General features: G+C 73.4%; 51 protein-coding genes, 1 tRNA gene and 1 pseudogene (1 of these 53 running past the window's edge). 26 read left to right on the forward strand and 27 right to left on the reverse strand.

Annotated features, from left to right (window positions below):
• The 4 genes from DMH08_RS10245 to DMH08_RS10260 all read right to left on the reverse strand — a co-directional run.
• Positions 1 to 929, reverse strand: a 929-nt coding sequence (locus tag DMH08_RS10245; protein ID WP_148108586.1) for an NYN domain-containing protein, incomplete at its 3' end; no start/stop codon positions are given.
• A gap of 371 nt (positions 930 to 1,300) precedes the next feature.
• Positions 1,301 to 2,431, reverse strand: coding sequence for a sigma-70 family RNA polymerase sigma factor (locus DMH08_RS10250; protein ID WP_233617513.1), 1,131 nt, complete (start codon positions 2,429 to 2,431; stop codon positions 1,301 to 1,303).
• A 270-nt stretch (positions 2,432 to 2,701) separates the two neighbouring features.
• Complete coding sequence (locus tag DMH08_RS10255; protein ID WP_125613273.1) at positions 2,702 to 4,318, reverse strand: alkaline phosphatase D family protein; 1,617 nt, start codon at positions 4,316 to 4,318, stop codon at positions 2,702 to 2,704.
• Between the two features lie 129 nt (positions 4,319 to 4,447).
• On the reverse strand, positions 4,448 to 5,446 hold the full coding sequence (locus tag DMH08_RS10260; protein WP_125613275.1) for an NAD-dependent epimerase/dehydratase family protein: 999 nt from the start codon (positions 5,444 to 5,446) through the stop codon (positions 4,448 to 4,450).
• Between the two features lie 98 nt (positions 5,447 to 5,544).
• Here DMH08_RS10260 and DMH08_RS10265 point away from each other — a divergent pair, with 98 nt between their 5' ends.
• A complete protein-coding gene (locus DMH08_RS10265) occupies positions 5,545 to 6,219 on the forward strand; it encodes an SMI1/KNR4 family protein (RefSeq protein WP_125613277.1) in 675 nt (224 codons plus the stop codon).
• A 27-nt stretch (positions 6,220 to 6,246) separates the two neighbouring features.
• On the opposite strand, the gene DMH08_RS10270 is transcribed toward DMH08_RS10265, so the two are convergent.
• The 5 genes from DMH08_RS10270 to DMH08_RS10290 all read right to left on the reverse strand — a co-directional run bounded on the left by DMH08_RS10270 (position 6,247) and on the right by DMH08_RS10290 (position 11,545).
• Complete coding sequence (locus DMH08_RS10270; RefSeq protein ID WP_158642285.1) at positions 6,247 to 7,710, reverse strand: DUF4303 domain-containing protein; 1,464 nt, start codon at positions 7,708 to 7,710, stop codon at positions 6,247 to 6,249.
• A gap of 233 nt (positions 7,711 to 7,943) precedes the next feature.
• Entirely contained in the window at positions 7,944 to 8,555 is a 612-nt protein-coding gene (locus DMH08_RS10275; RefSeq protein WP_051300747.1) for a Dps family protein, read from the reverse strand.
• Between the two features lie 156 nt (positions 8,556 to 8,711).
• On the reverse strand, positions 8,712 to 9,296 hold the full coding sequence (locus DMH08_RS10280; protein WP_125613281.1) for a TMEM165/GDT1 family protein: 585 nt from the start codon (positions 9,294 to 9,296) through the stop codon (positions 8,712 to 8,714).
• Between the two features lie 327 nt (positions 9,297 to 9,623).
• Positions 9,624 to 10,283 (reverse strand): response regulator, encoded by a 660-nt coding sequence (locus tag DMH08_RS10285; RefSeq protein WP_026402819.1) that lies wholly within the window; start codon positions 10,281 to 10,283, stop codon positions 9,624 to 9,626.
• Positions 10,271 to 11,545 (reverse strand): sensor histidine kinase, encoded by a 1,275-nt coding sequence (locus DMH08_RS10290; protein WP_125613283.1) that lies wholly within the window; start codon positions 11,543 to 11,545, stop codon positions 10,271 to 10,273. The genes DMH08_RS10285 and DMH08_RS10290 overlap by 13 nt, the downstream gene beginning before the upstream one ends.
• Before the next feature lie 166 nt (positions 11,546 to 11,711).
• On the opposite strand from DMH08_RS10290, the gene DMH08_RS10295 reads away from it, so the two are divergent.
• The gene (locus DMH08_RS10295; protein ID WP_026402821.1) at positions 11,712 to 11,915 is read left to right on the forward strand and encodes a hypothetical protein; all 204 of its coding nucleotides are present in this window, start codon (positions 11,712 to 11,714) and stop codon (positions 11,913 to 11,915) included.
• Between the two features lie 76 nt (positions 11,916 to 11,991).
• On the opposite strand, the gene DMH08_RS10300 is transcribed toward DMH08_RS10295, so the two are convergent.
• Positions 11,992 to 16,596, reverse strand: a complete 4,605-nt coding sequence (locus DMH08_RS10300; RefSeq protein WP_125613284.1) for a cation-translocating P-type ATPase — start codon at positions 16,594 to 16,596, stop codon at positions 11,992 to 11,994.
• A 184-nt stretch (positions 16,597 to 16,780) separates the two neighbouring features.
• Here DMH08_RS10300 and DMH08_RS10305 point away from each other — a divergent pair, with 184 nt between their 5' ends.
• From DMH08_RS10305 to DMH08_RS10315, 3 genes are read left to right on the forward strand one after another with little or no spacing between them, the layout of a single operon-like run.
• Positions 16,781 to 18,748: an ABC transporter ATP-binding protein gene (locus DMH08_RS10305; protein ID WP_125613287.1), complete on the forward strand. Its 1,968-nt coding sequence runs from the start codon at positions 16,781 to 16,783 to the stop codon at positions 18,746 to 18,748.
• 46 nt (positions 18,749 to 18,794) lie between these two features.
• A complete protein-coding gene (locus DMH08_RS10310; protein WP_125613289.1) occupies positions 18,795 to 19,757 on the forward strand; it encodes a YbgA family protein in 963 nt (320 codons plus the stop codon).
• Between the two features lie 16 nt (positions 19,758 to 19,773).
• Entirely contained in the window at positions 19,774 to 20,112 is a 339-nt protein-coding gene (locus DMH08_RS10315) for a hypothetical protein (protein WP_026402824.1), read from the forward strand.
• Between the two features lie 7 nt (positions 20,113 to 20,119).
• Here DMH08_RS10315 and DMH08_RS10320 read toward each other — a convergent pair whose 3' ends face one another.
• The 3 genes from DMH08_RS10320 to DMH08_RS10330 all read right to left on the reverse strand — a co-directional run bounded on the left by DMH08_RS10320 (position 20,120) and on the right by DMH08_RS10330 (position 22,195).
• The gene (locus DMH08_RS10320; protein ID WP_026402825.1) at positions 20,120 to 20,620 is read right to left on the reverse strand and encodes a protein-tyrosine phosphatase family protein; all 501 of its coding nucleotides are present in this window, start codon (positions 20,618 to 20,620) and stop codon (positions 20,120 to 20,122) included.
• Between the two features lie 112 nt (positions 20,621 to 20,732).
• On the reverse strand, positions 20,733 to 21,746 hold the full coding sequence (locus tag DMH08_RS10325; protein ID WP_026402826.1) for a hypothetical protein: 1,014 nt from the start codon (positions 21,744 to 21,746) through the stop codon (positions 20,733 to 20,735).
• Between the two features lie 44 nt (positions 21,747 to 21,790).
• Entirely contained in the window at positions 21,791 to 22,195 is a 405-nt protein-coding gene (locus DMH08_RS10330; protein WP_158642286.1) for a gamma-glutamylcyclotransferase family protein, read from the reverse strand.
• Between the two features lie 65 nt (positions 22,196 to 22,260).
• Between DMH08_RS10330 and DMH08_RS10335 the strand changes: the two genes are divergently transcribed.
• Positions 22,261 to 22,767, forward strand: coding sequence for a hypothetical protein (locus tag DMH08_RS10335; RefSeq protein ID WP_125613293.1), 507 nt, complete (start codon positions 22,261 to 22,263; stop codon positions 22,765 to 22,767).
• A gap of 145 nt (positions 22,768 to 22,912) precedes the next feature.
• Here the strand turns inward: DMH08_RS10335 and DMH08_RS10340 are convergent, their stop codons facing one another.
• A complete protein-coding gene (locus tag DMH08_RS10340) occupies positions 22,913 to 23,479 on the reverse strand; it encodes a hypothetical protein (protein WP_125613295.1) in 567 nt (188 codons plus the stop codon).
• Positions 23,480 to 23,601: 122 nt separating this feature from the next.
• Between DMH08_RS10340 and DMH08_RS42335 the strand changes: the two genes are divergently transcribed.
• The gene (locus DMH08_RS42335; RefSeq protein WP_267898532.1) at positions 23,602 to 23,727 is read left to right on the forward strand and encodes a hypothetical protein; all 126 of its coding nucleotides are present in this window, start codon (positions 23,602 to 23,604) and stop codon (positions 23,725 to 23,727) included.
• A 1,000-nt stretch (positions 23,728 to 24,727) separates the two neighbouring features.
• Here DMH08_RS42335 and DMH08_RS10345 read toward each other — a convergent pair.
• Together DMH08_RS10345 and DMH08_RS10350 are read right to left on the reverse strand one after the other, a co-directional pair.
• A complete protein-coding gene (locus tag DMH08_RS10345; protein WP_125613328.1) occupies positions 24,728 to 25,087 on the reverse strand; it encodes a VOC family protein in 360 nt (119 codons plus the stop codon).
• A 238-nt stretch (positions 25,088 to 25,325) separates the two neighbouring features.
• Positions 25,326 to 25,769: a hypothetical protein gene (locus DMH08_RS10350; protein ID WP_125613297.1), complete on the reverse strand. Its 444-nt coding sequence runs from the start codon at positions 25,767 to 25,769 to the stop codon at positions 25,326 to 25,328.
• A 508-nt stretch (positions 25,770 to 26,277) separates the two neighbouring features.
• On the opposite strand from DMH08_RS10350, the gene DMH08_RS10355 reads away from it, so the two are divergent.
• Positions 26,278 to 26,853: a hypothetical protein gene (locus tag DMH08_RS10355; RefSeq protein WP_125613299.1), complete on the forward strand. Its 576-nt coding sequence runs from the start codon at positions 26,278 to 26,280 to the stop codon at positions 26,851 to 26,853.
• A 116-nt stretch (positions 26,854 to 26,969) separates the two neighbouring features.
• Positions 26,970 to 27,215: a hypothetical protein gene (locus DMH08_RS10360; protein ID WP_199747721.1), complete on the forward strand. Its 246-nt coding sequence runs from the start codon at positions 26,970 to 26,972 to the stop codon at positions 27,213 to 27,215.
• Positions 27,216 to 27,304: 89 nt separating this feature from the next.
• On the opposite strand, the gene DMH08_RS10365 is transcribed toward DMH08_RS10360, so the two are convergent.
• Positions 27,305 to 27,378 (reverse strand) — tRNA-Gly (locus DMH08_RS10365).
• Positions 27,379 to 27,456: 78 nt separating this feature from the next.
• Here DMH08_RS10365 and dcd point away from each other — a divergent pair.
• From dcd to DMH08_RS10385, 4 genes and pseudogenes are all read left to right on the forward strand, one after another.
• Complete coding sequence (gene dcd / locus DMH08_RS10370) at positions 27,457 to 28,032, forward strand: dCTP deaminase (RefSeq protein ID WP_026402829.1); 576 nt, start codon at positions 27,457 to 27,459, stop codon at positions 28,030 to 28,032.
• A 232-nt stretch (positions 28,033 to 28,264) separates the two neighbouring features.
• A complete protein-coding gene (locus DMH08_RS10375) occupies positions 28,265 to 29,482 on the forward strand; it encodes a quaternary amine ABC transporter ATP-binding protein (protein ID WP_267898533.1) in 1,218 nt (405 codons plus the stop codon).
• Between the two features lie 143 nt (positions 29,483 to 29,625).
• Positions 29,626 to 30,354, forward strand: a pseudogene (locus DMH08_RS10380) (ABC transporter permease); the annotation flags it as partial.
• A gap of 71 nt (positions 30,355 to 30,425) precedes the next feature.
• Positions 30,426 to 31,274 carry a glycine betaine ABC transporter substrate-binding protein gene (locus tag DMH08_RS10385; protein ID WP_233617514.1) on the forward strand — a complete coding sequence of 283 codons (849 nt, stop codon included), beginning with the start codon at positions 30,426 to 30,428 and terminating at the stop codon, positions 31,272 to 31,274.
• 99 nt (positions 31,275 to 31,373) lie between these two features.
• Here DMH08_RS10385 and DMH08_RS10390 read toward each other — a convergent pair whose 3' ends face one another.
• Positions 31,374 to 32,132 (reverse strand): ZIP family metal transporter, encoded by a 759-nt coding sequence (locus DMH08_RS10390; RefSeq protein WP_125613301.1) that lies wholly within the window; start codon positions 32,130 to 32,132, stop codon positions 31,374 to 31,376.
• A 129-nt stretch (positions 32,133 to 32,261) separates the two neighbouring features.
• Positions 32,262 to 34,409, reverse strand: a complete 2,148-nt coding sequence (locus tag DMH08_RS10395; protein ID WP_026402833.1) for a (Fe-S)-binding protein — start codon at positions 34,407 to 34,409, stop codon at positions 32,262 to 32,264.
• Positions 34,410 to 34,795: 386 nt separating this feature from the next.
• On the opposite strand from DMH08_RS10395, the gene DMH08_RS10400 reads away from it, so the two are divergent.
• On the forward strand, positions 34,796 to 35,422 hold the full coding sequence (locus DMH08_RS10400) for a TIGR03086 family metal-binding protein (protein ID WP_125613303.1): 627 nt from the start codon (positions 34,796 to 34,798) through the stop codon (positions 35,420 to 35,422).
• Between the two features lie 46 nt (positions 35,423 to 35,468).
• Here DMH08_RS10400 and DMH08_RS10405 read toward each other — a convergent pair whose 3' ends face one another.
• Positions 35,469 to 36,677 (reverse strand): acetyl-CoA C-acetyltransferase, encoded by a 1,209-nt coding sequence (locus tag DMH08_RS10405; protein WP_026402835.1) that lies wholly within the window; start codon positions 36,675 to 36,677, stop codon positions 35,469 to 35,471.
• 179 nt (positions 36,678 to 36,856) lie between these two features.
• Between DMH08_RS10405 and DMH08_RS10410 the strand changes: the two genes are divergently transcribed.
• The 4 genes from DMH08_RS10410 to DMH08_RS10425 all read left to right on the forward strand — a co-directional run bounded on the left by DMH08_RS10410 (position 36,857) and on the right by DMH08_RS10425 (position 41,168).
• Positions 36,857 to 37,078, forward strand: a complete 222-nt coding sequence (locus tag DMH08_RS10410; protein ID WP_125613305.1) for a hypothetical protein — start codon at positions 36,857 to 36,859, stop codon at positions 37,076 to 37,078.
• Positions 37,079 to 37,160: 82 nt separating this feature from the next.
• The gene (locus tag DMH08_RS10415; RefSeq protein WP_125613307.1) at positions 37,161 to 38,777 is read left to right on the forward strand and encodes a 3-hydroxyacyl-CoA dehydrogenase; all 1,617 of its coding nucleotides are present in this window, start codon (positions 37,161 to 37,163) and stop codon (positions 38,775 to 38,777) included.
• 168 nt (positions 38,778 to 38,945) lie between these two features.
• On the forward strand, positions 38,946 to 39,974 hold the full coding sequence (locus DMH08_RS10420; RefSeq protein WP_125613309.1) for an AraC family transcriptional regulator: 1,029 nt from the start codon (positions 38,946 to 38,948) through the stop codon (positions 39,972 to 39,974).
• 132 nt (positions 39,975 to 40,106) lie between these two features.
• Complete coding sequence (locus tag DMH08_RS10425) at positions 40,107 to 41,168, forward strand: trypsin-like serine peptidase (RefSeq protein ID WP_125613311.1); 1,062 nt, start codon at positions 40,107 to 40,109, stop codon at positions 41,166 to 41,168.
• Between the two features lie 123 nt (positions 41,169 to 41,291).
• Here the strand turns inward: DMH08_RS10425 and DMH08_RS10430 are convergent, their stop codons facing one another.
• The 3 genes from DMH08_RS10430 to DMH08_RS42340 all read right to left on the reverse strand — a co-directional run bounded on the left by DMH08_RS10430 (position 41,292) and on the right by DMH08_RS42340 (position 43,236).
• The gene (locus tag DMH08_RS10430; protein ID WP_125613313.1) at positions 41,292 to 42,479 is read right to left on the reverse strand and encodes a CU044_5270 family protein; all 1,188 of its coding nucleotides are present in this window, start codon (positions 42,477 to 42,479) and stop codon (positions 41,292 to 41,294) included.
• Between the two features lie 2 nt (positions 42,480 to 42,481).
• Complete coding sequence (locus DMH08_RS10435) at positions 42,482 to 43,045, reverse strand: RNA polymerase sigma factor (RefSeq protein WP_026402840.1); 564 nt, start codon at positions 43,043 to 43,045, stop codon at positions 42,482 to 42,484.
• A 65-nt stretch (positions 43,046 to 43,110) separates the two neighbouring features.
• A complete protein-coding gene (locus DMH08_RS42340) occupies positions 43,111 to 43,236 on the reverse strand; it encodes a hypothetical protein (protein WP_267898534.1) in 126 nt (41 codons plus the stop codon).
• 240 nt (positions 43,237 to 43,476) lie between these two features.
• Between DMH08_RS42340 and DMH08_RS10440 the strand changes: the two genes are divergently transcribed.
• Positions 43,477 to 44,172: a GNAT family N-acetyltransferase gene (locus tag DMH08_RS10440; RefSeq protein WP_125613315.1), complete on the forward strand. Its 696-nt coding sequence runs from the start codon at positions 43,477 to 43,479 to the stop codon at positions 44,170 to 44,172.
• Between the two features lie 20 nt (positions 44,173 to 44,192).
• Here the strand turns inward: DMH08_RS10440 and DMH08_RS10445 are convergent, their stop codons facing one another.
• Complete coding sequence (locus DMH08_RS10445) at positions 44,193 to 44,606, reverse strand: VOC family protein (protein WP_026402847.1); 414 nt, start codon at positions 44,604 to 44,606, stop codon at positions 44,193 to 44,195.
• A gap of 232 nt (positions 44,607 to 44,838) precedes the next feature.
• Between DMH08_RS10445 and DMH08_RS10450 the strand changes: the two genes are divergently transcribed.
• From DMH08_RS10450 to DMH08_RS10460, 3 genes are read left to right on the forward strand one after another with little or no spacing between them, the layout of a single operon-like run.
• Complete coding sequence (locus tag DMH08_RS10450; RefSeq protein WP_125613316.1) at positions 44,839 to 46,521, forward strand: AMP-binding protein; 1,683 nt, start codon at positions 44,839 to 44,841, stop codon at positions 46,519 to 46,521.
• Entirely contained in the window at positions 46,518 to 48,161 is a 1,644-nt protein-coding gene (locus tag DMH08_RS10455) for an AMP-binding protein (protein WP_125613317.1), read from the forward strand. Before DMH08_RS10450 ends, DMH08_RS10455 begins: the two co-directional genes overlap by 4 nt.
• 54 nt (positions 48,162 to 48,215) lie before the next feature.
• On the forward strand, positions 48,216 to 49,121 hold the full coding sequence (locus DMH08_RS10460) for a helix-turn-helix transcriptional regulator (RefSeq protein WP_125613318.1): 906 nt from the start codon (positions 48,216 to 48,218) through the stop codon (positions 49,119 to 49,121).
• Between the two features lie 288 nt (positions 49,122 to 49,409).
• Here DMH08_RS10460 and DMH08_RS10465 read toward each other — a convergent pair whose 3' ends face one another.
• Genes DMH08_RS10465 through DMH08_RS10475 form a run of 3 tightly spaced genes read right to left on the reverse strand, consistent with a single transcriptional unit; the run spans position 49,410 to position 53,707 of the window.
• On the reverse strand, positions 49,410 to 50,825 hold the full coding sequence (locus DMH08_RS10465) for a GntP family permease (protein ID WP_125613319.1): 1,416 nt from the start codon (positions 50,823 to 50,825) through the stop codon (positions 49,410 to 49,412).
• 39 nt (positions 50,826 to 50,864) lie between these two features.
• On the reverse strand, positions 50,865 to 52,451 hold the full coding sequence (locus DMH08_RS10470) for an N-acyl-D-amino-acid deacylase family protein (protein WP_125613320.1): 1,587 nt from the start codon (positions 52,449 to 52,451) through the stop codon (positions 50,865 to 50,867).
• Positions 52,451 to 53,707: an amino acid deaminase gene (locus DMH08_RS10475; RefSeq protein WP_125613321.1), complete on the reverse strand. Its 1,257-nt coding sequence runs from the start codon at positions 53,705 to 53,707 to the stop codon at positions 52,451 to 52,453. The genes DMH08_RS10470 and DMH08_RS10475 overlap by 1 nt, the downstream gene beginning before the upstream one ends.
• 98 nt (positions 53,708 to 53,805) lie before the next feature.
• Between DMH08_RS10475 and DMH08_RS10480 the strand changes: the two genes are divergently transcribed.
• The 4 genes in view from DMH08_RS10480 to DMH08_RS10495 are tightly spaced (at most 57 nt apart) and all read left to right on the forward strand, a layout consistent with a single transcriptional unit that may run on beyond the window.
• On the forward strand, positions 53,806 to 54,804 hold the full coding sequence (locus DMH08_RS10480; RefSeq protein WP_199747722.1) for a sugar kinase: 999 nt from the start codon (positions 53,806 to 53,808) through the stop codon (positions 54,802 to 54,804).
• Positions 54,801 to 55,556: an IclR family transcriptional regulator gene (locus DMH08_RS10485; RefSeq protein ID WP_026402854.1), complete on the forward strand. Its 756-nt coding sequence runs from the start codon at positions 54,801 to 54,803 to the stop codon at positions 55,554 to 55,556. The genes DMH08_RS10480 and DMH08_RS10485 overlap by 4 nt, the downstream gene beginning before the upstream one ends.
• Complete coding sequence (locus DMH08_RS10490) at positions 55,553 to 55,957, forward strand: RidA family protein (RefSeq protein ID WP_026402855.1); 405 nt, start codon at positions 55,553 to 55,555, stop codon at positions 55,955 to 55,957. The genes DMH08_RS10485 and DMH08_RS10490 overlap by 4 nt, the downstream gene beginning before the upstream one ends.
• A 57-nt stretch (positions 55,958 to 56,014) precedes the next feature.
• On the forward strand, positions 56,015 to 56,369 hold the 5' portion of the coding sequence (locus tag DMH08_RS10495) for an SDR family oxidoreductase (RefSeq protein ID WP_125613322.1). Its footprint extends 56 nt past the window's final position; only the first 355 of its 411 coding nucleotides appear in the window; its start codon is at positions 56,015 to 56,017; the stop codon falls past the right edge of the window.

A 56,369-nucleotide genomic window follows, 5' to 3' on the forward strand; every position in this document is an offset into this window, starting at 1 on the left:
GCCTCGGCCGCGCCGTCGATCAGCTCGCCGCCGTCCGGTTCCGTCCTGCCCGGCGTGCCGGTGATCGGCGACGACGGCGGCGGGCCATGGTGCGGGGCGGGCTGCAGGGACCCGAGGGACGCTCCGTTGCCGTGCCCGTTCGACAGCGGGCTCGCCCCGGACGACGCGGACGCCCCCGACGACGCGGACCGCGCGGACGGCACGGGGGACGCCCCGGACGACACGGACGACGCGGCGGACGAGCCGATCGGCACGCCGGGCAGGACGGAACCGGACGGCGGCGAGCTGATCGACGGCGCGGCCGAGGCGCCGGACGTACCGCTGCCGGACGTACTCGCGCCGGACGACCCCCCACCGGACGAGTGCGCGCCGGACGAGTGCGCGGAATCCATGCCCGTCAGGAGGTTCACGTAGGGGCGCAGGTCGCCGGCGCCGATCTCGATGAGGTCGTCGCACTCCTGCCGCAGCACCCGCGAGATCGTCCAGTTGCCGTCGACGGCGACGTGCACGACGGTGACGCGGACGCCGAGGTCCTGCGCGTCGGCGACGACCTGGGCGAGGTCCTCGTCGCCGCTGACCAGGACGGCCTCGGCGAGGGCGGCGTTGCGGGCGAGGGTCATGAGGTCGCGGTGGATCTCGGTGTCGACGCCCTCGCGGCGGCCGGGGCGGATGCGGCCGAGCCGGAGTTTGAGGCCGGGCAGGTCGGCGAGCGCGTCGTGCTCGGGGGCGCGGCGGCCCTCGACGGTGGCCTCGTACCAGTAGCAGCGCAGCAGCGGCAGGCCGGTGCGCTCCCGTGAGAGGTTGTTCAGCAGTTGCAGGAGGCCGCTGAAGTCCCAGGCCACGGCGTCGCGATGGCGGGTGCCGTGCACCGCCATGGCACCGTCGCCCAGCAGGTAGCCGGCGTCTACGAACAGCGCGCAGCGATCCATGCGACACCGCCCTTCCTCTGGCACGGGAGCTCACGGGGTGCCCAGCCCGCGGTCAGGCCGGCGAGCGTGACCATCTTCGGCGCCTGCCCTTCCTGCTGTAGGGGACGTGGGCGGCGTAATGACCTAGGGCCTTCCATAGCGTAGTGAAGCCCGTCAGCCTCGTAGGCCAATACGGCGATTCGCCACTCTTTCACGGGGTCCGGCCGGTCCGCGACTCTCCGGTAACAACGAATTGGAGACTTCGGCGGACGCTACCAGCCGTTCCGGTCCGCCCCCCGGCTTCCGGCCGATCTTTACGGGAACGGGCAGGTGAACGGTTCGGGCGGGGCACTGCGCGACCTCGTCTTCACGCTCGCATGGCGACGGCGCCCTCACGCTCGCACGGCGGCCCCCGCGCACCCGGGGTCAGGCAGGTGTGGCCTACAGGTCAGTTTGGACGTCGATCTCCGCGCGGATCCGCGTCTCCTCGCCGACCCGGACGCCCACCCGGACGCCGCCCGCCGCGGCCGCGCGCACCGGGACGTCCACCTCGACCGCCGCGCCGACGTGCACCCGCGTCCGGACGACCGCGCCGCCCTCGACATCGACGTCGACATCGACGTCGACCTCGCCATCCACGTCGGCCTCGACGACCGGCGGCGCGGGCTCCGGCTCCGGCTCGGGCTCCGGCTCGGCGGGGGCAGGGGCCCCAGCCAGCCGAACAGCCAGCCGAACAGGCCGCCGCCCGCCGCCAGGTAGGCGGTCGCCGCCCCGCCCAGCACCAGCGGGCCGAGGACCTCGCGGAGCGCGCCGTTCAGCTCGGCGAGTTCGGCGTGGACGGCCGTGCAGCCGGCGCAGCCGTCGAGGTGGCCGCGGACGCGGCGGGTGTCGCGGCGGGCGAGGCCGTCCCGCACGTAGGCGCCGAGCTTGCCGACCGCCTCGCGGCAGGCGCCGCGCTCGGCGGGCAGCGCCGCCAGGTGCATCTGCAGGTACGCCTGCCGCAGCCCCTCGCGGGCCCGGTAGGCGAGCGCGGCGGCGCCGTTGGCGGTGAGGCCGAGCAGCGGGGCGACCTCGGCGGGCCGGGCGCCCTCGATCTCGGTGTGCCACAGGACGGTCTGCCAGCGCTCGGGCAGCGACTGGAACGCGCCGAGGACCATCGAGCGCTCCAGGTCGCGCAGCGCGGGGTCCTCGAAGGGGGTGCCGCGGTCGAGGTCGTCGATCCGGTCGGTGGGGTCGACCCGGCGGTCGGCGCGGTACCGGTCGTACACGGCGCGCCGCACGGCGGTGAGGAGGTAGGGGCGGAACCCGGAGTCGGGGCCGCCGCCGCGCCGCATCAGGTCGAGGATCCTGGCGAGCGCCTCCTGGACGGCGTCCTCGGCGGTGTCGCCGTCGGCGAGGTGCCGGGCCAGGCCGCGCGCGGCCGGGACGTGCCGTTCGCAGAGCGTGCCGTAGGCGTCGGTGTCGCCGGCGCGGACCCGGGAGATGAGCGCCGCGTCGCCGGCCTCGGGCTTCTCCTGGTGCACACCGGCCCCCTCGCGCCGTACGCCTCCCGCCGCGCCGCGGTGGCGCCAGCGCGCCCCACGTCGGCCTTGCTCGCTCATTGTGACGGCTTGGCGACCGTTTGTCGTTCGATTCGGGGAGACCGGATTTTTTCGCGGAGTCGCGTCATGGACGCGCCGCGATGCCGTTGGATGAGGCGCGGGCGATGTCGGAGGGGGCTTCGGCCGCTACCGGGGGGTGTGCTCGCTCCGGCGAGGGGGCGGAGCGAGCACACCGTTCCCGGTTCCGCCGGGTCAGCCGGTGATGTCGGCGCTGCCCAGTTCGACGAGCGCGCCCGAGGTGCGGGGCGACTCCCAGGTGACGTCGCAGTCGCGGCCCGCCAGCGTCACGGTCGCGATGGCGTTGTCGAACCAGGGCCCCTCGGTGACGCGCCACTTCATCGGCGGCGGGGGGACCTTCGCGAGCTTCCCGAGCCAGCGGAACGGCGTCGCGGTCTCCCACATGCAGGCGAGCCGCTGCGCGACGCGGATCTTGCCGTCCAGCGGGTTGCGGAACGGCGAGCAGACGATCTGCGCGATCTTCGTCTCGATGTCGGGCTCGTCGACCCGCGCCAGGTAGGAGAAGTGCACGTCGCCGGACAGGAACGTGATGCTCCCCGGGACGGATCCGCGCTCGCCCCGCCCGATCGCGAGGACGTGCGAGGCGACCTCGCGGAACGACCGGTCGAACGCCGCCCAGTGCTCCAGGTCGACGGCCTGCCGCATCTTCTCGCCGAGGGCCGCGCCGGGCCGCCCCCACGCCCCTTCGGAGATGGCCTCGTTCCAGTTCTCGGCGTCGTGGATGGCGCGGGGCAGCAGGAACGGCAGGGAGCTGGCGATGACGAGGTGCTCGACGTCGCCCTGGCACTGCTCGCCCAGCCACGCGAACTCGCGGTCGTCCAGCATGCCGCGCCGCTCGGGGGTGAGCAGGCGGGAGCAGCGGCTGTCGACGACGATGAAGCGGACGCCGCCGAAGTCGTGCGCGTAGCTCCACCGCATGCTCTCGGGCTCGCGGTCGGCGCGCTCGGTGAACGCGTCCAGGACGTCCGCGGCGTCGCCGGTCGCGTCGGACGCGGCCCGCACCTGCGCGAAGATCGGGTCGTCGGCGCGTTCCTCCGGCGACAGGTTGCCGAGGTGCTGGTACACCCAGTACGACCCGATGCCGCCGGTGATGCGCGCCCGCCACCAGGGCTGCGCCCACATCTCCTCGCGCCACGCGTAGGAGGTGTTCCAGTCGTCGCGGATGTCGTGGTCGTCGAAGACCGTGAAGGTGGGCACGGTCGACAGCAGCCACCGCACCTCCGCGTCGTCGCGCCAGGCCAGCTCGTAGAGCCGGACGTACTCCTCGTAGTCGGCGACCTCGCCGACCGGCGGTTCGTCGCCGCGCCGCTCCCGGATGTACTCGAGCATCTCCTCGCCCAGCTCGTCCGCGTACACCTGGTCGCCGACCATGAGCAGGACGTCCGGCCAGTCGACGCCGTCGCCGAACGCGCGCAGGCGGCGGGCGAACGCGGTGAGGGCGTCGTGCCCGAACTGCTCGACGGTGCCGGGGGAGCGGCGGCAGGAGCCGAACGCGATGCGCAGCGGGCCGACGTCCGGGAGCGTCCGGATGAGGCTCGGGGGGAACTCGGTGCCGAGCGGCCAGACGGTCTCGCCGTCCGCGACGACCTCGTAGGGGACGCGGGCGCCCGCGGGGAGGCCGGCGACGTCGACGACGGCGTAGTGGTGGCCGTGCACGGTGAACGTGCGCGCCGCCGCGTCCACCCCGTCGCCCACGACGCGGACCTCGCAGGGACGGTCGGTCTCCACGAAGATCGTCGCCGTGTGGGAGCTCACGTGCCGGAGGTGGGGGCCGAGTACCAAAGCGGTCATATGTGCTCTCTACCGGGCCGGGGGCCGCCGCGTCCACTGGAACGGCGGCCCCCGGTGCAAGATCACGGGAGGTCCGGGCCCCGGCGGCGCGGGCTCCGGGGGCCGCGGAGCGGTGCCGGGCGCGGGTCCTCAGCCGTCCAGGACCAGCGCCTCCTTCTCCCGCGGCAGCCCCGGGGACGGACGGTCGGGGCGCTGCGGCGCGCGTCCCCCGATCGTCCGCAGCCACGCCCAGGTGTCGGCGGCGGTGTCGTCCACGGGACGGCAGTGCAGCCCGGTGGACAGGGCGCGGTCGACGTTCGCGAGGTGCAGGGTCCGGTAGAGGTCGCCGCCGGGCGGCAGCCAGACGGGGAGTTCGTTCCACGGCTCGATGCCCGCCGCGAGGACGCGCTCCGGGTCCGTCCAGACGAGCCGCGCGTCGGAGCCCGTCGCGCGGACGCAGGCGTCGAGCAGCCCGCCCATCGTCGTGTGCCCGGGGGCGCTCACCACGTTGAACGGGCCGGACAGCCGCTTCTCGATCGCGTCGAGGGTCCAGGCGGCGAGGTCGCGGACGTCGATGTACTGCAGGGCGAGGTCGCGGGGGCCGGGCGCGAGGACGCGGCCGCCCTCGGCGATCCGGGTGAGCCACCACGGCAGCCGTCCGATGTTCTCGTACGGTCCAAGGATCAGGCCCGCGCGCACCAGGACGGTCCGGTCCGCGCCGAACGCGCCGAGCGCCGCGAGTTCCCCGCCGCGCTTCGCCCGCGCGTAGTCGTCGGACGCCTCGTCGTCCGGGGAGCCCTCCACGGCGGGCGCGTCCTCGCCGAGTTCCGGCGAGGTGGGGAACGGGTACACGGACCGGCTCGACACGTAGACGAACCGTCCGGCGCGTCCGGCGAGGAGGCGCGCGGCGTCGCGCACGGCGGACGGCGCCCACGACCAGGCGTCGACGACCGCGTCCCACTCGCCGCGGGCGGCGGCGAGCGCGGCGAGGCCGCCGGGCGCCGTCCGGTCGCCGCGCAGGACCGCCGCGCCCGGCGGCGGCGCGTTCCGGCCCCGGTTGAAGACGGTCACGTCCCAGCCGCGCGCGAGGGCGTCCTCGACGACGGCCCGGCCCACGAACTCGGTCCCTCCGAGCATCAGCAATCGCATGCGTCAACTGTACGCTCTGTACGTTCGGTACAGAACGCTCGCCCCCCGCTGAGCGGACGGACGGTCAGGAGGGTCCCGGTACCGGTAGGTTCGCGCCCGTGACCGGTTTCGACATCGTCCGCGACCTCCCCGCCGCCCTCCACGACCGGGAGGCCGCGTGGACGTACGTCCGGGGCTTCGCCGCGCACTGGGGCGTCCCGCTCGGCCCCGGCGACGGCACGTCCGCCACCGACCTGGACGCCGCCGAGACGGCCCTCGGCGTCACGCTCCCCACCGCGCTGCGGGAGGCGTACGCGCTCTTCGGCCGCCGCCCCGACCTGCACACCAACCTGCACGGCCTGCTGGCGCCCGAGGACTTCTACCTGCACGCGGGCGGCGTCGTGTTCCGCGAGGAGAACCAGGGCGTCGCGACCTGGGGCGTCCTCGTCACCGACATGGACGCCGCCGACCCGCCCGTCCGGATGAGCGTCGACGACGGCCCCTGGGAGCCCTGGTACGACACGTTCTCCGTCGCCTGCCTGGAGATCCTGCTGACGGAGTCCACGCAGGCCGAGGAGGTCTGCGACCACCGCGACCTCGACGACGGCGACGACGATCTCGGCCGGAGCTTCACCCGCGTGCCGCTGCCCGTCCCCGACGATGGAGTGTCCTTCTACGCGGGCCCCGGCGTGCTCCTGTGCGACGACGGCGCCATGCTCTCCGTCCGCGCCCGCGACCCCGAGGCCCTCGACCGCTTCCGCGACGCCCACCCGGGCGACTGGCTGAACGGCTGACCGGCCCGGCCCCCGATCGCCCGGCGGTCACACCGTCCAGACGCGGACCGGCGGGCCCGCGTCGACGTCGCGCCCGGCCGCCGCCAGCCGCGCGCTGTCCAGCCAGACCACCGCGGTCATCGCCTCCTGCGTCCCGCGCAGCCACCGCACGTGCCGGCCGGTGCCGGCGTCCCACACGTGGACGCCGCCGTCCTCGTGCGCCGTCGCCAGGACCGTTCCATCCGGCGAGAAGGCCAGGTCGGCGGGCTGCCCGGCGTGCGGCGCGAACGCGATGGCGCGGCCCGCGCCGAACGACCGCCCGTCCCGGTGCCACAGCCGCGCCGCCGCCGCGTCGGCGACCGCGAGCAGCCCGCCGTCCGGCGACCACGCCGCGCGGTGCCGCACCGGCGGCCCCGTCCGGACCAGCTCCCGCACCACCGCGCCGTCCGCCGCGTCCAGCACCGCGACGCCCCTCTCCGGGCCGTCGGCGACCACCGCCAGCAGCGCCCCGTCCGGGGAGAACCGCACCGCCGACGCCGGGCGCTCCGCCCGCCACAGCTCCCGCCCGCCCGCGAACGCCCGGACGGTCATGCCCGCGGCGGCCGCGACCGACCCGTCCGGCGACACCGCGACGTCCCACGCGTCGCCGAAGCCCGCCTCCCGGCGCTCCCCGCCCGGCAGCCCGGCCCGCACCGCCTCCTGCCCGTCCCGCAGCACCAGCACCCGGCCGTCCGCCGACACCGCGGCCCGCCAGTACGCCGCGCGGTGCCGCACCGCGAGGACCTCCCGGCCGCCGTCCGCCTCCCACGCGAACAGCTCGCCGCCCGACCCGCACGCCACGAGCAGCCGCGCCTCCGCCGCGAACGCGAGCGCCGTCACCTGGTACGTCCCCGGGGAGCCGAGCGCCGCGGACGCGCCCTCCGGCTCCGGAACGTCCAGGTCCGCCGCCAGCCGCGCCGCGGCCGCCGCCGGGTTCAGCCGCCGCACGCCCTCCAGCAGGCTCCGGTCGCTCTGGTCGCCTCGCAGCACCGCGACCACCACCCGGTCGCGCTCGTCCCCGCGCCCGAAGAACCCCTCGTCGTCCAGCCCGGCCAGCGCCCGGAAGCACGCCTCCCGGCGCAGCTCCGCTTCGGCGCCGTCGACCTCCCCGCCGGCGGCCCGGCCGTCCAGCCACTCCTGGACGGCGGCGAAATGGTGCTCGCCGAGCATGTGGTGCGGCGAATCGGCCGGGCTCCACCGCAGCTCCGCGGCGTGCTCCTCCGCCGTCCGCCCGAACTCGCCCGCGTACACGCGCGCCACCGCCCGCAGCCCCTCCTCCGAACCGCACGTCGGCAGGACGTACTCGCAGAGCGGGCCGGTGAAGAGCCCGAAGCAGTAGAACGCCTCCCCGGGATGCGCCTCCCGCGCCTGCGCGAACGCCGCACGCGCCGCGGCGGCCAGCCGTCCCGCCAGCTCCTCGACCGCCGCCCGGCGGGCCCGGTCCGCGCCCATCGGGACGCCCCCGAACCTCACCCCGCGTCCCGCGCCGGGCCGTGCACGTCCGTCCGCGTCCTCATCCGAACCCCCTCGCCGCCGCCCGCCGACATCTGACTTACCACCGTCCGCGGACGGTTCGGGAGCGCCCCGGCGCATCCGCCCGCCCTCCGTCCGCATCCGGCCGCGCCGGGCCGTCCGCGGACGCGGCGCGGCCCGCACGCGCGGGCGTGCGGGCCGGTGGAGAGGGTCGGGAGGCGGCGGCGCCGGAGTCAGTTGTGCGTGTGGGACGGGCGCTGCGGGCGCTCGACGAGCGGGGTGTCGACGAGGTGCTCGATCAGGAACCACGCCTGGAGCTCGTTCGGGCCGATCACCTCGGAGACGATCAGGTCGTTCGTCCCGTCGTCGCCCATCTCCTGGGTGCGGGCCGCCGCGTCGTGGCAGGCGACGAGGATCGTCTCGTGCGCCTCGATCAGGCGGGACAGCATCGCGGGGACCTCCTCGACGCCGTTCGGCGGCCGCGGGATCACGGTGATCTCCGCGACGTGCCGCGGGTCGCCGACCGCGACGCCGCCGAGGGTCTGGACGCGCTCCGCGATCGTGTCGATGATCTCGAGCTGCTCGCCGGCGTGCTTGTCCAGCAGCAGGTGCAGTTGGTAGAAGGTCGGGCCGCGCATCAGCCAGTGGTGCTTCTTGTAGAGGGCGTAGAGGATCTGGGAGTCCGCCAGGATCTGGTTGAGCCGCTGGCAGGAGTACTCCCGCGCGTCCCGGGAGAGGCCCAGCGGGAACATCCGCATGGTCCCGAACTCCTGGATCTCCGTCCCGTCCACGTGCAGCCACGGCTGGCTGGACCGGGTGGTGTTCGTCGAGCGATCGGCCGCCATGCACAACTCCTCGGTAAGTAGGCGTTCGAGTACAACCGCCCGTAACCTCCCCCGAGCCGCACCAAGAGCACCGCAGAGCGTTCAAAGTGGACACAAAGCCTCACGGCCCGCGCGTCAGCCGGTGCACGCTGCGCGTCAGCCGGCGAACGCTTCGCGTCAGCCGGTGAACGCTTCGACGAGCGTCCAGATCGCCAGGCCCGCCATGCACAGGGCGCCGACGCGCTGGACGGTCCGCAGCGGGACCCGCTTCGCGATGAACCGGCCCGCGAGCAGCGCCAGCGCCGACACCGACATCAGCGCCGCGGCCGACCCGACCGCCGTCGGCAGCCAGCCGTTCGTCGCGGCCAGGTTCGCGGTGGTGATCTGCGTCAGGTCGCCCCACTCGCTGACGAACACGGCCGTGAACGCGGTCGTGTAGACGGGCCAGAAGGACGTGACGGTCTTCCCGGCCGCGTCCTCCTCGTCCTCGTCGCCGCCGCCCCGCCACAGCATGACGGCGCCGAAGGCGAACAGCGCGGCCGACACCAGCTTCACGGCCGTCCCCGGCAGCAGGCTCAGCAGGCTTCCGGCGCCCACCGCCAGCGCCACGTGCACCGCGAACGCGGTCGACGTGCCGAACCAGACGTACAGGGGCCGCATCCGCGTGCCCATGGCCAGGGACGCGAACATCGTCTTGTCGGGAAGCTCGGCGAGGAAGATCAGACCGAAGGCGGTGAGGACCGCCAGCAGGTCGAAGTGCATTGCGGGCGCTTTCTGCTGGGGCCGGGCAGAGCGCTCCGCACCCCGGGAGGAGGACCACTCGGCCCGGCACGACGGAACGCCCCGCACGGTGCCGTGCGGGCCGCTTCATGCCAAGCCGAAGGTCTCGTCCGCCCGCGCCGCCGCGGGCCCGATGGCCGGGACGTCCGAAGACGTCCAGTATGTCGACCAGCGGTGTTGCAGGACTACTCCCCTTCGCTGCATCCCATTCATACCCGCTCGTCCCCCTCCGCTTCAAGGGCCGGGCGCCACGGGGCCCTGGCGCGGGCCCTGGCGCGGGCCCTGGCGCGGACGCGCGGGAGATCCGCGTCAGACGCGCTGCCCCGTCTCGTCCAGGTAGCGCAGGACGGCCGCGACCCGGCGGTCCGCGCGGTCGGTCGGCGCCAGGTCGAGCTTCGCGAAGATGTTGCGGATGTGCTTGTGCACGGCGCCCTCGGTGACGACCAGCCGCTCGGCGATCGCGGCGTTGCCGAGCCCCTCCGCCATCAGCGCGAGCACGTCCCGCTCCCGCGCCGTCAGCCGCTCCAGCCCGCTGCCCGGACGGCTCCGCCGGAGCAGCTGCGTGACGACGTCCGGGTCGATCGCCGTGCCGCCCCCGGCCACCCGGTACAGCGCGTCCAGGAACTGCTCGACCCGGCCCACCCGCTCCTTCAGCAGGTACCCGAGCCGTTCCGCGCCGCCCGCCAGCAGCTCGTTCGCGAACGACTGCTCGACGTACGCGGACAGCACCAGCACCGCCAGGCCCGGGTGCCGCCGCCGCGCCTCGACCGCGGCCTTGATGCCCTCGTCGGTGTGGGTCGGCGGCATCCGGACGTCGACGATCGCGACGTCCGGCTCGTGCTCGTCCACGGCCGCGAGGAACGCGTCGGCGTCCTCGGTGGTGGCGACCACGTCCAGGGACTCGGCGCGCAGCAGCAGGGCGACGCCCTCGCGCAGCAGGACGTCGTCCTCGGCGGTCACAATCCGCACGGCAGCTCCACTTCGATGATCGTCGGCCCGCCGGGCGGGCTGGTCACGGCGAGGCGTCCGTCGAGCGCCGCGACCCGGCTGCGGATCCCGGTCAGCCCGCTGCCGCCGCGGCCGTCCGCGCCGCCGACGCCGTCGTCCTCGATCCGCAGGGCCAGGACGTCCGCGTCGCGGCGCGCGGTCACGCTCGCGCGCCGCGCCCGGCTGTGCTTGGCGATGTTGGTGAGCGCCTCCGCCGTCACGAAGTACGCGGTGGCCTCGACGGACACGGGGCAGCGGCCCGGGACGTCGATGTCCGCGTCGCACGGGACGGCGCAGTCCGCGGCGAGCCCGGCCAGCGCGCCCGCGAGCCCCCGGCCCTCCAGCACCGGCGGCAGGATGCTGCGGACGACCGTGCGCAGTTCGCCGAGCGCCCGCTCGGCGGCGTCCTGCGCCTGGTCGAGCAGCTCCTCCGCCTTCGCCGGGTCGCGGGCCAGCGCCCGCCGGGTCGCGCCGAGCAGCACGGTCACGGCGACGAGCCGGTTCTGCGCGCCGTCGTGCAGGGAGCGCTCGATCCGCCGCAGCTCCGTCGCGTGCGCGTCCAGCGCCGCCGCGCGGGTCGACGACAGGTGCGCGATCCGCAGCGACAGGTCCATGTCGGCGGGCGGCGCCAGCAGCCGCCGCCCCGGCCGCGCCTGCAACCGCGCCAGCGCCGGGCCGACCGCCACGAACAGGACGGCGAGGCCGACGCCGAAGAACCCGACGCCGACGGCGTCCCCCTCGCTCTGCACCGTCCAGGGCACGAGCGTCGGCGTGGCGTCGTCCGCCGGCAGGATCCGCCACCACACCGGGTACGTGATGTCCTGCACGGCGTGCAGCGCGAACGTCAGCCCGAGGAGCCCGACGACCCAGCCGAACGTGGCGTGGACGGCGAGCCAGCGCAGCTCCCGCCGGACGACCGGGTCGGCGAGCGCGGCGCGCAGCCCGTCCGCCGGGCGGCCCGCGCCGAACAGCTCGTCCGGGCCCCACCGCGACAGCCGTCCGCGCTCGCGTTCCGCGACGATCCGGACGACCCGGGGGACGGTGCGCGTCAGCAGCAGGCCCGCGCCGACGAGGCACAGGAGCCCGACGAGGACCAGCCACGCCAGCGCGGCCAGCGCCAGCACCGCCGTGCCGACCCCGCCGGCGAGGTGCTCGACCGCGTCGAACACCGCGCGGGCACGCCGGACCAGCGGTCCGCGCCGCCCGCGGCCGGACACGGCCGCGCCGCGCTCGCTCACCGTCATCGATACCTCACGGTATGAAGATCGTAGGGTGCGAGCGGAGAGTTGTCAGATGTTTCGGAGTACAGCCTGCTGTACCCGAATGCGACGCGATGGCTGGATCGTCCCCGGGCGGCGGCGTCCCTAGCGTGGCAAGCACCGCGAACGACGACCTTCCGAGGAGCCCGCGATGACGAATTCCGGCGACGCCCGCGACGGATACCTGCGCCCGGCACTGTGGATGGCGCTCGCCATCGGCCTGGTCGGCAACGTCCTGTTCTCGACCACCGGCATGTCCCTCATCGGCAACGCCGTGTTCAGCCTGATCAGCTTCGCCGCCGTCGTCGGGCTGATCGTCCACCACTACCGGAACCGCCGCCCCGCCCGCCCCTGACCGCCGCACGGCCGGCCGCGCCGATCGGGCCCGCCGATCGGGCCCGCCGATCGGGCCCGCCGATCGGGCCCGCCGGTCAGGCCGCCGGGGACGGCTCCTCGCCGGCGGGCGGCAGCAGCCGCGGCGCCGCGGCGGCGCCCAGGGTCGCGCCCGCCGCCGCCAGCAGGACGACCGTCCACGCCCCGGCGCCCAGCGGGGTGCAGCCGAAGAACCCGCTGATCCCGGGCGTCTCGACGATCGCGAACAGCGCGGCGGCCGACGCCGCGCAGGTCGCGAGGACGAGCGGGCTGTGCCAGCGCGCGATGAGCGTCTGGCCGAGCTGCGCGCCGACGAGCGCGGCCAGCCCCATCGTGGACGCGCGCCGCGCCCCGCGCGGCAGGAACCCGGCGAGCCGTCCGGCCTGCCAGGACACCAGGGCGGCCGCGGCGGTCGCGGTGCCGCGCACGGCGAGCACCTGCCGCATCTCCCGGCCGGTGAACCCGCGCACGGGCCCGCCGAGCGGCTCCGCCGGGTCGGCGCCGGGCCCGGCGGGGGTGAGGGCGACGGCGAGCGACGGCAGCATGTCGGTGAGCATGTTGACGACGAGCACCTGCCGGGGGCTCAGCGGGGCGTTCCCCTGGAGGGCCGTCCCGAGGACGGTGAACGCCACCTCGCCCGCGTTGCCGCCGACGAGGATCGCCGCGGCGTCGCGGACGCTGCGCCACAGCGCGCGCCCCTCCCGCAGGGCGTCCAGGATCAGCGCGGTGTCGGGCGCGGTGAGCACCAGGTCCGCCGCGCTGCGCGCCGCGCCGGACCCGCGGCCCGCGACGGCGATGCCGACGTCCGCGCGGTGGATGGCGGCGGCGTCGTTCGCGCCGTCGCCGGTCATCGCCACCACCCGCCCGGCCCGGTGCAGGTCCTTGACGATGCGGACCTTCTGCGCGGGCGAAACGCGCGCGAAGACCGACGCGGCCTCGACCGCCTTCACCCGCGCACCGACCGGCATGGCGTCCATCTCGGCGCCGGTGAGGACGCGGTCGGCGCCGGGGATGCCGAGTTCGGCAGCGACGGCCGCGGCGGTGTCCGGATGGTCCCCGGTGATCATGGTGACCCGGACGCCGGCGTCGCGGAGCCGCTGCACGGCCTCCTCGGCGGTCGGCCGCGGGGTGTCGGCGATGCCGATGAAGCCGAGCAGGGTGAGGTCCTCGACGTGCTCGGCGATCTCCCCGCGCACCCGGTCGGCGTCCGGGACGGTCCGCTCCGCGATGGCGAGCACCCGCAGGCCCTGCCCGGCCAGCCGGTGCACGGTCGCGGCGGCCGCCCGGCGGCGCGCGGCGGTGAGCGGCGCGTCCTCCTCCGCGCCGTCCGCGGCCCCGCGGCCGGCGCCCTTGCGCGCGGCGCTCTTCAGGTCGGGGCGCCGCCGGCCGCCGTGCACGCGGCCGCACTTCGCCAGCAGCATCTCCGGGGCGCCCTTCACCGCGACGACCGCCCGGTCGCCGTCGTGCCCGAGGGACGCCGAGAAGCCCCGGGTCGTCTCGAACGGCAGCTCCTCCGCCAGCCGCCACCCGGTGTCGGGCGGCAGGCTCTCCGCCCGCTCCAGCACGGCCCGGTCGGTGGCGTGCGGCGCCCGCTCGCCGCCCGGCGGCGGGCACGCGCGCGCCGCGACCCGCAGGATCCGCCGCCCGTCGTCCCCGGTCAGCGGCAGCGGACGGCCGGGGCCCGACGCCCGGACGACGTGCAGCCGCCCCTCGGTGAGCGTCCCCGTCTTGTCGAAGCACACCGTGTCGACCCGGCCGAGCGCCTCCAGCGCCCGCGTGGAGCGGACCAGCACGCCGAGCCGCGACAGCCGCCGCGCCGCCGCGAGCTGCGACACCGTCGCGACCAGCGGCAGCCCCTCCGGGACGGCCGCGACCGCGATCGCGACGCCCGACCCGAGCGCGCGCCGCAGGTCCAGGCCGTGCAGCAGGCCGAGCGCGGTGACGGCCGCGCCGCCGAGCGCCGTCGCGGGCAGCGCGCGGTGCGTCAGCTCCGCCAGCCGCGCCTGCATGCTGGACGACGGGTCCGCGCCGCCCGCCAGCGCGGCGGCCCGGCCCGCCTCCGTCGCCTCGGCGGTCGCGACGACCGCGGCGACCGCCGTGCCCGCGCTGACCGTCGTCCCCTCGTAGACCATGCAGTGCCGGTCGGCCGGGTCGTCGCCCGGCGACGGCTCGACGCTCTTGCCGACCGGGACCGACTCGCCGGTCAGCGCCGCCTCGTCCACCTCGAACGACTCCGCCCACAGCAGCCGGGCGTCCGCGGGCACGACGTCCTCCGCGTTCAGCAGGATCGCGTCCCCGGCGCGCAGCCGGTCGGCCGTGACCCGGTCGCCGCGGGCGCCGCGCAGCGCCTCGAACCCGCCGGGCGCGCCGGGGGCGACGCGCAGCCGGCGGGCGTGGATCCGCTGCCCCAGCATCAGGTCCTCCAGGGCGCGCTCCGCCCGCGTCCGCTGCGCCGCGCCGATCAGGGCGTTGCCGGTCATCACCCCGGCGACCAGCAGCGCGTCCACGCTGGAGCCCACCACCGCCGACGCCGCCGCGCCGAGCGCGAGGACCGGCGTCAGCGGGTCGTCGAGCTCCTGCCGGACGGCGGCGGCGAACCGCAGCCCCGCCCCGACGGGCCGCGCGACCGCGCGCCGCTCCCCGCGCTCGCGCCGGTGCCCGCGCTCGGGCCCGGGCCCGTGCTCGGGCCCGGCCGCGGGCTCGTCCGTCCGGCCGGACGCGGTGCGCGCCAGGCGGCGCCACGCCTCCTCGGCGGTCAGCGCGTGCCACGCGTCCCGGACGACCGGGGGCGGCAGCTCGCGGTGGTTCAGCCGCCGCGCGGCCACCGCGTTCGCGAGCATCGCCGACAGCGACGCCACGTAGATCGGCGGGACGTCCCGCCACGACCCGGCCGCGCGGCGCAGCGGGCCCGCCGCGGCGCGGCTCCGCGGCCGCCGCCCCACCAGCAGCAGCGCGCCCAGCGCCGACGCGCTCAGCGAGAGCTGCGCGGCCCGCTCGCTGGCCCGCCGCGCGGGCCGCACCGCCGCCAGCAGCCGCCACGCCTCCGCGAGCCCCGGCCCGCACACCAGGTCCGCGCGCCAGTCGGCGGGCGCGTCCCCGCGCAGCACGCCGACACCGACGTCGGCCGCGTCCAGCGCCGCGCCGTCCCCGGCCGCGACGACCAGCACGCAGCGCCCGTCGCGCTGCAGGTCGCGGACGCACCCGGCCGCCTCGCCCGCCGCCACCGGGGAGTCGTCCCCCCAGGCCAGTAGCTCCCGGGTGCTGGCGTGCTCGGTCAGGACGACGACGTCCGCGGCCTCGTGCGCGGCGGCGAGCAGGCCCTCGGCGAGCGGGTCGAGCGTCGACCCGACCCGCACCCGGCCGCGCGCGCGTCCGGCGCCGTCGAGGAGGTCGAGGGCGACGCCGTCCGGGTCGGCGGGGCCGCCCGGCGGCGCGTCCGCCGCGCGCGCCAGCCGCCACCCGTCCGCGCCGTCCGCGGCGGGCCACGGCCCCGGTCCGCGCAGGTCGTCGTGGCCGTGCCCGGCGAGGAGCGCGTCGGCCGTCCGCCACACGCCCGCGTCGTCGAGCGCCCCGTCCGCGGGGCCGGTCGCGACCGCCGACAGCAGCCGCAGCTCCCCGTCGCACAGCACCCCCGAGTCGATCACCACCGCGCCGACCCGGTCCAGCCGCCGCAGCGCCCCCGGGTCGAGCTGCACCACGCCGCGCCGCGCGAGGTCGTGCGCCAGCACCGCCGCGAACGCCTCCCGGCCGTGCCGCGCCGCCTTCGGGACGGTCGCCATCAGCAGCTCGGCGGCGGCCGACGCGTCGCGCGTCCCGGCCAGCACCCCGGCGCCGCCGAGCAGGCTCCCGAGCGCCGTCCGGTCCGCGGCCCGCTCCACCGGCCCGTCCGGCAGCGGGCACGGCCGGGCGGCGCGGGCGCCGCAGTCGCCCGGCTGCCCCGGCGCGCCCAGCCGCGGCTCCCGGGCCCGCCACGCCTCCCGGCGCGCCGCGATCTCGTACAGCTGGAACACCCGGTGGGCGGCGTCGACCGCGACCGGCGCGAGCCCCTGCCCGGCGCCCTGCGCGACGGCGTTCGCCACCCCGAGCAGCGCGTCCGCGCGGAGCACGCCCAGCCGCCGCTCCACCAGCCGCCGCACCTGCGGGACCGCGTCCGCCGCCGACACCGCGGCCCGCACCGGGCTCGGCACCGGCGGCAGCAGCAGCAGCCGCCCGGCGACCGCGCCCGCGAACCCCGCGCAGTCCGCCGCCAGCGCGGACACCGCCGCCGCCCACGCCGTCCCGTCGTCCGGCGGCACGCTGTGCGCGGACGCGCCGGCGGCCTCCCGCGGCGGGGCGTGCGCGGCCTCGGCGTCCTCGACCGCCGCCACGAGGTCCGGCACGTCCACCGCGCCCTCCGCGTACGCCACCAGGACGTGCCCGGTGACCGCGTTGACCTCCGCCCAGTCGACGCCCTCCAGCCGCCGCAGCGCCCCGGTCAGCGCCGCCACGTACCGGCGGTGCTCCTCCCCGGCGCCCGACAGGCCCCGCGCCTGGATGTGCGCGCGTCCGTCCGCCGCCCACACCCGGCGGCGCGGGCCCCCGGCGGCGAGCTCCGCCGCCCGCCGCGCCCCCGTGCCCGCCGCGGCGAGGACCGTCCCGACGACGGACGCTCCCGGGATCCGCACGCCCGCCCCCTCCCATCGATGATCCGCGAACGACTACCCCGCGTGACGGAACACAAACAGGCCGTCCGGTCGCTTACCGGTCCGGCGGAGAACTGTGGCGTCCGGGACGGGGACGATCCCCCTCCTCCCGGCGCGGACCCGGCACGAAGGTGGATCCGGTCCCCCCGAGTGCTGGAGGTCGCCCATGCGCATCCGACCGTCCCGGCGGCGGCGCCGCACCGCGCCGCCGCCGCCCGCCGGACCGGAACTCGCCGAGCACGCCTGGTACGTGAAGGGCGCCGAGCTGTCCCGGACCGGGACGCTCACCATGGCCCGGCGGCTCCCGGTGCTCATCGGCCAGGTCATGCGGCTCGCGTGGGGAGCCGCGCGCCGCGACCTGGTCGCCACGGTCGCCCTCAACGTCGTCGCCGGGATCTTCACCGCGTTCGGGCTGCTCGCCACCACGGGCGTCCTCACCGCGCTGCTGTCGGCCGGCCCCACCCCCGACCGGGTCCGCGCCGCCGCCCCGCAGCTCCTGCTGGTCGGCGCGGCCGTCACCGCGCGGGCCGCGTGCGCGGCGGCCGCGCAGTGGGCGCAGTCCCGGCTGCGGCCCCAGGTCCTGCGGCTCGTCGAAGAGCGCCTGTACACGCTGACCACCGCGATCGACCTCACCGCGTTCGACGACGCCGCGTTCCAGGACGACCTGCACCGCGCCAAGCTGCGCGGCGTCGACTCGGCCCCCTCCATGGTCGACAACGCCGTCGACCTGCTCACCGCCGCGGTCGGCGTCGCCGCCGCCGCCGGCGCCCTCGGCGTCCTGCACCCGCTGCTGCTGCCGCTGCTCCTGCTCACCGCGCTCCCCGAAGGGTGGGCCGCGGTCCGCGCCGCCCGGCTCGGCTACCTCACCCAGCTCAGCCTCGTGGAGACCCGGCGGCGCGGCTGGATCCTCACCGACCTGATGACCGGCCGCGAGCACGCCGCCGAGGTCCGCTCCTTCACCGTCCGCGACTTCCTGCTGCGCCGCCACGCCGTCGTCGCCGCCCACATCCGCGACGTCCTCCTCGGCCTGGCCCGCAGCCAGACCGTCGCGCAGGTCCACGGCGACGTCCTCAAGGGCGTCGCGACCGCCTTCATGTACGGCGCGCTCGGCGCCCTGCTGTGGCGGGGCGTCATGCCGCTCGCCGTCGCCGGGACGGCCGTCCTCGCGATCCGCGCCGGCCAGACGTCCCTCATCCGGCTCGTCTACTCGCTGAACCGCTGCTACGAGGACGGCCTGTACTTCGGCGACTACACCGCCTTCTGCGAGAACGCCGAACGGCACCTGCACGCCCGCGCCGCCGCCCCGCCCCCGGAGGGGGACGGCGGCCTCCGCGGCTTCCGGGAGATCACCGCCGACGACGTCACCTTCACCTACCCCGACGGCGACGCGCCCGCGCTCCACAAGGTCTCCGTCCGGCTCCGCCGCGGCGAGATCGTCGCGCTCGTCGGGGAGAACGGCTCCGGCAAGACGACGCTCGCGAAGATCCTCGCGGGCCTGTACACCCCGCAGGAAGGGGCCGTCCACTGGGACGACGTCCGCGCCGCCGACCTGCACCCCGAGGTCCTGCGCCGCGCCATCGCCGTCGTCGCCCAGGACCACACGCACTGGCCGATGACCGCCGCCGAGAACGTCACCATGGGCGACGACCTCGCCGCCCCGGGCGTCCGCGAGGCCGTCGGCCGCGCCACCGCCGCGTCCGGCGCCGCCGACGTCGTCGCCGCGCTCCCGCACGGGCTCGACACCCTCCTCGACAAGCGGTTCGCGGACGGCCACGAGCTGTCCGGCGGGCAGTGGCAGCGGCTCGCGGCCGCCCGCGGCTTCTACCGCGACGCCCCCCTGCTGATCTGCGACGAGCCGACCGCCGCGCTCGACGCCCGCGCCGAGCACCACCTCTTCGAGCAGATGCGCGAGCACGCCGTCCGGCACGACCGCACCGTCCTGCTGATCACGCACCGGCTCGCGAGCGTCCGGCACGCCGACCGCATCTACGTCCTCACCGGCGGCCGCGTCACCGAGCAGGGCACCCACCGCGAACTCATGGCCGAAGGCGGGCTCTACGCCGAGCTGTACGGGCTCCAGGCGTCCGCCTACCGGCTCGACCCCGCCCACGACGACGCCGCGCGCCCCACCTGACGGCCCGGGGTACAGCGCCGCCCCACCGGGTAGGGCGACCTGCGGAATGAACACGCACCCGCGCCCGCGCATCGCGGTCTCCAGCTGCCTCCTCGGCGCGCCCGTCCGCTACAACGGCGCCCACAGCCGCGACCGGTTCCTCACCGGCGCCCTGTCCCCCTATGTCGACTGGGTGCCGGTCTGCCCCGAGATGGAGATCGGCCTCGGCGCGCCCCGCCCCACCCTGCGCCTGCACACCGACGGCCGCATCCGCACCAAGGACGGCGCCGACCCCACCGCCGACATGACCGCGCTCGCCGACCGCCGCGTCCCCGACCTCGACGACCTCGACGGCTACGTGTTCAAGGCCCGGTCGCCCAGCTGCGGCCTGCGGAACCTCCCCCGCTACGCGTCCGGCCTCCCCGGCGAGCGCACCGACGGCCAGCCCGTCGACCGCGGCGGCACCGGCGTGTTCGCCGCCCGCGTCCGCGCCGCCCTCCCCGACCTCCCCGCCGAAGAGGACGGACGCCTCAACGACCCCGTCCTCCGCGAGCACTTCGTCGAACGCGTCTTCGCCCACGCGCGCCTCCGCGAGTTCTTCGCCGCCGACTGGCGCCCCCGCGACCTCGTCGCCTTCCACGCCCGCCACAAGATGCAGCTCCTCGCGCACGACCCCGAGGGCTACCGCGCGACCGGCCGCGTCGTCGCCCGCGCCGGCTCCCGCGACCCCGCCGACGTCGAGGCCGACTACCGCCGCGCCTTCACCGCCGCCCTCGCCGTCCGCGCGAGCCGCGGCCGCCACACCAACGCGCTCCAGCACGTCCTCGGCTTCCTCGGCGACCGCCTCGACACCACCCGCCGCGACGACGTCCGCACCGCCATCGAGTCCTACCGCAACGGCACCGCCCCGCTCAGCGTCCCCATCGCCCTCCTCCGCCACCACGCCGAAGGCCAGCGGTACCGCTACATGGCCGACCAGACCTACCTCGACCCGTTCCCCGAAGCCCTCGTGCTCCGCCACCACCTGTGACCGTAGGCTCCCGGCCATGCACCGCACGCTGACGGACCACGCCCGATGCCTCTACGGCGACGAGTACCGGCCCGCGCCCCCGTGCGACCGCGAGCACCGGGAGCACTACTTCATCGAGGAACTGACGTTCGCCGACGCCGACGCCATCGTCGCGATGCTCGACGAGCTCTCCCCCCACATCGCCGACGGCCGCCTCCCCGTCTGGGTGCGCAACCTCGCCTACCGCCTCGCCGTCCTGCAGCGCCCCGACGACCCCGTGCTGCTGCGCCGCGCCGCCGACAACCTGTGGCTGCACGGCCCCGACTGGGACCACATCGCCGCCGACCTCGCCCGCCGCGCCGGACGTCCCGGCTGACGCCGCCTCAGGCGTCCAGCCCCGTCAGCAGCCGCGCGACGTCCAGCCCGGTGCCCAGGTAGTCGACGAACAGCGGATTGTTCAGCGCCCACCTCGACCGCCGGTACCGCACCAGGAAGATCGCGTCATCGACGCCGTACCCCAGCCCGACGAGCGCCTGCACGACGACCAGACCGGACCGGTTGTACCCCGAATGGCAGCGGACCAGCACGCGGCGACCGTCCCGCACCGCCTCCGCGACGCCCTCCGCCGCCCGGCACACCGCCTCGAGCTGCGCCGCGGTCAACGGCCCGTCCGGGATCGCCACGCGCCGGTGCTCGACCCCGGCGCCCGGGCCGTGCCCGTCCCGCACGTAGAGGCTGACCACCAGGTCGAACTCGCCGCGCACCACGGCCGGCACCCGCGCGCCCCCGGCCTCCCGGTAGTGGTGCCCGCCCATCCACAGCAGGGGGACGATCTCGTTCCACGGCGACCCGGCATCGGGTGCCGGACGGCCTTTGGTCCGCATGCGCGCTCCCCGGCGACGCACCCGGCCGCGGGCCGGGCGGAGATCATTCGGTCACGCGCCCACCGTACCGACCCGACCGCCCCGCCCCCGCCCGTCCGTCCGGAACCGGCCGTCAGAAGCGGCCCCCCTCACGGTCGGGGAGCCCGATCGTGAGCAGCCAGATGTCCGGGGAGATCACCTGGTGCCAGAGGTCCTCGAAGTCCCCGCCGTAGGACCGCAGCGCCCCGACCAGCATGCGCGCCGCGGTCTTGGCCTCCTGCCACCCGACCGTCGGGAACTCGCGGACCAGCAGCAACGAGAGGTCCTCCTCCCACGGCCGCCAACCCAGTTCGGCCATCTCCTCCGCCCAGCCGGGGCGGGGCGATGGACGAGGGACGGACGCCTCAATCCTCAGCGTCCAGTCGTCGTAGGTGGTCCACTGCACGAACCCGACTTCGTTCGGGAGGTGCACGACCACGGTGAAGTGTTGGGACACGCCCAGGAGGGGGAGTTCCTCGACGACCGACTGCAGGATCACCGCCAGCCGGTTTTCGAACTGGCCCCAGTCGTCCTCCTCCGACCAGAAGCCGCCCGGAAACCACTCAGCGCCCGGCCCGACCATCTGCCACGAGCCCAGCAGCTCGAGGCCGGTATCCTCATCGGCCCACTTCGATGTGCGCCACTCCTCCAGGTCGACGGCCTCGGTCGGGACCACCCTCAACGTCGAGTGCTCGCCGCAGCGATCGACCTCCAGCATCCGCAGCGGATCGCGCCAGCGCAGCAGCGGACCGGGCCCCCGGGTGATCGACGGCGGCCCGAGAAAGTCCACGAGAGCCTCCCGCACCAGGCCGAAGACGTCGTCGCCCTTCCCCACCCCGACGGAGATCTCGGAGCCGTACTCGCCCCCGTGCCGGGCCACCTCCCCGGGCCCGAGGCCGGTGTCGTACATCTCGTGGGTCTCCCCGTGGCACCCCGCCGCGTAGTCCTCGTAGCAGTACGACACGGGGTACCCGCGGACTTTGCCCTGCGCTCGCCGCCAGCCGAGGAAGGCGAGCGCCTGGTCGATCTCGGCGTCGTCCCACTTCCTCAAATCGAGCGCGACGAACTTCTTAACGAGCCCTTGGATCTGCTCATCGGTAGGTGGCATAGACGGACCCTAGGGCCCACCCCCGTCAATCCGCCGACGATCTCTCACGTCGCCTCAAAGCCCCGGCGCCACTCCAAGCACTGCTCCGCATAAACGGCCAGCTCATGAGCCTCGAACTCCTCCGCGGACCAGTCGCCGTCCCCGACTTCGGAGGGCCACACGTACGCCCAGCCGCAACGGCCGTCCGTCAACTCGATCCGGACGAGTTCGTAGCCGGGCCCCTCGAAGGCGTCCAGCAGGCGCCATTCCTCCGCATCGAGCCCGGTGATCAGGTAGCCGCGCACAATCGTGTCACCTGGGACGATGCCCGGGTACGGCCGTCCGGGCAAAGCAGCGACCCGCCACCCCTCCGCCCCCACCGCCTCACGCTCGGGAACCCGCCCGATCAGCGCGGTCAGAACCTCAGGAAACTGGAGAGTACCGTAGACGAACAGAGCATCCGCCCCCACACGGACCACCCGAGACAAGCGCCCCACAAAGCACCTCCACCGAACACAACTCGGCTTCGAGATCAATGGCAATCATATTCGAACTAGTAATCAACTACGGCCTCAACAAACGAGCGGCAAACGAAGCCGCCGACCTGGTCGAGGCCCACCCCGCACTACCAGTCGGCCCGCACCTGATCCCGCTCCACAAACCCCTGCTCGACACGGTGAGCGACACCGCCGGTCACCCCTACCTGGCGATGTCCGTCATCCCCGCCCGCGTGGGCTGGGGCGTACCCCTGGACAGAGGCAGCCCCCACCTCCCGCTGACCGCCACAGAACTAACCGAACTAGCAACAAACCTGTACGAACTTCTAACAACACTCACCGACTACCAGGCCGCCATAGTCGGCTGGGACCCAGAGTCACTAGTAGACCCACTCGAACTACGCCAACACTGGTCCGAAGAACTCGCAACCGGTGAACTGCCCGGCCTAGTAGTCGCCAACCACATCCACCTGCCCCCAACAACCACCTTCGAACGATTCACCGACACCCACAAATGGATACCCTACAAAGGCAGCACCCCGTAGCAAATCCGTCCTCAAACTCGCGAGCCACCAACCCCGGCCGCCGAGACAATCCCGACACCACAGGAACCGCCTCTCGCCCACAGACCATGTAGAGCACATCGATCCGAATTTATCCCGGCGGCGCCGCACGACCTGCCCCACAAGCTCATGCTACCTGCTCACTAAACGCTCCTGGCCTCGAACCGTTCGACCAAGCGGGTGCAGTCGTACTCCGGAAAGAGCCGAGGAAAGTGCAGCGCCGCACCCCCTCGACCGTGCGACAAAAATCCACACCACCGAGTTTCACATCGGCATATAGGTACTGCCAGCCGTGAACTCCCTTGGCCAGAGACAGCGCCTCGAGATAACCGAGATAGTCCAACTCCAGCGGACCTATACGCGGGTCGTATACCCAAAGCCTTGGTGAGCTCACATCTGGACTGAGTCGAATAGCAACGAACGTGCCGGTGCCGGAACGCGGAGCGCCATCGATGATCCGGAAATCCTCGAACAGGCGCACCTCTTCCTCCGGAGCACCGTCCCAGACACGGGGCGCCTCATTGGAAACAGCACGATAGAAGTAAGGCAACTTGAACTCACCGTCCAGCCCCTTGACTTCGCCCGTCCCACGCCAGTGACTCGCCAACCTGCGATAACGCGGGACGTTCTCCGCGATACCGCTGTCAATCGTGATGCCGTCCGGAAGAACCTCGTACTCTGAATCTTTAATCACGTCTCGAACCCTAGTGGACGACAAGCCCATAAAGCAGCACAGAGTACACGAAAGCGTCACTTAATCTCGAGTTAGCTAGAAGTTCTAGCGTGGAGGTCATTAGCTCTCAATGAGAAACGCCAATGATTTCCACCGACGCCGAACTCGCAGCCCAGCCTGTCGGCTACTGGACAGGAATCACCTCGCATAAGATCGTCGGCTATCTACGTGCGGAACTGGACAGGCTCGGGATCACCCAGCCCGAATGACCGCATCCACGAGGGTGTCGACGACGCCGAGTACGTGCGCATGCTCCGGATACTGCAGGCGCATAATCAACAACGTGGAACCGGTCGGCCGCGCCCACCATCCACGAACGGGGTCGTCCGTTCCAAGACGGGCCTTGACCGGCTGACGACCTCGCTACCAGCGTTCACATCGTGATCCTGCCGAGGGGCGGCTACTCACGGCTTCTGGCGCTGCTGGGCCCACCTCCCTACGCTGGTGCAATGGAGCGCAATGGCATTGCCTGGGTATTGATCGCCAGCTACCCCAACACCGCAGGTCGCCCGCGAGCTACTGAGGTTGTACGGCATTGACTGCGTGAGCGTGGTGTCGACTACCCGTATGCGGTGCGCGACGAGGAAGTACGGATCGACCTCGCTCGCGTGAGCCGACCGGACGGCACGATCGGGTGCAACGCCAGTATCTACGTCCATCCGGAACCACTCCGAAGGCTCGGGCTGCATCCGGAGCAACCCTCGTCTTGGCTGATCAAGCCGTACCTGTCCCCGAAGGAAGCACGCCGCAGGGTCCCCCCGGCCTGATCTTGCCGGCTCCGCCAACGACTTCCGGACGCATGCTCTTCCCGGAGTCCCCCGCCGGAGGCTTGTTGGCCGAAGTGTCGCCTGGATGATCGAGCGGCAGCGCGCACCCGCGCCTGAGACCTGGGGGACATCCGTGCGCTGCGCCTGGTTCGAGCTCGCCCTGCCGCGGGCCGGGGTAAAAGAGATAAGGCCCAGGGTCAGTGACCTGGGCCTTCGTGGTGGAGCAGGTGACGGGAATCAAACCCGCGCTGTCAGCGTGGGAAGCAAACCGATCATGCTGGTAATCGGGCCTGACCTGCCCGTTGGCCTTCCCTCAAATGACCCCTCTTGCCCCTTGATCACCGGCCTGCATTGCACGCAGGTTGCACGCTCGCGAACCGGCTGACCTGCAACTTGGTCGCCTCCGCACCGCGCCGTCACGTCCCTCGTGGCGGTGGGGGGATCATTCCAGGAGGCAAAGACAGAAGGGGTGACCTGCCGGGTCCAGGAAGACCCGGTAAGACGTGCCGGGCTGCTCCGAGTGTTTGGTCGCACCGAGGTCGATTACTGCCGCCTCAGCAGCATCGAGGTCGTCAACGATCACATCGATGTGCATTTGCTGGGGCCGCTCCTGGGTCGGCCACGCTGGTGGCGAGTAGCCATTCACCTTGTGGAAGGAGATGCACTGGCCGGACTCGCCGCAAGCCGCTGCCCGGTCAGCGGAGACATCGATCTTCCAATCCAGCATCGCGCCGTAAAACCTGGCGAGTGCACCAGGATCGGGGCAGTCGATAACGATGAGGGGCATGCGAGCGATCGCCATGTCGGCCACACTATCGATGATCGCGGTCCCATTCGCCGCCTACACCACCCGGCGGGACGTTATCTCCGCGTCTCAACCGTCGCACGCCTGCATAGACGCAGCAACCGGTCCGGAGGGTGCTCCCGCGCGAACGGCGCCCAGTCCGAGAGGGACGGTTTCGCGCGGGAGCATCCTCCGGCGCGCGGGGGTCCAGGGGCCGCGAGGCCCCTTGGTAAGCGCACGCTCAACCGCGGGTACCTCACCTTTGGAAGCGGTTCGCCACCTGATCGAAGACGGAAGCGGCCTGTTCTGTCGCCCACCCATCGGAGAGGACTGCTTCGTCTACCTGTGAGTCGTAAGCCTGGAGACCTGTCGCAGCTTGAACGATCTCGCATCCGGCACGGATTCGCTCAGCGGTACTTCTGGCCACGTTCCCATCGATCCAGTAGGGCACGGATAGAGACCATTCACCTGAGATGCAACCTACTTTGATGGCGGTCGGCCCGTGTCCGATTTCCCACACAGGGGGCTTCTCCACAACTGACACATCTCCGAGAAGCTCCTCCACCCTGGTGACGACCGTCTCCCAGTTCGGTGGGCGGGTAAGGACGTCGGGGGCCGCAGCCCGTTCTTCCATGGCGTCCATGGCGTCTTCCCAAGACTGGCCAGGCTCCCGATTCAGGAAGTGTATGACGTAGCTCATGGGCGCAATTTAGATGCGACGTAGGACAGCCGGTACCGGCGGCTCAGGCTTAGGCGTGGCCGCAGGTACCGACTAGCCGGTCGGCCGGGGCGGGTCGGAGAGGCCGCACGCCCGGCCCGGACCGACCAGCGGCGGCCGCGTAGCGGGCGCCCTTGAAAACGTAAAAGTTCTCATCCGGCCTTCGGCGCGTGCGCCTGGCCGTGCTGGCCCAAGTTCTAGGGGTGCGTCTCGGGCTCCGGTGCGTGACGGTGTGTCGTGATCACTGGGGCCGCCGACTGGGATGATCAGGCCATCTTGCGTGACTGGTCCCTGTAGAAGTCAGCGAATCGGGTGGTAGCGGCGTCGTCGCACGGGCTCGATGGAGACTCGGGAGTTGGCGAATTCGGTGCGGCGTGACTACGACTATCAGGCAGCGCCTGAGTGAACCGGCAGCAACCCCGTCAAGTGGGTGCGCCGATACCGCCGTTTTGGGGACCGGTCCCGGGTGGCCTGGGCTACAGTCCAGCAGATGAACGACGTGAAGAAAAATGAACAGGCTCCCCTGGAGCGGGTGGTGACACGGCTGGTCAACCCGATTGGTTTCGTGCTCGCTGCGCTGACCTTCTTGTTCGTTCCGTGCATTGCCACTAGTGCGGGATCCGGTCACCCGGAATTGAGCTGGATAGCCGACGAAGGGTTTACCTGTTGGAACATCGCCACTGAAGCGAACGCGTTTCCCGTGGCTGTCCGCATCCTCCCGATCGCCCTGCTCGTCGCCCTGGTGGTAGGTGCGAGTACCGCCCTGGCACCCAGTCCGCAGAAGCGAAGCTTCGCCGCCGCTATTACAGCAACCTTCTCCGGCGGCCTCTTGCTAGTAACCGGGCTGTGGGCCTCGAAGTCGCTGGACATACTAGGATATGAGTTTCTGCCGATGCCGCCGACTATGCCGCCAGCCGAAGTTGCGGAATTCTTCGACAGGCTAGGAATCAGAGTCGGGGTCAGTCTCGGGTTCTGGCTGGGGCTGACTGCACTCGGTGTGATCATCGCGCTCAATGTCCACCTGGTGCTGCGTCGCAGACGGCGGCCGGCCACAGCAGTCCGCTAAGTGACGTCCGAACCCTCCCGTCATGGAGGACCCCGAGACGTGCCCCCCTTAGCCAGAGCGGCCTCGCACGGCTTCAACAAGATCACCCGGTGGCCGTTCGTGGTGAAGGCGCTCGGGTGCCGAACCTGCACTTCCACGACCTCCGGCACACGGGCAACACCCTCGCTGCCGACATGGGCGTCTCGCTCCGGAACCTCATGGCGAGGATGGGCCACGACAACGAACGAGCTGCGCTCCGCTACCAGCATCGATCGGCCAACGCTGACCGCGCGATCGCGGACGCTCTAGACGCGCTCGTCCAGGCCGACCGCGAACGGGATGACGGGGACGATGGCGCGGCGGGCTCGCTCGTGCCGGCGTAACCGCCCGCTATTTGCCCGGTGGCCTCGCGGTGCCGGAAACGATCAAGGCCCAGTGTCGGGGATCTGCTCCCTGACCTGGGCCTTCGTGGTGGAGCGGGTGACGGGAATCGAACCCGCGCTGTCAGCTTGGGAAGCTGAAGTTCTACCATTGAACTACACCCGCGTGGGACGGGGTTGCCGTCCGTGCTTGCGCCATCGTACCGGATCGGCGGGGGGTGTGTGGACCGGGTAGCTTTTTCGCGTGCTGCTCTCCGATCGCGATATCAGGTCCGAGCTCGAGTCCGGGCGGGTCAAGATCGACCCGTACGAGCCGAGCATGGTTCAGCCGTCCAGTGTGGACGTGCGGCTGGACCGGTACTTCCGGGTGTTCGAGAACCACAAGTACCCGCACATCGACCCGGCGATGGAGCAACCGGACCTGACGCGGCCGGTGGAGGTGGAGTCGGACGAGGCGTTCGTGCTGCACCCCGGGGAGTTCGTGCTCGCGTCGACGTTCGAGGTGTTCGGGCTGCCGGACGATCTGGCGGCGCGGCTCGAGGGGAAGAGCTCGCTCGGACGGCTCGGGCTGCTGACGCACTCGACGGCGGGGTGGATCGACCCGGGGTTCAGCGGTCACGTGACGTTGGAGCTGTCGAACGTGGCGACGCTGCCGATCAAGCTGTGGCCCGGGATGAAGATCGGGCAGATGTGTCTGTTCCGGACGAGTTCGCCGGCCGAGTATCCGTACGGGTCGCGGGAGTACGGGTCGCGCTACCAGGACCAGCGGGGGCCGACGCCGTCGCGGTCGTACCTGAACTTCCACCGCACAAAGGTGTGAACGTGTCTGTTTTGTGACCCTAACGTGACTGAACTCACCAAAAGATGAAACATGTTCCCTCAGCAGGTAGTTTCGGGCGACGCAGAGTGTTGGCGTTCGCTTGACAGTCTCTTTACGTGAGTCTCGTCGAGTCCGGGCGCCTGGACGTGTAGGCGACCCGTTTCCGCGCCGGTTGGACGTGGGAACCCGGAAGGAGATCGTGTCCATACTCCGCGCGGAAGGCGTCACAAAGTTGTTCGGCCGCAAGGCGGCCGAGGCTCAACGGAGGATCAAGAACGGCGCGGGCCTTGAGGAGGTCCGCAAGCTCGGCGTCACGCCCGCTGTGGTCGACGCGACGTTCGAGGTGGAGCAGGGCGAGATCTTCGTGGTCATGGGGCTGTCGGGCTCCGGGAAGTCCACGTTGATCCGGATGCTGAACGGGCTGCTGCCGGCGACGGCGGGCAGCATCGAGATCGACGGCGAGGACATCGCCAAACTGTCGCCGAAGGCCCTGCGGGCCGCGCGGCAGAACAAGGTCAGCATGGTGTTCCAGCACTTCGCGCTCTTCCCTCACCGAACGGTTCTGGCGAACGCCGCGTACGGGCTCGAGGTTCGTGGTGTCGCGAAGGAAGAACGTGAGAAGACCGCCCGCGAGTTCCTGAAGTTGGTCGGCCTGGAGGGCTGGGAGAGCAAGCTTCCGGGGCAGTTGTCGGGCGGGATGAAGCAGCGCGTCGGGCTCGCCCGGGCTTTGGCGTCGGGCACCGACATCATTCTGATGGACGAGGCGTTCAGCGCCCTCGACCCGCTGATCCGGCGGGAGGTCCAGGATCTGCTGCTGGACCTGCAGTCGCGGTTCGGCAAGACGATCGTGTTCATCACGCACGACCTGAACGAGGCCATGCGGATCGGCGACCGCATCGCGGTGATGCGCGAGGGGCGGATCGTCCAGATCGGCACCGCCGAGGAGATCCTGACCGATCCGGCCAACGACTACGTCGCCCAGTTCGTCGCGGACGTGGACCGTACCAGGGTGCTGACCGCGTCGTCGGTCATGGAGAAGCCGCTGGTCACGGTGCTCGCGACGACGGGTCCGCGGACGGCGCTGCGGACGATGCGCGAGCACCAGACGTCCGCCGCGTTCGTGGTGACGAAGGACCGCAAGCTGCGGGGCCGGGTGCGGGCGGCGAAGGTGGCCGACGCGGTGCAGGACGGCGTCGACAAGCTCGACGGCCTGATCGACGCGGAGGATCCGGAACCGGTGTCGCCGGACACCCCGGTGGCGGAGCTGTTCGCGCGGTGCGCGGAGAGCGACCTGCCGGTGCCGGTGGCCGATGAGGACGGGACGCTGCTGGGCGTGATCCCGCGGGTGACGCTGCTGGCGGCGCTCGGCGCGATCAACACGCAGGTGGACGACGCGGTGGTGCAGGACGTCGTGGCGCCCGAGCCCGCGCTGAGCAAGGAGCAGGCGTGAGTACGGGCATGGCGGTGGAGCTGCCGCGTCTCGAGGTCGGCGAGTGGTTCTCGACGGTCGTCGACTGGTGCAACGACAATCTGGGCTGGCTGTTCGACGGCATCGTGACGGTCGGCGAGGCGACCGTGGAGGGCCTCGCGGACGGGCTGCTGGCGCTGCCGCCGCTGGTGCTGATCGCGATCCTGGCGCTCATCGGGCTGTTCGTGGCGGGCTGGAAGGTCGGCCTGTTCGCGCTGCTCGGGTTCATGCTGATCGACAGCATCGAGCTGTGGGAGCCGGCGATGGACACGCTGGCGCTGGTGCTGGTGTCGGCGGTGGTGGCGGTGGTCATCTCGATCCCGCTCGGCATCGCGGCGGCGCGCAACGACATGGTGAGCCGGGCGTTGCGGCCGGTGCTGGACCTGATGCAGACGATGCCGGCGTTCGTCTACCTGATCCCGGCGATCTTCTTCTTCAGCATCGGGCCGGTGCCGGGCATGGTCGCGACGGTGATCTTCGCGATGCCGCCGGGGGTCCGGCTGACCGAGCTGGGCATCCGCGGCGTCGACCCGGAGATGGTCGAGGCCGGCGAGGCGTTCGGGACGCCGTCGGGCCGGATCCTCACCCGGATCCAGATCCCGCTCGCGATGCCGTCGATCATGGCGGGCGTCAACCAGTTGATCATGCTGTCGCTGTCCATGGTCGTGATCGCGGGCATGGTCGGCGCGGGCGGCCTCGGCGAGGTGGTGCTGGGCGGGATCCAGCGCGTGGACGTCGCCGCCGGGTTCGAGGGCGGCATCGCCGTCGTCGTGCTCGCCATTTTCCTGGACCGGCTGACCGGTGCCCTGGGCGACCGCTCGAGCGTCTCGCGCGCCGCGGCGGTCGGGATCTAGACCGGTCAGGTACGCAACACAAGGAAAGGACGGGCATGCGCCTGAAATTCAAGGGTCTTGCGGTCGGGGCGATGGCTCTGACGCTCGCTTTCGGCACCGCCGCGTGCGGGTCGGGGGACTCCGGCGGCGGGGACGACAAGAAGATCACGATCGGCATGGTCTCGGGCTGGGCCGAGGGCGAGGCCGCCACGCACCTGTGGGACAAGCTGCTCACGGACAAGGGCTACGAGGTCGAGGTCAAGACGCTCGACACCGGGCCGCTGTACACGGGCATGGCGCAGGGCGACGTGGACCTGTTCCTCGACGCCTGGCTGCCGGGCACGCACGAGGACTACTGGGAGCAGTACGGCGACAAGCTGGAGAAGGTCGGGTCGTGGTACGACTCGGCGCCGCTGACGATCGCCGTGCCGGAGTACTCGCCGCTGAAGTCCCTGGAGGACCTGAAGGGCAAGCACGGGGAGTACGACGGGACGATCGTCGGCATCGAGCAGAGCTCGGGCCTGTTCCGGGTGTCCTCGAAGGAGATGCTCCCGGCGTACGGGCTGGACGACGAGTGGAAGGTGAAGACGTCGTCGACGCCGGCGATGCTCACCGAGCTCCAGAAGGCGATCGACGCCAAGGAGAACATCGTCGTCACGCTGTGGCGGCCGCACTGGGCGTACGCGAAGTTCCCGATCCGCGACCTGGAGGACCCGAAGGGCGCCATGGGCAAGCCCGACGGCATCTTCACCGTCGCGCGTGAGGGCTTCGGCGAGGACCAGGCGGAGGTCGCCGGCTGGCTGAAGAAGTTCAAGATGGACGACCAGCAGCTGGGGTCACTCGAGGACCTCCTGGAGAACAAGTACAAGGGCAAGCCCGAGCAGGCCGTGGACGAGTGGCTGAAGGCGAACCCGAACTTCGCGACGTCCATGACGGGCTGATCGCGCGCCGCTGAACGTCCCTCCCGACCTGGGACGTTACGAGGGGTGTCAGAGGGCCGTCCGGTGCGAACCGGACGGCCCTCTGCCGTTGCCGGGCGTTCAGTGGGCGATCCCGGCGACGAGCAGGACGGCGAGGAGGCCGAGGCCGGTCGCGCAGAGGGTGAGGACGCGGGGGTGGCGGCTGTGGGCCTCGGGGAGGATCTCGGCGGCGGCGAGGTACAGCAGGACCCCGGCGAACAGCCCGAGGTAGGGGCCGAGGACGGCGTCGGGGACGGTGCCGAGGGTGGTGAGCGCGGCGCCGGCGATGGGGGCGAGGGCGTCGGCGAGCAGGAGCGCGAGGGCGGGGCGGCGGTCGGTGCGGCGCAGCGACGCGGCGGTGAAGGTGTTGAAGCCGTCGGCGAAGTCGTGGGTGATGACGGCGAGGGTGACGGCGATGCCGACGTCCCGGCCGGACTGGAAGCCGAGCCCGATGCTGATGCCGTCGACGAGGCTGTGCAGGACGAGCGCGAGGGCGGCGAGCAGGCCCGCCCGGGAGCCGGGGCCGTGCCCGGGGCCGTGCCCGTGGGCGTGGACGTGCGGGGCGTACTCGTCCTCGTGGGCGCGGTGGATCGCGACGGCCTGCTCGACGACGTGCAGCAGCAGGAATCCGGCGGCGAACCCGATCATGGGGGCGGGGACGCCGAGGGGGTGGGCGTCCGCGAGGTCGAGGGACTCGGGGATGAGGTCGAACGCGACGACGCCGAGCATGAGGCCGCCGGCGAGGCCGAGGACGAGGTGCCGGTGGTCGCGGACGCGCATGGCCGCGAGCCCGCCCGCGAGCGTCATGGCGAACGCGAGCACGGAGACGAGGACGGCCATGAGCCGGTCTCTACCCGCGTGGATCTTCCTACCTGTTCATGGCGCGCCCCAGAACGCTTGACCTTCCGGTCCATGCGAACGGCCCCGCCCCCGGACGAACCGGGGACGGGGCCGCGTGCGGCTTGCGGGTCACTCGGCCGCGACGGGCTCCTTTTCGGGGGCGCTGCCCTCGCCCTTGATGGAGCGGATCAGGAGCTGGGAGACGTCCACAACTTCCAGGGACTCCTTGGCCGCGCCCTCGTTCTTCTTCTCGTTGATGGCGTCGCCGAGCATGACGAGGCAGAACGGGCACGCGGTGGAGACGGTGTCGGGGTTGGTCTCCAGCGCCTCGTCGACGCGCTCGGTGTTGATGCGCTTGCCGATGCGCTCTTCCATCCACATCCGGGCGCCGCCGGCGCCGCAGCAGAAGCCGCGGTCCTTGTGCCGGTGCATCTCCTGGGTCTTGACGCCGGGGACGGTCGCCATGATGTCGCGCGGCTGCTTGTAGACCTTGTTGTGGCGGCCCAGGAAGCAGGGGTCGTGGTAGGTGATGTTCTCCTCGATCGGGGCGACCGGGGTGAGCTTGCCCTCCTCGACCAGGTGCGCGAGCAGCTGGGTGTGGTGGACGACCTCGTAGTTCCCGCCGATCTGCGGGTACTCGTTGGCCAGGGTGTTGAAGCAGTGCGGGCAGGTCGCGACGATCTTCTTGACGCCCGCGTCGTTCAGGGTCTCGACGTTCTGCTGGCCGAGCATCTGGAACACGAACTCCATGCCCAGGCGGCGGGCCGGGTCACCGGTGCAGGCTTCCATCGGGCCGAGCACGGCGAACTTGACGCCCGCGATGTGCAGCAGCTCGGCGACGGCCTTGGTGGTCTTCTTGGCCCGGTCCTCCAGGGCGCCGGCGCAGCCGACCCAGAACAGGTACTCGGTGTCCTCGGAGACCTTGTCGTCGACGACCTCGACCTCGAAGTCGAGCTCCTCGATCCACTCGAGGCGCTTCATCTCGGACATCCCCCACGGGTTGCCCTTGTTCTCGAGGTTCTTCAGCATGACGCCGGCCTCGGACGGGAACGAGGACTCGATCATCACCTGGAAGCGGCGCATGTCCAGGATGTGGTCGATGTGCTCGATGTCGACCGGGCACTGCTCGACGCACGCGCCGCAGTTGGTGCAGGACCACAGGACGTCGGGGTGGATGACGCCGTCGTCGGCGACGAGCTCCTTGTCCACCTGCATGGCGAGCTTCTGCTCGTCGGTGAACTTCTCGCGCTCCTCCTCGGAGGCGAGCATGTAGGGGGCCTTGGCCAGGGCGTGGTCGCGCAGCTCCAGGATGACCATCTTGGGCGACAGCGGCTTGCCGGTGTTCCAGGCGGGGCACTGCGACTGGCAGCGACCGCACTCGGTGCAGGTCGCCATGTCGAGGAAGCCCTTCCAGGTGAAGTCCTCGATCTTGCCGCGGCCGAAGACGTCCTCGTCGGGGTCGGCCTCCTCGAAGTCGAGCGGCTTGCCGCCCGACATCATCGGCTGCGCGGCGCCCAGGCCGTCCGGGCGGCGCTTGAACATGACGTTCAGCGGCGCCAGGAAGATGTGCAGGTGCTTGGAGTTGACGACGAACACCAGGAAGATGAACGCGACGCCGATGTGCGCCAGCAGGCCGACGGCTTCCAGCACGTGCAGGGTGTCGTCCGACATGCCGTCGAACAGGTTCCCGGTCAGGTGGGAGAAGTACGCGGCGCCGCTGTAGCCGAAGTTGCCGCGCGCGACCTCGACGCCCCGGAAGAAGAACATCGTCCAGATCACGTTGAAGATCATGAACAGCGTGATCCAGGCGCCGGACAGGTGCGAGCCCTTGAACCGGGACTGGCGGCCGATGCGCTTGGGCGAGTTCTTGACGCGGATGGCGGTGAAGACGGCCAGGCCCGCGAAGCACGCGAGGGCGATGGTGTCCTGGACGAACCCGATGGGGCCCCACGTCTGCAGGAACGGGATGTGCGCCTCGAGCCCGAACAGGAGCTGCACGGCCGCTTCGAGGTAGACGGTGGCGAGCAGGAAGAACGCCCACATGACCGCGAAGTGCGCGGCGCCGGCGATCGTCCACTTCAGCAGCTTGCGCTGCCCCAGGACCTCGACGGCCTGGCCCTCGACTGCCTTCTTGGGCTCGCGCTTGACCTGAAGCGTCCGCTCCGGGTCGGGCTGCCCGACCTTGGCGGTCTTGTACAGGAACAGCACCCGCCGCCCCGCGAGCGCCAGCGTGACCGCCAGTCCGGCGAGCCCGATGATCAACGTGATCCAGTACACTGTTCCGTCCTCCTGGGTACGGGCGATGGCAGTCAGCGTAGGGCTCGTGACAGACTGCACCTCATCCGGGTCCCGAATACTACTCGGTAGTAGCTTATGCGTCACACACGCTGGTCGGCACCGTCGCAGACCAGGACGGAGCGTACCCGGCGGCCCCCCGCCCGGTACACGGCGCCCACGGTCCAAGCGGTACCCGCTGTCCCCGCCACAACCGCCCTGTGCGCGCGCACAGCCCACCGCCGTTCCCGCCCTGCCCGCGGCGCGGCCCTCGCGCACGCGCGATCCTCCGCTCCGACTATCGATGAGTTCCGCGCCGTCCGGCGGTCCGCATCCTGAAGACCGGGACACGACCGGCCGGTCTCCCCGCCGTCCACGGAGGATGCACGATGACGCCGACCGCCGACCACGGCCCCGCGGCCCGCCGCCTGGCCGGGCTGCTCGCCGCGATCCCCGACTCCGCGCCGGCCATGCCGACGCCCTGCCCGGACATGGACCTCGCCGCGCTGCTCGACCACGTCCACGGCCTGTCGATCGCGTTCGCGATGGCCGCCGCCAAGGACCGTCCCGAGGGCGGCTCCCCGCCGCCGTCCGCCGCCGCCGCGAACCTGGCGCCCGACTGGCGGGTGCGGATCCCCGCGGCGCTGGACGCGCTCGCCGCGGCCTGGCGCGTCCCCGGGGCCCGCGAGGGGACGACGGAGGCCGGGGGCATCGAGATGCCGGGCGACGTCGCCGCGAGCGTCGCGCTGAACGAGATCGTCGTGCACGGCTGGGACGTCGCGCGCGCCACCGGCCAGCCCTACGACGCCGGGACGGACGAGGTGGAGGCGTGCCTCGCGTTCGTCGGGCCGTCCGTCGAGGAGAGCGGCGGCGCGGGGATCGAGGGGCTGTTCGGCCCGGCGGTCGCGGTGCCGGCGGACGCCGGGCCGCTCGACCGGCTGATCGCGCTGACCGGGCGGGACCCCGCCTGGACGCCGCCGCACGGCTCCCCCGTGCGGCGGACCCCGGCGCCCTGAACGCGGGCACCGGGGTCCGGGGCGGCGGTCCGGGAGGGACCCGGGGTCAGACCCGTTCGAACACGGCGGCGAGGCCCTGGCCGCCGCCGATGCACATCGTCTCCAGGCCGTAGCGGGCCTCGCGGCGGTCCATCTCGCGGGCGAGGGTGGCCAGGATGCGGGCGCCGGTCGCGCCGACCGGGTGGCCGAGGGAGATTCCGGACCCGTTGACGTTGACGCGGTCCCAGTCGCCGTCCTTGAGCCCCCACTCGCGGGCGACGGCGAGGACCTGCGCGGCGAACGCCTCGTTCAGCTCGATGAGGTCGATGTCGGCGAGGGTCAGCCCGGCGGCGGCCAGCGCCTTCGCGGTGGCCGGAACCGGCCCGATGCCCATCGTGCGGGGCGGCACGCCCGCGCGCCCCCAGGACACCAGCCGGACGAGCGGGCGCAGCCCGAGCTCGGCGGCGCGCTCGGGCGTCGTGACGACGCACGCGGCCGCCGCGTCGTTCTGCCCGCTGGCGTTCCCGGCCGTGACGGTGGCCTCCGGGTCGTCCTTGCCGAGGACCGGACGCAGCTTCGCGAGGCTCTCCGCGGACGTGTCGGGGCGCGGGTGCTCGTCGGTGTCGACGACCGTGTCGCCCTTCCGCCCCCGGATCGTGACGGGGACGATCTCGTCGGCGAACCGTCCGTCCCGCTGGGCGGCGACGGCCCGCGCGTGCGACCGCACGGCCAGCTCGTCCTGCTCCTCCCGGCCGATGCCGTACTCGCGCCGCAGGTTCTCGGCGGTCTCCAGCATGCCGCCGGGCACGGGGTGGCGGACGCCGCCCGCGGTGACCCGCCCCTGGGCGAGCGCGTCGTGCAGGTCGATGGACGGGCCGCGCACGCCCCAGCGCGCCTTGGTCGTGTAGAAGGGCGCGTTGCTCATGCTCTCGGTGCCGCCCGCGATGACGACGTCGCTGACGCCCGTCTGGACCTGCATGGCGGCGTCCAGGACGGCCTGGAGCCCGGAGCCGCAGCGGCGGTCGAGCTGGGTGCCGCCGACCTCGACGGGCAGCCCGGCGTCGAGCGCGGCGACGCGGCCGATGGCGGGCGCGTCGGCGTTGGGGTTGCACTGCCCGAGGATCACCTCGTCGACCGCGTCGCCGGGCAGGCCGGTGCGCGCCACGAGCGCCCGGATGACGGTGGCGGCCAGTTCGGCCGGGGAGACCGGCTTCAGCACCCCGCCGAACCGGCCGATGGGGGTCCGCAGCGGCTCGCAGATGACCGCTTCGCGCATGGGCACGCTCCTCAACTCGACAAGTGGCGGCGCACTCTGCAGGTTATGGGGTCATTCCGCCCGGACGGCCGCCGGGCTTCCGCCCAGTGGAGGTCCGGGCGCGTGAGACCGGCCGCGCCCGGGGTAGCACCCCCGTGGCGCGTCCGACCGGACGTGTCCGACCGGATGTGGGGGGCTCGATGGCCGGGTTGCCGATGAAACTGCTCAAGGCGCTGCTCGCCGTGGTGACGGCGCTGGCGCCCGCGTCGCTGCCGGCGGTCGCGGTGGCCGGGGTCCTGGGCGCCACCGCCGCCGTGACGGCGGGCTGCGGCGGGGGCGGCGGCGAGGACGGCGACAACGAGCAGGAGCAGGACGACAGGAACGACGAGGAGCAGCAGGACGACGACGACGGCGGCTACTGACCCGCCGGACGCACCGGGACGGATCCGGCACCGGGCGCACCCGTAGCATCGTCCTGCGGACGGACGGGTGCGAGGAGACGGCATGGTGCACGGCGGCGCGGGACGGGACGGCGCGGAACAGGGCGGCGCGGCGGAGCGGTGGGCGCGGGACGTGCGGACGCTCCGGGTGATCGGCGCCGGGGCGATGGGGCGCGGCATCGCGCAGCTCGCCGCGGCGGGCGGCGTGACCGTCGAACTCGCGGACGTCCGGCCGGAGGCGGTCCGGGACGCCGTCGAGCACGTCTCCGGGATGTTCGACCGGCTGGTCGCGAAGGGCCGGATGACCGCGGCGGACGCGGCGGCCGCGAAGGAGCGGCTGCGGCCGGTGGGCGAGCCGCTGACGCCGCTCGGCGAGTGCGACCTCGTCGTGGAGGCCGTCCGCGAGGACATGGACACCAAGCGCGAGCTGTTCGCCGCGCTGGAGAAGGCGTGCCCGCCGAAGACCGTGCTGGCCACCAACACCAGCTCGCTGCCGGTGACGGCGATCGGGGCGGCCCTCGCGGACCCGTCGCGGCTCGCGGGCCTGCACTTCTTCAACCCGGTGCCGCTGATGCGGCTGGTCGAGGTCATCCCCGGCGCGCGGACGGCCGGGTGGATCCCGGACGCGCTCGCGGCGCTCGTCCGGCGGCTGGGCCACGAGCCGGTGCGGGCGCCGGACGCGCCCGGCTTCCTCGTGAACCACGCGGGGCGCGGGCTGGTGACCGAGGCGCTGCAGATCCTGGCGGAGGGCGCCGCCGAGCCGGTCGACGTCGACCGGATCGCCCGGGACGTCCTGGGCCTCAAGATGGGGCCGTGCGAGCTGCTCGACCTGACCGGCATGGACGTCTCGCACCCGGTGATGGAGTCGGTGTGGACGGGCTTCTACACCGAGCCGCGGCTGCGCCCGTCGCGGGTGGGCCGGGCCCGGCTGGAGGCGGGACTGCTCGGCCGCAAGACCGGTGAGGGCTTCTACGCGTACCCGGACGGCGGCGCGAAGCGGGAGCCCGCGGAGATCACGCCGCCCGCGGACGCGGAGCGGCGCCCGGTGTGGATCCACGAGGACGCGGCGGGCGGCGGCGGGCCGGGCGCCCGGGAGACGCTGGGCGCGCTGCTGGCGGCGGCGGACGTCGAGGTGGAGTCCGGGGACGGGCCGTCGGATCGGGCGGTCGTGCTGGTGACGCCGTACGGCGAGCCGGGCGGCGCGGTCGCGGTCCGGGAGGGCCTGCCGCCGGAGCGGACGCTGAGCGTCGACCCGCTCGGCGGGTTCTTCACGCGGCTCACGCTCGGCGTGCACCCCGCCGTCGACCGGGCCGCGGGACGGTCGGCCGTCGCGGCGCTCGCGGCGACGGGACGCCCGGTGAGCGTCGTCCGGGACGGCCCGGCGCCGGTCGCGCAGCGGCTGCTGGCGTCGGTCGTGAACGTCGCGTGCGGGATCGCCGAGCAGGGCCTCGCCCGCCCCGCGGACATCGACACGGCCGTCCGGCTCGGCCTCGGCTACCCGCGCGGGCCGCTGGAGTGGGGCGACCACGTGGGCGCCGAGACCGTCCTCGACATCCTGGAGGGGCTGTCGCTCGGCACGGGCGACCCGCGCTACCGGCCGTCCACGTGGCTGACGGAGCGGGCGGGCCTCGGCCTCCCCCTGACCGAAACCGGCACCCGCCCCGCCGACCTGCTCTCCTGACGGGCCGCCGCCCGGGGCGGACGGCCGGCGGCGAGAGTTCGCCCGCCGTTCGGCCGCGGGCCGCCGCGCGTTCGGCGTCCGGTACCCGCTGGCTCCCGAGTCTCTGAGTCGCGATGATCTTCCCGTGCCGGCCCGCCCGGCGCGGGAGGCGGCGACACGGAGGTTCGGTTGTTCGAGACGGTGTTCCGGACGGCGGACGCGGCCCGCGCGGACCGGATCGGCCGCGGGCGGGAGCCGGCGGGCCGGTCCCCGGTCCCGGGGGAGCCGGGCGGCGGCCGCGACCGGCCCGGCACGGGCGGGCGCGCGCTGCGCCTCGGCACGGGCCCGGACGCGGTGACGGTCCTCGCGACCGCGACGAGCCCGGCGGGCGCCCGCCGGACGCCGCGCCGCGTCCGGCGGCCCGACCCCGGGGCGCTGTACCTGTCGCTGGTGCTGCGCGGGCACGTCGAGGTCGCCTGCGGCGGCCGGGTGTTCCGGTACGGGCCCGCGCAGTGGTCGGCGCACGACGCATCCCGCCCCGCCACGGTCCGCGCGGCCGGCGGCCCGGGCCCCTTCGAAGCGGTCGGCGTGGTCGTCCCGAAGCGGCTGCTGTCGGTCCCCGCGGACCGGCTCGGCCGGGCGATCGGGCCGCCGCTGCCGGGGCGCGACGGCGTCGGCGGGCTGCTGGCGGGGACGCTGGCGGCCATCCTCGCGGACCCCGGCGCCTACCGCGCGTCCGACGGCCCGCGCCTCGCGACCGTCCTGGCCGACCTGGCCTCGGCGCTGCTCGCCCACGCGGTCGACGCGGACGAGGAGGAGCACGGGGAGCACGGGGAGGACGACGGGGAGGGCGGGGGCGCGTCGCCCGAGGTGCGCCGGCGGACGCTGCTGCTGCGGGCGCACGCGTTCATCGACCGGCATCTGCAGGACCCGGAGCTGACCCCGGCCGCCGTCGCCGCCGCGCACCACATCTCCGTCAGCTACCTGCACCGGCTGTTCAGCGCGGAGGGCCGCACGGTCGCCGCCTGGATCCGGCTGCGGCGGCTCGAGGGCGCCCGGCTGGCGCTGGCCGATCCCGCGCTGCGCGCCGTCCCGGTCCACCGCATCGCCGCCATGTGGGGGTTCACACACCATTCGGCGTTCTCCCGGGCGTTCCGCGACGCGTTCGGGCTGCCGCCCAGCGACTACCGGCACCGCGCCCTCGGCTCGCCCGCGTAGCCGCTCCTGCACCCGCCGTCGTCCCCCGGACACCCGTGGACGCCCCGTGGACGCCCCGTGGACGCATCGTCAAGGAACCGTCGACGGACGGGCAAGGACTTCTCCCCCGATCGTGCCGAAGATCAACATGTGATGACACGACGTTTCACCGTTCTCGGAACGGCCCTGCTCGCGCTGGCGGCCGCGGCCCCCGCCGCGGCCGCCGACACGCGCCCGGAGGCGCCCGCCGCGAGCCCCTGGGACCCCGCGACCGGCACGGCGGCGGGCGCGGGCGCGGCGCGGTCGGCCGCGCAGGTCGAGGAGTACTGGACGCCCGAGCGGATGGCCGCCGCGGAGCCGACGCCGGCCCCCGCGGTGTCCCCCGCCGAGGCCGCCGCGTCCGCGCAGGCCGCCGCCGCGGAGCCGCCGGCGGCCGAGCCGGAGGTCGGCGAGGGCCGCATGCCCGCGGCGTCCGGCGCCGGCGGTCCGGCCTTCGACACCAAGGCGCTGACCTACTTCTCCACCTCTAAGGTCTGGGCGGACCACGGGCGGATGCCCGCCCAGACGGTCGGGAAGCTCTACTACACGCGCAACGGCTCCGGCTACTACTGCTCGGCCGCCACGATCAACTCGTCCAACCGCAACACGATCTGGACGGCCGGGCACTGCGTCACCGACGGCAGCGAGAACTGGTACTCGAACTTCGCGTTCGTCCCGGACTTCCATGACGGCAAGCGCCCGTTCGGCACGTGGACGGGCCGGTCGTGGGCCGCGCCGAACGGCTACTTCGACGGCAAGAACCACCGGTACGACATGGCCGCGATCGCGCTGAACCTCAACAACGGCCGCCGGGTCGGCGACGTGGTCGGCTACCAGGGCTACCGGTTCGGCGAGACCTACAACGAGACGACGTTCCACGACACGCGCGCGTTCGGCTACCCGCAGAACACGCACCCGGCCCGCTCGGGGATCAGCTCCAACAAGCTGCGGTTCTGCGTCGGCTACGCCGCGACGGACGCCCTCTACAAGCGGATCGGCTGCGACATGGGCGGCGGGTCCAGCGGCGGGCCGTGGATCACCGAGATGCCGCTCTCGCGCGGCTGGGGCTACATCATCGGGCACAACGCCTGGCACTACGGGAACGACCCGTGGGAGTACGGCCCGACGCTCGGGACGGCGGCCATCAACGTCCGCGACGCCGTCCACACCGACTGACGGCGACGCCGTCCGCACCGACTGACGGCGGCGGCGCACGCACCGGCGGGCCGCGGCCGGTGCGTGCGCCGGACGGACGGGCCGGTCCCGGTCCCCCCGGTTCCGGGGCCGGCCCGTCCGGCCTCAGGAGGCGTTCCGCGGCGGGGTCGGCTCGGTGTCGCTCCAGCCCGTGTCGCGGATGGCGGTGTAGTTGATGATGAAGCCGGGCTTGCGGTCCTTGTAGGGGCCGCCCGGCTCGGTCAGCACTTCCTGCATGGCCAGCGCGTTCCCGGTCGCCTTGTCGAAGACGATTTCCTGGCGGCTGCTGTAGGTCCCCTGCTGCTCGGGCGGCGTGCCGAACTCACCGGTGACCTCGTAGGAGCGGCTCCCGGACGTCAGCGCGACGCCCTTGCGGCCCAGCGGGTCGGTGGTCTCGCCGACGGCCCGCACCCCGGGCTGGGCCATCAGCGCCTTCATCAGCGCGGCCCGCACCTTCGGGGGGACCGGCAGGTCGCTGAGCCGCCACCCGACCGCCCGGATCTTCGAGGCGGCGACGAACTCCTCGGTCTTCATGTGCGCGGGGAGCTCGCCCCCGCTCGCGTCGATCCGCCCCGCCTCCGGGGTCGTCCCGTCGAACACCTCCGCGGCGAGCTTCTCCGGGTCGGTCGGCAGGTTCCGCAGCTTCTCGAGGGTGTACTTGCCGAGCCACTCCTGCTGCGTGTTGGTGCCGTCGAGCTTCCACGGCGCCTTCTCCGCCATGTCGAAGGTGAGCCACTTGTCGCTCGACCACACCTTGATCTTCGACGGGCTGCCGGCCTTCTTCCACGCCGCCCCGTCCTGCGGGCTCCACATGCGGGGCCCGGGGAACTGCTCGTAGAACGTCACGTCGTCGCCCGGTTCGAGCCCGGCCGCGACGAAGGTCGCGGAGCGCGCGCCGTCGATGGCGTACGCGCCGGTCTCGGCCGGCACGACGTACGACTGCCCGGACACGTGGTCGGTGAAGAAGTACTTGCCCGTCTCCTGCTTCGCCGCGTTCTCCGCCGCCACCAGGACGGCCTGCCTGCCGAGGTCGACCTCGCCCTGCGGGGCGCCCGCTTCCGGGCTCTCGGCGGGCGCCGTCCCCGTCCCGACGGCGGAGACCGCGACGGCCGCGGCGGCGCCGGCCGCGACGATGCCCAGGCCGGCCTTGAGGGGCCAGCCGAAGCGGGTCCGCGCGCGGCGGCCCGCCGACGGGTCCGCGATCTCGCGGCGGAGGCGGCGCCGCCCCTCGTCCTCGGTCCGCTGGTTGGGGGGCTCGTTCAGCATCTCGGCGATCGCCTTCATCTCGTCCATGGTCAGTCTCCTTGCGTCGGGGCGAGGGCCGCCCGAAGCTTCTTGCGCGCCCGGCTCAACCGGGACCCGACCGTGCCGAACGGGATGCCGAGCACGGCCGCGACCTCCTGGTGGGACAGGTCCGCGAGCGCGACGAGCAGCACGACGTCGCGCTCCTTGCGGGACAGTCCGGCCAGGGCGCGGGCGAGGCCCGGCCGCATCCGCGCGGCCGACACGGCGGTCGCGACGCGGTCCTCGTGGCCGCCCGCGTCCGGTTCGGCGCCGAGCCGGGCCAGCGCCCGGTACCGGCGGGTCTCGGCCCGCCGGTGCTGCGCGACGAGGTTCGTCGCGATGCCGAACAGCCAGGGCCGGACGTCGCCCTTCGCGGGGTCGAACGCGGCCCGGCGGCGGAACGCGGCGAGGAACGTCTCGGCGACGACGTCCTCGGCGGCCTGCGCGCCGAGGCGTCCGGCGACGTACCGGTGGATCACCGGGAAGTGCCGGTCGTAGACGTCGGTGAACCGGTCGGGGTGGTCGAGGGACGCGGTGACGAGCGCGGCGTCGTCGATCTCGGGCGCGGCGGTCACGGGGCCGTCCGCGGGGTCCGCGGGCGGGGATCGTCGGGCATGTCACACCTCCGGGGGGATGGTCGTCACCCGTACTCCGCCGGTCCCGCGCCCCGCTTTCGCTTTCCGCCGGACGGGCGGAGGACGAGCGCGGCGAACAGCGCGCCGGACAGCGCGGCGGACAGCACGCCGACCAGCGCGCCCGCCAGCATCGCACCCGCCGCCGGACGGGCCCGGGTCAGTGCGGGGCGGGGCCGGTGGAGCGGCGGATGGCGAGGGAAGAGGCCAGGACGACCTGGTCGCCCGTCCGCATGGCGGCCCACCGCGCCGCCCACCGCGCCGCCCGCGCCCGGGCGCGGTGATCGGGGCCGGTCCGTCCGGTGGCGGCCGCGCAGTAGCCTCCTGCGCGGAACGGACGGAACGGACGGAACGGACGGAACGGAAGGCGCGACATGCCGGCAGACCGCGGCGACGCCGCACTCGACGACCCGGTGGGCGCGTCGCTGCGCGGCCGCCACGCGCACCTCGCCCGCCGGCTCGGCCGGGCCGCCGCCTACGTGCCGGACGTCGCGACGTTCGCCGCGGTGTCCGCCGACCCGGACGCCGCGGAGTGGGACGACCTCGCCCGGCTGCTCGGCCGCGGCGGACTCGCCGACATGTTCAGCAGTCCGGCGGTCCCGCCGCCGGACTGGGAGCCGGTCTTCGTCCTCGACGGGCTGCAGATGGTCTGGGACGGGCCTCCCCCGGAGGACGGGCCCGGCGCGGACGTCGTCGCGCTGGGCGCGGACCGCGTGCCCGAGATGCTCGACCTCGCCGAACGGACCCGGCCGGGGCCGTTCTGGCCGCGCACCCGCGAACTGGGCGCGTACGTCGGCGTCCGGGGGGACGGCGGGCTGGCGGCGATGGCGGGCGAGCGGCTCCGGCCGCCGGGCTGGACGGAGATCAGCGCCGTCTGCACCGCCCCCGAGGCGCGCGGGCGCGGCCTCGCCGCGCGGCTGGTGCGGGCGCTCGTCGCGCGCGCCGCGGCGCGCGGCGAACGTCCCTTCCTGCACGTGGCCGCCGCGAACACGGGTGCGGTCGCGCTCTACGAGCGGCTGGGCTTCGCGGTCCGCAAGCCCGTCACCTTCCGCGGGTTCCGCGTCCCCTGACCGCCGCCGGGCCGCCGGGGCTACTCGGCGTAGGGCTGGTCGGTGCCCTGGTCGCTGTAGCCGAGGCTCCAGATGTAGCCGTCCGGGTCGGCGAAGGTGCCGCCGTAGCCGCCCCACGGCAGCGGACCGGCGGGCTTGAGGACCGTGGCGCCGGCCTTCTCGGCCTCCGCCATCACCTCGTCGACCCGGGCCTCGCTGCGGACGACGTAGGTGAGGACGAGCCCGCTGAAGCCGCTGCCCTCGGGGCTCGTGCCGACCTGCTCGGCCAGTCCGTCGCGGCCGTAGAAGCCGACGGGCGACGCCCCGTCGGACTCGAAGAACACCGAGACGCCCCAGTCGTCCTTGATCTTCCAGCCGAGGCCCTCGGTGTAGAACCGCTTGGACGCCTCCATGTCGCGGACGCCGAGGAGGATCGAGCTCACGTGCGCCTTCATGTCCGTCTCCTTGCTGGTCGTGTTGCCGGTCGTGTCGGAGCGGTCTTCCCGACCGCCGTCCACGGCTCACGCTACGAACGCGCAGGGAGCGGGCGCTTCTCGATTCCTGATCGATCCGGTGGCCCGGACGCCGCGGGCGGGGGAGGAGTACCCCCGTTCGGGGGTGGCGTGGGTCACGCCGGTTGGCCAACGATGCTCCCGAGGTGTTCGTCCGGCCACGAGGAGAGACCACATGCCGGCAGTCGAGTTCCGCAGGGCGCGCGACTTCCTGCTCGAGAACCGCGACGACTACGCGGTGGCGTACGAGCGGTTCCGGTGGCCGGTGCTGACCGGCTTCAACTGGGCCGTCGACTGGTTCGACCGGATCGCCGAGGGGAACGACCGGCCCGCGCTGTGGATCGTCGAGGAGGACGGGACGGAGGCGAAGTTCTCGTTCGCCGACCTGTCGCGGCGGTCGAACCAGGTCGCGAACCTGCTGCGCGAGAACGGGGTGCGGCGCGGCGACCGGGTGATCCTGATGCTCGGCAACCAGGTCGAGCTGTGGGAGACGGTGCTCGCCGCGATGAAGCTCGGCGCGGTGATGATCCCCTGCACGCCGCTGCTCGGGCCCGCCGACCTGCAGGACCGGGTGACGCGCGGCGCGGCGAAGCACGTGGTGGCGGGCGCGGAGCACGCCGGGAAGTTCGCCGGGCTGGAGGGCGACTTCACGCGGATCGCGGTGGGCGCGCCCGTCGAGGGGTGGGTTCCGTACGCGGACGCGTACGGGCTCGCCGAGGAGTTCGTCCCGTATGGGCAGACGATGTCGGGCGACACGCTCCTGCTGTACTTCACGTCCGGGACGACCGCGAAGCCGAAGCTCGTCGAGCACACGCACGCGTCGTACCCGGCGGGGCACCTGTCGACGATGTACTGGATCGGCCTGCGGCCGGGCGACGTCCACCTGAACATCTCGTCGCCCGGGTGGGCGAAGCACGCGTGGAGCAACATCTTCGCGCCGTGGGACGCCGAGGCATGCGTGTTCATCTTCAACTACACGCGGTTCGACGCGGACCGGCTGCTCGACACGATCGAGCGGTGCGGCGTCACGAGCTTCTGCGCGCCGCCGACCGTGTGGCGGATGCTGATCCAGGCCGACCTGGGCCGGCTGGGCACCCCGCCGCGCGAGGTGGTGGCGGCGGGCGAGCCGCTGAACCCCGAGGTGATCGAGCGGGTGAAGGACGCGTGGGGCCGCACCATCCGGGACGGCTTCGGGCAGACGGAGACGACCGTGCAGATCGCGAACACGCCGGGGCAGCCGGTGAAGCCGGGGTCGATGGGGCGGCCGGTGCCGGGCTACCGGGTGGCGCTGATCGACCCGGTGACGGGCAAGCCCGGCGACGAGGGAGAGATCTGCCTGGAGCTGGAGGACCGGCCGCTCGGGCTGATGGTCGGGTACCACGGCGACGAGGACCGGACGGCCGAGGCGATGGCGGACGGCTACTACCACACGGGCGACATCGGCTCCCGCGACGCGGACGGCTACATCACCTACGTCGGGCGGGCCGACGACGTGTTCAAGGCGTCCGACTACAAGATCTCCCCGTTCGAGCTGGAGAGCGTGCTGATCGAGCACGAGGCCGTCGCGGAGGCCGCCGTGGTGCCGTCCCCCGACCCGGTGCGGCTCGCGGTGCCGAAGGCGTACGTGACGCTCGCGGCGGGCTGGGCGCCGGACGCCGCGACCGCGAAGGCGATCTTCGAGCACAGCCGGGCGCAGCTGTCCCCGTACAAGCGGGTCCGCCTGCTGGAATTCGGCGAGCTTCCGAAGACGATCTCCGGCAAGATCCGTCGCGTGGAACTGCGGACGAGCGAGATCGACAAGCATCCCGGCGCCGACGACCGGCCCGAGGGCGAGTTCCGTGAGGAGGACCTGCGATGACGCTCTCGTACGCGTCCGGCGCGTCGAAGGCGCCGCTGCTCGGCGACACCATCGGCACGAACCTGGACCGGACCGTCGCCCTGCATCCCGACCGGGACGCGGTGGTCGAGTACGCGACCGACCGGCGCTGGACGTACGCGCGGTTCGCCGCCGACGTCGACGCGGTCGCGCTCGGCCTGCACGCGCGCGGCATCCGCAAGGGCGACCGGGTCGGGATCTGGGCGCCGAACTGCGCCGAGTGGATGCTCGTGCAGTACGCGACGGCGAAGCTCGGCGCGATCCTCGTGAACATCAACCCGTCCTACCGGGTGCACGAACTGGAGTTCGTCCTGAACCAGGCGGGCGTCCGCACGCTGGTCGCGACGCCGGTGTTCAAGACGTCCGACTACGCCGGGATGATCGACCAGGTGCGGCCGCGCTGCAAGCGGCTGACGGACGTGCTGCTGATCGGCACCGCGGAGTGGGACGGGCTGCTGGAGACCGGGCGGGCGGCGGACGCCGCGGTGCTCACGGAGATCGGCGCGACGCTCAGCGCCGACGACCCGATCAACATCCAGTACACGTCGGGGACGACCGGGTTCCCGAAGGGCGCGACGCTGTCGCACCACAACATCCTCAACAACGGCTACTTCGTCGGCGAGCTGTGCGGCTACGACGAGGAGGACCGCGTCTGCGTGCCGGTGCCGTTCTACCACTGCTTCGGCATGGTGATGGGGAACCTGGCGGCGACGAGCCACGGCGCCTGCGTCGTGATCCCGGCGCCCGCGTTCGACGCGCGCGCGACCATCCAGGCGGCGGCGTCGGAGCGGTGCACGTCCCTGTACGGGGTGCCGACGATGTTCATCGCGGTGCTGAACGAGCCGTCGCTGAACTCGGCGGACCTGTCGGGCCTGCGCACCGGGATCATGGCGGGGTCGCCGTGCCCGGTGGAGGTGATGAAGCAGGTCATCGAGGGGCTGGGGATGGCGGAGGTCGCGATCTGCTACGGGATGACGGAGACGTCGCCGGTGTCGACGCAGACCCGGGCGGACGACACGCTGGACCGCCGCGTGTCCACGGTCGGGACCGTCCACCCGCACCTGGAGGTCAAGGTCGTCGACCCGGCGTCGGGCGCGACGGTCCCGCGCGGGACGCCCGGTGAGCTGTGCACGCGCGGCTACTCGGTCATGCTCGGCTACTGGGAGGAGCCGGAGAAGACGGCCGAGGTGATCGACGCGGCGCGCTGGATGCACACCGGCGACCTCGCGGTGATGGACGACGAGGGGTACGTCAACATCACCGGCCGGATCAAGGACATGGTGATCCGGGGCGGCGAGAACGTGTACCCGCGGGAGATCGAGGAGTTCCTCTACACCCATCCCGACATCGTGGACGCGCAGGTCATCGGCGTCCCGGACGAGCGGTACGGGGAGGAGCTGATGGCGTGGGTGCGGCTGCGGGACGGCGCGCCGCCGCTGACCGCCGAGGCGCTCCGGAAGTTCTGCGACGGAAAGCTCGCCCGGTACAAGATCCCCCGGTACGTGCACATCGTGGACGAGTTCCCCATGACGGTCACCGGAAAGGTGCGGAAGGTCCAGATGCGGGCGGAAGCCGTCGACATCCTGGGCCTCGGCGACGCCGCGGCCGTGCGACACGCCTGAACGATCAGCGTCATCAGGGTTACGGGACGGCGCCTTCCGGTGCATGCTCGACACATGGAGGCGCGGTCATCGGAAGGGCGTCCCGCGGGCCCGGCCCCGGGACCGGACCCGGCGCGGGGCGGCGACGCGGGCGCGGTGCGGGCGGCGGTGCTGGCGCTGCACCGCGCGACGGGCCTGCCGATGGTGTTCGGCGGCGCGCTGACCGGCCGGGACCGGCTGCGCATCACCGAACTGGTCGGCGGCCGCACCGACTCGCTGAACGGGCTCGTCGTGCGGCACGGCTACGGGCTGGGCGGCAAGGCGATGGCGCTGGGCCGCCCCGCGTGGGTGAGCGACTACCCGCGCGCGGCGACGATCAGCCACGACTACGACCGGCCGGTGGGCCGCGAGGGGCTGCTGTCGATCGTGGCGGTGCCGATCGTGGTGCGGCGCCGCGTCCGGGGCGTCCTGTACGGGGCGCTGCGGGAGCCGCTGGGGCTGGCCGACCGGGTGGTGGGCGCGGCGATGCAGACCGCCCGCGACGTCGAGCAGGACCTCGCCGTCCGGGACCGGGCGGACGAGGCGCTGACCCGGCTGCGGCCGGGCGAGGAGGATTCGGCGGCCCGCTGGGAGGAGGTCCGCGCGGTGCACGCGGAGCTGCGGGCGCTGGCCGAGCGGGTGGACGATCCGGTCACCCGGGACCGGCTGCGGGAGGCGACGCTGCGGCTCGCCGCGGCGGGCCTGGCCGAGCCGGCGGCGGACGCCGACGCGGGGCGGGCGCCGCGGCCGGTGCTGTCGCCCCGCGAGCTGGACGTCCTGTCGTACGTGGCGATGGGCTGCACGAACGCGGAGGCGGCGACGCGGCTCGGGCTGGTGCCGGAGACGGTGAAGAGCTACCTGCGGTCGGCGATGCGCAAGCTCGACAGCCACACCCGCATGGAGGCGGTGGCGGCGGCGCGGCGCGCCGGGCTGCTGCCCTGACCGCCCGGACGGGTGCCGGACGGGTGTGTTCGATCGGGCCCGGCGACGGGGTCAGGACGCGCGGGTGCACGCCCGTCGCCGCGGTTCGGCCCCCGCGGTCGTCCCGCTCGACGGATCGTCACCGCGCGGCTGCGCCGGGCCGTGATCGCCCGGTCGTCCCGCCGCGTGCGCGGCGCGGACGTCCGGCCCCCGATGCGTTCGCAACGGTAACACCTCCATGACCTGGCGTGTCCGGGAAATGCACCGATTTCGGGGGCCGGACGGGCTCCGGCGTCCGGTGTCCGGCGGCTAGACGAACGCGCTGACGAGCAGCGCCATCGCGAAGCCGACGACGGACAGGATCGTCTCCAGGACGGTCCAGGTCTTCAGGGTGTCGCGGACCGACATGTTGAAGTACCGGGAGATGATCCAGAAGCCGCCGTCGTTGACGTGCGACGCGATGATCGAACCCGCGGAGATCGCGATGGCGATCAGCGCGATGCCCGCCTGCGAGTGGCCGCCGCTCTCCACGAGCGGCGCGACGATGCCGCCGGCGGTGACGATCGCGACGGTCGCGGAGCCCTGCGCGATGCGCAGCCCGCACGCGATCAGGTAGGCGAGCACGATCGTGGGCAGCCCCGCGTCCGACAGCGTCCCGGCGAGGGCCTCCCCGACGCCGGTCTCCGACACGACCTTGCCGAAGAACGCGCCGCCGCCGATGACCAGCAGGATCATGCCGACGGGACGCAGCGACGCGGTCGCGGTGTCGCGCAGTTCGGCGCCCGTGATGCCGCGCCGGATGCCGAGCAGGTACATCGCGAGGAGCACGGCGATGGTGAGCGCGACGACCGGGTTCCCGAGGAAGGTGAGGACGGGCAGGACGGCCGCGTCCTCCCACCACACGGTGCCGAACGTGGCGAGCAGGATCAGCAGGAGCGGGACGGCGATGATGAGCAGCACGGCGCCGAGCGACGGCTCCGCCTGGGCCTTCGCGGGCGTCCCGCCGTCCTCGCCGGCCTCCGGGCCCTTCTTCTCCCCGACGACGAACTCGTCGGGGACCTCGACGATGACGCGCTTGCCGATCCAGGCGCCCCACGCGACGCCCGCGACCAGGAACGCGGGGATGCCGCAGATCAGGCCGAAGATGATCAGCCAGCCGAGCGGGACGCCGAGCAGCCCGGCCGCGGCGACCGGGCCCGGGTGCGGCGGCAGGAAGGCGTGCGTCATCGACAGCCCGGCGAGCAGCGGCATCGCGTACAGGACGAGCGACCGCCCGCCCCGCTTCGCCGTGATGTAGATCAGAGGTGCCAGGACAAAAATGCCTACATCGAAAAAGACGGGGATGCCGAAGATGAGGCCGGCCAGGCCCATGGCGAGGGGGGCGAAGCGTTCGCCGACGAGCCCGAGGAGCCGCCGCGTCAGCACGTCCGCGCCGCCGGACCGTTCCAGGACGGCGCCGAGGATCGTGCCGAGCCCGACGATCGGCGCGATGTGCCCGAGCAGCCCGCCGAACCCCGTCTCCAGGATCGAGTCGCCGGACTTCAGCGCCGTCCCGACGATCTGCTCGACGCTCAGCCCCGCGACGAGCGCGAGCGCGAGACCGGAGACGACGAGGGCGATGAACGGTTCCAGCTTGACCTTGATGATCAGGAAGAGCAGGACCGCGATGGACAGGGCGCACAGCAGCAGCAGGCCGCCCGTCTCATGTTGCAGCCAGTGGACCATGGTGACCTTTCCGGGGGTGGGCGAGGGGTGGCGGGGGGTTCAGCGGGTCGCGCCGTCCGGGGCGCGGCGCAGCGACCGCCCGGGGAGCGCGCCGGTGCGGGCGCCGTCGTCGATGACCGCGGTCCCGCCGACGAACACGTACGGGACGCCGTCGGGGCGCCGCCGCGGCTCGTCGAACGTGGCGGTGTCGCGGACCGTCGCCGGGTCGAACAGCACGAGGTCGGCGTGGTACCCGGGCCGGACGAGCCCGCGGTCGGCCAGCCGCAGCCGCCGGGCGGCCCGGCCGGTGAGGTGCGCGACGCACTCCTCCAGCGACAGGACGCCCTGCTCGCGGACGTAGCGGCCGAGGTAGCGGGGGAACGTGCCCCACGCGCGCGGGTGCGGCTTCGCCGCCGCCAGCAGGCCGTCGGACCCGCCGGTGTGGCACGGGTGCCGCATGATCGCCTGGACGTTCTCCTCGTGCCCGACGTGCTGCAGGATCGTCGTCGCGAGGTCGTCCGCGAGGAGCCGCTCGCAGTAGACGTCGAACGCCGCTCGCCCGGTCTCGGCGGCGAGGCCGGCGATCGTCCGCCCGACGACCCGCGGATCCGGGGAGCCGGAGATCTCGATCGTCTCCCATTCGGACGGGACGCCGTGGCAGCCGTCGGAGCCCTCGACCTCCATCGCGTGCCGGATCCGGGCGCGCTCGTCCGGGTCGGTGAGCCGGGCCCGCAGCGCGTCCGGGCCGCCCGCCGACGCCCAGCTCGGCAGCAGCGCGGCGAGCGTGGTGGAGCCGGGGAGGTACGGGTAGGTGTCGAGGCTGATGTCGCAGCCGTCGGCGACGGCGGCGTCGAGCAGCCCGAGCAGTTCCCCGGCGCGGCCCTTGTTGACGCCGAAGTTCATGGTGGCGTGGGCGAGGTGCAGGGCGCAGCCGGTGCGGCGCGACAGCTCCACCATCTCGGCGTACGCCTCCAGCGCGCCCGCCCCGTACGAGCGGTGGTGCGGGGCGTAGAACCCGCCGAGGGACGCCACGACGCGGAGCAGCTCGGCGAGTTCGTCGCCGTCCGCGTACATGCCGGGCGTGTAGGTGAGGCCGCTGGACATCCCGACGGCGCCCTCGCGCATGCCGTCCGCGACCAGCTCGCGCTGCCGGTCGAGCTCCGCGGGCGTGGGCGCGCGGTCGTCCCAGCCCATCGCCAGCATCCGGACGGCGCCCTGCGGAACCAGGTAGCAGGCGTTGACGGCGATACCGGCGTCGAGCCGGTCGAGGTACCCGCCGACGCTCCGCCACGACCAGTCGAAGCCGTCCGGGTCGCCGTTCCAGCCGGCGATGGTGCGGCGGATCTGCGGGAGCGTCGTGTCGTCGGCGGGCGCGTACGACAGGCCGTCCTGCCCGAGGACCTCCAGCGTGACGCCCTGGCTCACCTTGGCGACGTGGTCGGGTTCGGTGAGCAGCGCCAGGTCCGAGTGGGCGTGCATGTCGATGAAGCCGGGCGCGAGGACGAGGCCGGCGGCGTCGATCGTCCGGCCGGGGCCGGTCAGCCGGTCGCCGATCTCGGCGATGCGGCCGTCCGCGATCCGCACGTCGGCGGCGCGGCCCGGCGCGCCGGTGCCGTCCACGACCGTCGCGCCCCTCACGACCGTCATCAGAACCACGTCCTGACGAGGTCGACGACGCGCGGATGCTCGGCGTCCGCGTCGTCCACGACGGGGATCAGCGTCCACTTGTCGAACGCGGTGCACGGGTGCGAGAGGCCGAGCCGGACGACGTCGCCGACCTCGACGGCCGCGTCCCGCAGGAAGCCGTGCTGGTCGTTGACGGCGGTGACGCGCGCCCCGGCCACCGGCGCGGCGCCCTTGCCGCGGACGCGCTGCGGTTCGGGCATCCCCTCGTCGTACGGGACGTCGCGCTTGCCGGCGTCGAGGAGCGCGAGGGCCGGTTCGGGGCGGGACACGACGCGCGCCCAGCCGTGCATCGCGGACCGCAGGCCCGCCCCGGACGTCCCGCGCGCGAAGGGCGAGATGCCCCGGTAGAAGCCGTCGTCGTGGATCACGTAGGCGCCCGACCGCAGGACGGTCCGGCCGTGCAGCGGCCCGAGCACCTCGACGACCTGGTCGAAGTAGGCGCTGCCGCCGGCCGTCACGACCGGCTCGTCCGTCTCGTAGTCGAGGCGGCGGTGCAGGTCCGCGACGCGGCGCAGGTAGGCGTCCACGGCGGCGCGGCTGCCGTCGGACGCGTCGTGCGCGAACGCGCCCTCGTAGCCGCCCGCCCCGGCGAGCCGCAGGGTGGGCGCGCGGCGGACCGCGTCCGCGACCGCCCGCGCCTCGGCGACGTCCCGGGCGCCCGTGCGTCCGTCCGGGCCGCCGAGCTCCACGATGACGTCCACCGGGCGGCTCACGCGCGCCGCCCGCAGCGCCGCGTCCATCAGCTCGACCGTCCGGACCGAGTCGGCCCACGACAGGAACGCGAACGCGGGGTCGGCGTCGAGCTGCGCGCCGAGCCACGCGAGCCCGGCCGGGTCGACGAGCGCGTTGGCGAGCATCAGCCGCCGGACGCCGAACGCGCGCGCCACCCGGAGCTGCGGGAGGTTCGCGAGCGTGATGCCCCACGCGCCCGCGTCGAGCTGCCGCCGCCACAGCGCCGGGGCCATCGTCGTCTTGCCGTGCGGGGCGAGGTCCACCCCGGCGTCGCGGGTCCAGGCCGCCATCGCGGCGACGTTGTGCTCGAGGGCGCCGGCGTCGAGGGTCAGCAGCGGCGTGCCGAACGCGTCGAGCGGGAGCGGGTCGGCGCGCACGTCCGCGACCGACATGCCGTCCGCGGACGCGGGTACCGCCTTGAAGCGCCAGTCGAGCCGCTCGCCCCCGAGCGCGTCCACCGCCGCACCGTCGATGCTCTCCGCCATCTGACCTCCCTCATTGCACTGTATGCAACGTACATTGCATTATGTGCTGCAGTGGTTGTAACATCACCGCCCGGAACCGGTCAACAGTGGAGAGGGCGATGGAACCGACGGCCGTCTGCGTGGGCGAGACGATGGCGGTCCTGCTGCCCGAGCGGCCGGGACCCCTCGAGGACGTCCCCGCGTTCCGCCAGTCCTGCGGCGGCGCCGAAGCCAACGTCGCCCGCGGCCTCGTCGCCCTCGGCGTGCCCGCCGCCTGGGCCGGCCGCGTCGGCGACGACGGGTTCGGCCGCCGCGTCGTCCGCGAGCTCGCCGCCTCCGGCGTCGACGTCCGCGGCGCCGCCGTCGACCCCGAGCGCCCCACCGGCCTGTACGTCAAGGAGGCCGGACCGTCCGGCAGCGTCCTGCACTACTACCGGGACGGCTCCGCGGGCTCGGCGATCGGCCCCGGCATGCTCGACGACCCCGTCACCGGGCCGCTGATCGCCGGCGCGCGGCTCGTCCACCTGTCCGGCATCACCGCGGCCCTCTCGGACTCCGCGCTCGCCCTCGCCCGCGCGCTCCTCGCCCGCCCCCGCGGCCACCTCGTCAGCTTCGACCTGAACTGGCGCCCCGCGCTCTGGCGGCACCGCGACCCGTCCGTCCTGCGCGAACTCCTCGACGCCGCCGACATCGTCATGCTCGGCGCCGACGAGGCCGCCGCCGTCCTCGGCACCTCCGACCCGGACGCGCTCCGCGCGCTGCTCCCCGGACCGTCCACGCTCGTCGTCAAGGACGACGCGCACCGGGCGGTCGCCGTCACCCGCGAGGGCGCGGTCACCGAGCCCGCGCTGCGCGTCGAGGTCGTCGAGCCGGTCGGCGCCGGGGACGCCTTCGCCGCCGGATACCTGGCCGCTACCCTTCGGGGGTACGGCCCGCGGCGCCGCCTCCGGCTCGGCCACCTCACCGCCGCCGCCACGCTCGTCGTGCCCGGCGACCACGGGCCCCCGCCCCCGCCGGACCTCGTGGAGGCCCTCCTCTCCGCGTCCCCGGACGCGTGGGCGGGCACCACCGTGCGCGCCTCGGGCATCACCCGCCCGGTGGAGGAGACGACCCCATGAGCCAGAGTCTCGCGCGCGCGCTCGGCATCCTGATCGAACTCGGCGACGGCCCCCGCAACCTGGACGAACTCGCCGCGACCGCGGGCGTCCACAAGACGACCGTCATGCGCCTCCTGCGGACGCTCGAAGCGGAGCGGTTCGTCCACCGCGACGGCGACCACCGCTTCCACCTCGGCTCCCGCATGTTCGCGCTCGCCCGCGCGTCCCTCGAGCAGCACGGCATCCGCGACGTCGCCGCCCCGCACCTCGCGCGGCTCAACGAGTCCACCGGGCAGACGATCCACCTCGGCGTCCTGGACGGCGACGACGTCATCTACCTCGCCAAGTACGACTCCCGGCACGCGATCCGCATGTACTCGCGCGTCGGGCTGCCGATGCCGCTGCACGCCACCGCGATCGCGAAGGTCCTCCTCGCCGACCTCCCCGCGCCCCGCCGCCGCCGCATCGCCGAATCGCTCGAGTACACGCGCTTCACCGAGCACACGATCACCGGCCCCGGCGAGCTGCTCGCCGAACTCGACCGCGTCGCCGAGCAGGGCCACGCCATGGACGACGCCGAGCACGAGACGTTCATCCGCTGCGTCGGCGCCCCCGTCCGCGACGCGTCCGGCCGCGTCGTCGCCGCCGTCTCGATCTCCGTGCCCGAGGTCGTCCTCGACCGGGACGGCGTCCTCGCCCTGCTCCCCGACCTCCTCGCCACCGCCCGCGCCATCTCCACCGATTACGGACACACGGAAGGAAACCCGGAATGAGCGACAAGACGCAGATCACCACGACGGGCGCCCCGGCCGCCGCCTGGGCCTTCTCCCAGGGCGTCCGCAAGGGCCCGCTCCTCCAGGTGTCGGGCCAGGGCCCCCAGGACCCCGAGACCGGCGAGTACGTCCACGAGGGCGACGTGAAGGCCCAGACCACGCGCGTCCTCGAGAACCTCAAGGCCGTCCTCGAAGCCGGCGGCGCGAGCGTCGAGGACGTCCTCATGTTCCGCGTCTACCTCAAGACCCGCGACGACTTCCCCGCCATGAACGAGGCGTACGGCGAGTTCGTCAAGGCCAACTGCCCGAGCGGCGTCCTCCCCTGCCGCACCACCGTCGCGGTCGAACTCCCCCACCCGTCCATGCTGGTGGAGATCGACGCCCTCGCCTGCGTCGACTAACGCCTGTGGACAACGGCGGCATGCCCGTAGCCCGGGCAGGCCGCGACCGCCTGTTTGGTGGCGCACTTCCACCTCGTCCAGGCCGCGCGTCCGCACCTGGAAGCGGGCGACGCCATCATCGCGACCGCTTCGGAGGAAGCGCTCAAGGGCAGCGACACGATGATCGACTACGCCGCCAGCAAGGCCGCCATGGTCAACTTCACCAAGTCGATCGCCTTCCACCTGGCCAAGGACGGCATCCGCGCGAACATCGTGGCGCCGGGCCCCACCTGGACCGTGCTCAACATCGCCGACCGGAACATGCCCCAGGACGGCCTCGCCGAGCTCGGCAGCGAGGGCCCGACGGGACGCGTGGGCCAGCCGGAGGAGATCGCGCCGGCCTACGTCTACCTGGCCTCGGAAGCGGACTCCA

Source organism: Actinomadura sp. WAC 06369, assembly GCF_003947565.1.
GTDB lineage: Bacteria > Actinomycetota > Actinomycetes > Streptosporangiales > Streptosporangiaceae > Spirillospora > Spirillospora rifamycini.

Bases quoted from the DNA above. Each gene is read 5' to 3' on its own strand.
- DMH08_RS10255 (WP_125613273.1), bottom strand. From the start codon at position 4,318: ATGACCGCTTTGGTACTCGGCCCCCACCTCCGGCACGTGAGCTCCCAC.
- DMH08_RS10260 (WP_125613275.1), bottom strand. From the start codon at position 5,446: ATGCGATTGCTGATGCTCGGAGGGACCGAGTTCGTGGGCCGGGCCGTC.
- DMH08_RS10275 (WP_051300747.1), bottom strand. From the start codon at position 8,555: ATGGCGGCCGATCGCTCGACGAACACCACCCGGTCCAGCCAGCCGTGG.
- DMH08_RS10280 (WP_125613281.1), bottom strand. From the start codon at position 9,296: ATGCACTTCGACCTGCTGGCGGTCCTCACCGCCTTCGGTCTGATCTTC.
- DMH08_RS10290 (WP_125613283.1), bottom strand. From the start codon at position 11,545: ATGACGGTGAGCGAGCGCGGCGCGGCCGTGTCCGGCCGCGGGCGGCGC.
- DMH08_RS10295 (WP_026402821.1), top strand. From the start codon at position 11,712: ATGACGAATTCCGGCGACGCCCGCGACGGATACCTGCGCCCGGCACTG.
- DMH08_RS10305 (WP_125613287.1), top strand. From the start codon at position 16,781: ATGCGCATCCGACCGTCCCGGCGGCGGCGCCGCACCGCGCCGCCGCCG.
- DMH08_RS10310 (WP_125613289.1), top strand. From the start codon at position 18,795: ATGAACACGCACCCGCGCCCGCGCATCGCGGTCTCCAGCTGCCTCCTC.
- DMH08_RS10315 (WP_026402824.1), top strand. From the start codon at position 19,774: ATGCACCGCACGCTGACGGACCACGCCCGATGCCTCTACGGCGACGAG.
- DMH08_RS10320 (WP_026402825.1), bottom strand. From the start codon at position 20,620: ATGCGGACCAAAGGCCGTCCGGCACCCGATGCCGGGTCGCCGTGGAAC.
- DMH08_RS10325 (WP_026402826.1), bottom strand. From the start codon at position 21,746: ATGCCACCTACCGATGAGCAGATCCAAGGGCTCGTTAAGAAGTTCGTC.
- DMH08_RS10335 (WP_125613293.1), top strand. From the start codon at position 22,261: ATGGCAATCATATTCGAACTAGTAATCAACTACGGCCTCAACAAACGA.
- DMH08_RS42335 (WP_267898532.1), top strand. From the start codon at position 23,602: ATGATTTCCACCGACGCCGAACTCGCAGCCCAGCCTGTCGGCTACTGG.
- DMH08_RS10345 (WP_125613328.1), bottom strand. From the start codon at position 25,087: ATGGCGATCGCTCGCATGCCCCTCATCGTTATCGACTGCCCCGATCCT.
- DMH08_RS10350 (WP_125613297.1), bottom strand. From the start codon at position 25,769: ATGAGCTACGTCATACACTTCCTGAATCGGGAGCCTGGCCAGTCTTGG.
- DMH08_RS10355 (WP_125613299.1), top strand. From the start codon at position 26,278: ATGAACGACGTGAAGAAAAATGAACAGGCTCCCCTGGAGCGGGTGGTG.
- DMH08_RS10385 (WP_233617514.1), top strand. From the start codon at position 30,426: ATGGCTCTGACGCTCGCTTTCGGCACCGCCGCGTGCGGGTCGGGGGAC.
- DMH08_RS10390 (WP_125613301.1), bottom strand. From the start codon at position 32,132: ATGGCCGTCCTCGTCTCCGTGCTCGCGTTCGCCATGACGCTCGCGGGC.
- DMH08_RS10400 (WP_125613303.1), top strand. From the start codon at position 34,796: ATGACGCCGACCGCCGACCACGGCCCCGCGGCCCGCCGCCTGGCCGGG.
- DMH08_RS10405 (WP_026402835.1), bottom strand. From the start codon at position 36,677: ATGCGCGAAGCGGTCATCTGCGAGCCGCTGCGGACCCCCATCGGCCGG.
- DMH08_RS10410 (WP_125613305.1), top strand. From the start codon at position 36,857: ATGGCCGGGTTGCCGATGAAACTGCTCAAGGCGCTGCTCGCCGTGGTG.
- DMH08_RS10415 (WP_125613307.1), top strand. From the start codon at position 37,161: ATGGTGCACGGCGGCGCGGGACGGGACGGCGCGGAACAGGGCGGCGCG.
- DMH08_RS10425 (WP_125613311.1), top strand. From the start codon at position 40,107: ATGACACGACGTTTCACCGTTCTCGGAACGGCCCTGCTCGCGCTGGCG.
- DMH08_RS10430 (WP_125613313.1), bottom strand. From the start codon at position 42,479: ATGGACGAGATGAAGGCGATCGCCGAGATGCTGAACGAGCCCCCCAAC.
- DMH08_RS42340 (WP_267898534.1), bottom strand. From the start codon at position 43,236: ATGCTGGCGGGCGCGCTGGTCGGCGTGCTGTCCGCCGCGCTGTCCGGC.
- DMH08_RS10440 (WP_125613315.1), top strand. From the start codon at position 43,477: ATGCCGGCAGACCGCGGCGACGCCGCACTCGACGACCCGGTGGGCGCG.
- DMH08_RS10445 (WP_026402847.1), bottom strand. From the start codon at position 44,606: ATGAAGGCGCACGTGAGCTCGATCCTCCTCGGCGTCCGCGACATGGAG.
- DMH08_RS10450 (WP_125613316.1), top strand. From the start codon at position 44,839: ATGCCGGCAGTCGAGTTCCGCAGGGCGCGCGACTTCCTGCTCGAGAAC.
- DMH08_RS10455 (WP_125613317.1), top strand. From the start codon at position 46,518: ATGACGCTCTCGTACGCGTCCGGCGCGTCGAAGGCGCCGCTGCTCGGC.
- DMH08_RS10460 (WP_125613318.1), top strand. From the start codon at position 48,216: ATGGAGGCGCGGTCATCGGAAGGGCGTCCCGCGGGCCCGGCCCCGGGA.
- DMH08_RS10465 (WP_125613319.1), bottom strand. From the start codon at position 50,825: ATGGTCCACTGGCTGCAACATGAGACGGGCGGCCTGCTGCTGCTGTGC.
- DMH08_RS10470 (WP_125613320.1), bottom strand. From the start codon at position 52,451: ATGACGGTCGTGAGGGGCGCGACGGTCGTGGACGGCACCGGCGCGCCG.
- DMH08_RS10475 (WP_125613321.1), bottom strand. From the start codon at position 53,707: ATGGCGGAGAGCATCGACGGTGCGGCGGTGGACGCGCTCGGGGGCGAG.
- DMH08_RS10480 (WP_199747722.1), top strand. From the start codon at position 53,806: ATGGAACCGACGGCCGTCTGCGTGGGCGAGACGATGGCGGTCCTGCTG.
- DMH08_RS10485 (WP_026402854.1), top strand. From the start codon at position 54,801: ATGAGCCAGAGTCTCGCGCGCGCGCTCGGCATCCTGATCGAACTCGGC.
- DMH08_RS10490 (WP_026402855.1), top strand. From the start codon at position 55,553: ATGAGCGACAAGACGCAGATCACCACGACGGGCGCCCCGGCCGCCGCC.